The sequence below is a fragment of the Actinacidiphila sp. bgisy145 genome, from assembly GCF_057708125.1.
Genome location: NZ_JBYIRL010000029.1, coordinates 1 through 57,671, shown reverse-complemented (window position 1 = coordinate 57,671; position 57,671 = coordinate 1). Strand labels below are relative to the sequence as shown.

The window sequence follows — 57,671 nt, the reverse complement described above, 5'->3', positions numbered from 1 at the left end:
GAGACGCCGGGGCTGAGCCCGTCCCGGTCCCCGGTCTCGGTCTCGTCGGCCCAGTCCCGCAGCCGCAGCAGGTCCTTGCCGAGCTTGCTCGTGGGCGCGGCGGCCTCGAAGGGGTCGAAGAGGCCGTCCTCCTCGTCCTGCGGCACTCCTTCGTGCAGGCGGTGCAGGCACAGGTAGTTGGACCGGCCCTTGAGCATCGCGAACTGCGGCTCGCGGCGCAGCAGCGGCTTCAGCGCCTGGACCGTGCGCGGCAGGTCCCGCTCCACCAGCTGCCGCTGGAGGGCGAGGGTGGCGGTGGCCACCACCACGGGCTCGCCGTGCGCCAGGGCGGGCACCAGGTAGCCGAGCGACTTGCCGGTGCCGGTGCCGGCCTGGACGAGCAGATGGGACTGGTCTTCCACGGCGTCGTGTACGGCCTGCGCCATGGCGACCTGGCCTTCCCGCTCCACTCCGCCGACGGCGGTGACGGCGGCGTGCAGCAGGTCGGTGAGAGCGGGTGGGGTGGTGGCAGTCATAGGAGGGCCAGCCTACGGCGCCGCACCGACAACGCCGTCCGGGTGAGAGCGGTCCGGTCACCGCGCGGACCTTCGCCGCACCGTCCCGGTCAGGCGGTGCTAGCTTCTGGTCACATGCAGTGCGAGAGCCGTATGACGCTTGATGCCTCGGCCGCGGAATATGTGATCGACGTGGCGAACGTCGTACGGGCGCCGGCCCTGGGCGGGGACCGGGCCGCGGACCTCGGCCGCTTCGAGGCGCTGCTGGACGCTCTGGCGGAGTTCGCCCGCGACCCGGCGGTGCAGGTCTATCCGATCACCGACCGCTCGCTGCTGACCGACGGACGGCTCACCCCGCAGGAGCGCGCCCGGCTGGACCGCTGGTACCGCGACCGGCTGCTGGAGGTCCTGCCCCGCGCCGACGACCGCATCCTGGAGCTCGCAGACACCCTCGAACTGCACGTGGTCAGCGCGGACAACTTCCTGGACTTCCACCGCGCCTATCCCTGGATACCCGGTGACCGGGACCACTTCCTGCGCCCGCTGCTCGGGCCGGACGGGGTACTGGTGGTGCGCCCCCGGATCATGCCGGTGCCCCCGGAGTGGCAGATCTCGCGCAAGGAGGAGGAGGGCCTGCTGCTGGAGGCGGGGGTGCTCAGGCGCTGGGCGCCGTCGGCGCACCGCGATGTGCTCAGCCGGGAGTGGCGCTGCCCGGAGGCGGACTGCCCGCTGTTCGGGGCGGGCGAGCACCCGAGCGCCGCGCTGCCCCGCCGGCGGGGCAGGCGGGTGCTGTGCCCGACCCACGGGGTGCCGCTGGAGGATGCCGGGCCGCGGCCGCGCCGCGCCCAGATGAAGGTGCTCATGGACGGCACCGTGCGCGGCCGCTTCATGGTGACGGCCGGGCAGCCGCTGGCGGTCGGGCGGGCACCGGCGGGTGGCGGGGTCGCCCTGGGCGCCTGGATCGACGACAAGGCGGTGGACTCCGTCAGCCGCACCCATGTGGTGCTGGAGTACGACGGGACCGGGCTGACCGTCGTCGACGAGCGCAGTGCCAACGGCACCCGTATCCGGCGCCGCCGCCCGTCCGGTGACGAGATGCTGCCGCTGTTCCACGGCACGCGCTGGCAGTTGCGCCGCGGGGACGCGGTCGTGCTGCACGAGCGGCTGGAACTGCTGCCCAGCGGCCGCCAGTTCGTGTTCGAGGACGACGCCACCGACGGTACGGTCGGAGCGCAGCAGGCCGCCGCGGCCGCGGAACCGACGATGGTCGGCCTGCCGTCGGACCTGTGGCGGTTGGCCGGCGAACCGCCCCCGCAGGGGTGAGCGCCGGGCAGCGGCGGTGTACGCACGGGAGGGCGCGCGGGTGAGCGGGAACATGGTCGGCGGGAGTGGCGGGCCGCCGGACGGGATCGGCGCCGGGACGCTGCTCGGTGGGCGCTTCCTGCTGGCGGACCGGCTGGGCGGGGGCGGCTTCGGCCAGGTCTACGCGGCCGTCGACCAGGGTTTGGGACGCCGGGTGGCGGTAAAGGTGCTGACCTTGCGCGCCGAGTGGGCCGAGGACGAGCGCAAGGAGCGGCAGGGCCGTTTCCGTCGGGAGGCCGTCGCCGCCGCGGCGCTCGGCCATCCCAACGTGGCGACCGTCCATGACGCGGGCGAGCACGACGGCCGCCCCTTCCTGGTGATGGAGTTGCTGACCGGCCAGGACTTCGGCGCGGTGCTGCTGGACCGGGGCGGCCTGCCGGTCGACGACGTCCTCGGCTACGGCGCCCAGATCGCCGCGGGCCTCCAGCACGCCCACGAGCACGGGCTCGTGCACCGCGACATCAAGCCGGAGAACCTGATGCTGCTGCCGGACGGCACCGTCAAGATCTGCGACTTCGGCCTCGTGGTGCAGAGCGACCCGCGGCGCGTGCGCCACACCGACCCGCAGGCGGTGCTGGGCTCCCCGCCGTACTTCTCGCCCGAGCAGGCGCACGGACGGGAGGTCACCGCCCGGTCCGACCTGTACTCCCTGGGCTGCGTGCTGTACGCGCTCCTCGCGGAGGGCCCGCCTTTCTCCGCGGGCAATGTCATCGGGTACGCCTACGCGCATGTGCACGAGACGCCCGAGCGGATCGAGCGGCGCCGGCCGGAGGTGCCGCCCGAGCTGGCGCACCTGGTGCACGAGCTCCTCGCCAAGGACCCCGCCGACCGGCCCCCGACCGCGGAGTTGGTGGCCTCCCGGCTGCGGGCCATGCGGCGCCCGCGGCGTGTGCCGCGGACGCCGACCTCGTTGGACCGGGGGACGCAGCACGTGGTGTGGACCCTGCTGGAGGAGGGCGAAGGGCTCCTGACGGCGGGGCACTTCGCCGACGCGGACCGCCGGTACTGGCAGGTGCTCCAGCACCTGGCCCGGCAGGACGCCGACCGGGCGCCGGCGGCCTTCGCCGCCCGGTTCGGGCGGGCGCGGGCGCTGGAGGGACTGGGCGGCGCGCCGGCGGCCGCCACGCGTCTTGCGGAGCTGGCGCGCGAGACGTCCGCCACCCTGGGTGCCGAGCACCCGCTCGCCAGGTGTGTGGCCTCCTACGCGGCGGTCAGGGCAGTACCCGGACCGTGACGTCCGCGGCGAGCCGGACCACGTCGCCCGGGTTGAGGACCGCCGGCTCGTTGGGCGGGAGCCGGTAGCCGTGCAGGAAGGTGCCGTTCATGGAGCCCTCGTCGGTGATGGACGCCGATCCGTCCGGCTCCACCGCGACGGTGGCGTGCAGCCGCGACAGGTTGTCGTGGGCGGCGAGGAAGGCCACGGCGGGGCACAGGCGCCGCTCGCGGCCGAGCCGGATGTGCCGGCCTGGCTCGACCGCGACGACCTGTCCGCCCGGGAAGCTCAGCCGCAGCGCGAGCGCCGGCGCGTCCCTGCGGGTGCTGTCGCTGCCCGCACCGGCGTCGCCCCTTCGGCCGATGACACGGGTGTGCTCGGTGTGCGGGTCGGCGGCCGGACGGGCGTCCGCGGGCTGCGCGGACGCCATGGCGTCGACCGCGCCGGCCGGCGCCATGGCGTCCGGCCCGGCGGGGGCCGCCATGAGTGCGAAGGGCACGTAGCAGCCCTGGCAGACGAGTTGCCCGGGCTGGGCGCCGGTGGTGCCGCACGCCGGGCACCTGCCGCCGCCAGTCTCCTCGCCCATCCCACTCCCACCGTCGGGCCGTTCGCCGGTGCGGCCGTCGTCGGACCGATCGTAGCGGTGCGGTCAGGGTCCGCAGAGCGGGTTGGCCACGGTTCCGTGCACGGCCGCGTGGGGGCGGCTGGGCCGGTCGCGGTAGCCGTCGAGGTGCAGGCGGTTGCGGTTCAGGCACAGCCGGGCGATCCGCGGGGTGAACAGGTCGAACAGCGCGAACCGCTCCTTGAGTTCCGGGAAGCGGTCCTGGTGGCGGAGGATCTCGTCGCGCACCAGGGTCCAGAACTCGTTCTCGGGCACACCGAGCTGCTGTTCGCACAGCGGCGCGAGATAGCGGAACACTCCGATGAACAGACCGGAGTGGATGAACTGGGTGAGGAATTCCGGCGCCTCGGTGAGCAGCACGGCGCGGACGTCCGCCGGCATGGTGGCGTGTTCCGGCAGCCGGTGCGCGGAGACGTTCACGTCGTCGACGAAGTCCTTGACCGCCAGCCGCACCGGAACGTCGTGCTCGTCGTAGACGACGATCGCGTTCTCCCCGTGCGGGGAGAAGACCGTGCCGTACCGGTAGAGGAAATGCAGCAGGGGCGGGAGAAGCGCGGCGAACAGGTGCCGCAGCCACACGCGGGGGGAAAGCCCGGAACGGGCGACCAGCTCGGCGGTGAAGGCGCGGCCGTCGGGGTCGGTGTGCAGAAGCGCGGCGAGAGTGCGGGCGCGCTCCCCAGGTGCGAGGTACGCCGTCAGCGGCTCACGCCAGATGCAGCCGAGCAGTTCGCGGTACTGGTACGGCACCTGCGGCATCTTGTCGTACTGGGGGTGGGCGACGGTGACGGAGGCCACCTCGCCGAGGAGGATCACCCGGGTCTCGTCGCGCAGGAAGCGGTCGTGGTCGCGCAGGGTGTGCACCCAGGCGGTGACGGCGGGGGCGGCCAGCGTGCGTTCGGTGGGCAGACCGCGCCAGACCAGGGTGTTGAGCACTGCCAGCGGGAGCTTGACCGTTCGCCGGTGCGGGCGACTGGTGTTGAGGAAGGTGCGGACGGACTGCTGCGGCAGCCGGAGGTCGTTGTCAGTGGTGAGGTGGATGATGGACCCGTCGGCGATCGCGGGTGCGAAGAGCGGGGCGACGACCTGTTCCCACTGCCAGGGGTGCACGGGCAGCAGCAGGTAGTCGGCGGGTTCGCGGCCGTGCTCGGCGAGGGTGCGGTGGAAGGTGTCGAGGACGTCGGGGGCGAGTTCCTCGGCGTAGAGCTGGTCGGAGGTGGTCAGGGTGCCGGTGCCGCGGTATTCGGCGAGGTCGCGGTGGACCGCGATCCAGGGCAGCAGGTGGCGTCTGCGGGCCTCGGGCGCCCAGTGCGCCGCGTCGGCGTCCGAGAACCCGATACGGCCCTTGTTGGCCACGAGCCAGGGGTGCCCGGTCTGGTGCCCTTCGAGTTCCGCGTAGCCGAGGTCGGCGAGTTCGGCGACCGGCAGCGCGGTGGCGTCCAGCCGCAGATCGGCGCGGAGCGTGGTGAGCAGTTCTCTGATCAGGTGGCCGGTGGTGTCGCCGCTGAGGCCGAGCACGCTGTCGTGGCCGTGCGCCAGGAAGTGCATCGGGTCACCGGTCGGGGTGATGCTGCCCGCGTCCACGTACCAGCTGCCGTACGAGCCGCGGCGCGCTCGGAAGCGGTAGGTCACGTCGGGGGTGAGGTCGACCCGGTAGGTGTCGGGGCCCGACGCCGGGTCGGGTAGGGGCGCGATCACGTCTTCGTAGGCGAACTCGGCGAGCATCTTGGCGAGCAACCGCCGGGCCGCGCGCTCCCAGGCGGCGCCGGACTCGGTCAGGGGTGTGATCGTCACGGGGTGCTCCTGCGGACGGGAGGGACAAGAGGGCTGCTGGCGAGGCGGCCGTCACCGGTCGGACGGCCGGCGCGGCCACGTGCACATGGCAGGTGGCCGGCCGCGGTCGGGCGCGGCCGGCCACTGTGTCAGATGCGATGGCGCAGGGCTCGGTCACGGATCATCAGGGCGGCACGTTTGTCCGGCAGGTCCACCTCCTCGGACAGTCGGAAGCCGGCGGCGAGGAAGGCCGCCACGGACGGGGTGTTGCGCAGATCGGGTTCGGCGATCACCCGGCCGCAGGCGGGACGGTGGTCGAGGACGAGGTCGGAGACGGCGCGCAGCAGGGTGCCGCCCAGGCCGCGGGCCCGGTCGGCGACACCGCCGATGAGCAGGTGGACCCCGGTGTCGTGCGGCCGGGCCGGGTAGTAGCGCGCGACCGGGTCGAGGTCGGCGCGGTAGATCTCCCAGTAGCTCATCGGGGTGCCGTCGAGGACGCCGAGGCAGGGCACGCTGCGGCCGTCGGCGTCGAGTTGGGCCCGTACGTGGTCTGCGGTGACCTGCTGGTCGCCGGCCAGCTCCCAGAACTCCGCGACTGCCGGATCGTTCATCCACACGGTGAGGGTCGCGAGGTCCCGCTCGAGGTCGACCGGGACCAGTCGGAAGGTGCCCGCTGCCGTCTCGGCCGCCCGCCAGGTCGCGATGCGGTCGAGCAGCCCGCTCGCGCCGCCGCCTGCCGCCCCCGCCTCCCCGCCGGGCGGCGCTGCCGTCGCCGCTCCTTCCGCGAACAGCGCGAGGACTTCCGGGGGCAGTTTCAGGTCGAGGGTGTCCTCGGTGCTGGAGTCGGCGTTCGGCAACGGTGCTCCTTCCTGTCCCGACCGGACGCGAGACGGGCGCGCGGCCGGGACATGGCGGGCGGTAGGAGGGGTCGGGGCGCCGCCGGTCAGCGGGCCAGCGGATTGGGCAGGGTGACGTACACGGACTGGGTGTCCACCGGCCCGACGAGTTCGTCCATGCCGTGCAGCCGGGTCAGCAGGTTGGCCTTGCAGCGCAGGTGCGGACTGTGCAGCAGGCGCTCGGGCAGGCTGCTGGAGCCGCCGGCGGCGTCGGTGAGGAAGCGGCGGAAGGCGGCGAGCAGGACCTCCTCGTCGGCGAGCCGCTGGGCGCCGAACGCGCCGATCAGGCCGAGGACGTTGTTGATGCCGAGGTAGTAGGCGAAGCGCTCGTCGGCCACCTCGTCGGTGACGAAGGTGTCGCTCTGGGCGCCGATGCCGGGCAGTTGGCGCTCCAGCGCGTCCCGGTGCGACTCGCGGAAGTAGTAGCCCTGGTTGTCGCGGTAGTGTCCGCCGTTCGGCCAGCCGTCGGCGTCGAGCAGCACGAGCGTGTTCTGCTGGTGCGCTTCGAGGGCGATGCCGGCCTCGCCGTCCAGCCACAGCACGGGCCGGACCACCTCGTCGAGGTAGCGCAGGAACCATTCGGTGGCGACCGCGGTCGCGGGCCGGCCGGTGCGCTCGGCGAGGCGGCCGACGATGACCGCGAGCCGGGAGGCGAGGGCGGGTGCGGGCATGCCGGGCCAGGGCCGGGGCGAAGTCAGCCCGGCGACGCAGTGCGCCTGCGCCCCGGGGCCGAACGGGCTGTGCCGCAAGGCGACGTCCAGGCCGGCCACCGGGCGGCCGTCCGGGTCGTCCACGGCGAGCCAGGCGGGGTCGCGGACGATGTCGAAGCGGGGGTGCGCCTCGTACCAGCGGGTGGCCAGCCCGCTGCGCAGCAGCCGGTGCACCTCGGCACCGCGCTGCAGTTCCTTGCGGAGGTTCTCCCGGCGGGAGTTGGTGATGCGCAGCGCCAGGGACAGCTTGAGCATGATCTGCGTACCCGGCCGGTAGACGGTGCGTACCGAGGAGGTGGGGTGCCACTGCTCGCCGACGGGGCCGAGGTCGTGCAGCAGGCCCGCCTCGAACAGCGCCCGCACGGCGGGCCGGTGGCCCACCTCCCGGGCCTGCCACGGGTGCAGCGGCAGCGGCGCGGTCCCGGCGGGCAGCGCCAGGTTGGGGCCGGCCAGCGCCGTGAGCAGGTCGGGTGCCGGCACCGGCCGGCCGCGCTCGGTCCACGCCGAGTCGGTGGCGAGCAGCGACCGGTCGACCGCGAACCAGTGCAGCGGGAAGGAGCCGCGCAGTTCGGGTGAGTAGGCGGCCGCCTCCGCGTCACCGAGGCCGTCGCGGCTCTTGGGCGTGGGGTGCAGCGGGTGCCCGAGGATCAGCGCCTGCTCGGAGTCGAGGAAGGGCAGTTCGGGCTCGCTGCTGCCGGGGTGCCGGCGCCGGTCGGCGACGAAGACGGCGGTGCGCCGTACCGAGTCGGCCACCCTGGCGACCAGGTCGGCGCCCTCCTCGGGGTCCGCGCCGCTCTCCCGGGTCAGCAGCGCGGCGAGTTCGACGGCGGTCAGCGGCCGGTGGTCGGCGGCGGCGAGCCGGGCGGGCCCGAAGCGGTGGTGGCCGGTGGCGGACCAGTGGTGGACGACCGCGCCGACGGCGGTGCCGGCCGCGGGCAGCGGCACGCGCAGCATCCCGTCGGACGGTTGTGGCAGGCCCTTCTCACGGGTCCAGCAGCGCAGCAGCGCCTCGGTGCCGGCCGCGTCGGCCACGGCGTACGGCTCGTCGCGTGCCAGCGGGTCGGTACCGGTCGGGTTCCAGGGGGTGCGTGCCCGCTGCTGGGGCACTGAGGTGGCGGTGTCGTGGCGGTCGATGCCGGCGGGGTCCACGGGTGCGGTCATGCCTGGGGCCTCACTTGTCGGTACGGCGCTGCGGCGGTACGGCGGGGAAGTACGGCGGTGGGGGTGCGCGCCGGTCTGTCGGGGTGCTCCGGCACCGCGGCGGCGCGCGCCGGGGCGGCTCGGTGGCGCGTCGGGCAGGCGCCGGGGCCGGCTCTCACGAGGCACCCGCCGTCCAGGCGTCGGCGCGGGCGGTGCGGGCGCCTCGGTCGGAGCCGCGGGTCCCGGCAGGGCGGGTCCCGGCGGGGCCGCTTCCTTCGGCCTGGTCGGCCGCGGCGATGGCGTCGGCGAGCCGGTCCAGTACGGCGTCGGCCTGCTCGTCGGTGATCGTCAGCGGTGGGAGGAGGCGGACGACGCTGGAGTGCCGCCCGCCCAGTTCGATGATCAGACCGCGACGCAGGGCCTCCTGCTGGACGCGGGCGGCCAGGCGCGGCGCGGCCGGAAGCGTTCCGCGGTCGTCGGGTTCGGCTGCGGTGTCGACGAGTTCGACGCCGATCATCAGGCCGCGGCCGCGTACGTCGCCGATGCAGGCGTGGTCGCCGGCCAGCGCGCGCAGTCGACGCAGCATCAGGGACCCGACCTCCTCGGCGCGCCGGTGCAGCGCGTTGCGCGCCACGTAGCGGATCGTGGCGGCGCCTGCCGCCATGGCGAGTTGGTTGCCGCGGAAGGTGCCGGCATGGGCACCAGGGTGCCAGGCATCCAGCTCCTCGCGGTAGACGATCACCGCGAGCGGGAGGCTGCCGCCGATGGCTTTGGACAGCACCATGACGTCGGGCACGATCCCGCTGCGCTCGACCGCCCAGAACGTCCCGGTGCGGCCGACTCCGGTCTGCACCTCGTCGGCGATCAGCGGGATGCCACGGTCCGCGGTGATCTCCCGCATCCGGCGCAGCCAGCTGCCTGGAGCGGGGATGACGCCGCCCTCGCCCTGCACCGGCTCCAGCAGCATTGCCGCGGGCTGCCGTACGCCGCCCTTGGGGTCGTCGAGCAGGCTGGCGGTCAGCCGTGCGGACAGCTCCGCGCCCTGCTCGCCGCCGGTCCCGAACGGGCAGCGGTAGTCGTACGGGTAGGGCAGCCGGGTGACGCGGGTGTCGGCCTCGACGGTGGCCCGTGCGGCGGTGTCGCCGGTCGCCGCGAGGGCCGCAGCGGTCATGCCGTGGTAGGCGCCGGAGAAGGCGACCAGGCCGCTGCGGCCGGTGGCGATCCGGACGAGCTTGATGGCCGCCTCGACCGCGTCGGTGCCGGCGGGGCCGCAGAACTGGATGCGGCCGCGGTCGGCGAGCCCGGGCGGCAGCGTGTCGAACAGCGCGGTGGTGAAGTCGTCCTTCACGGGCGTCGCGAGGTCCAGCACGTGCAGCGGCGCCCCGGAGTCCAGCACGCGCCGCACGGCCTCCAGGACGACCGGGTGGTTGTGGCCGAGCGCCAGGGTGCCGGCACCTGACAGGCAGTCCAGGTAGCGGCGGCCGTCGGCGCCCTCGACGGTCATACCGCGGGCCCGGACCGGCACCACCGGCAGCGACCGCGCGTACGTGCGCGCCGCGGACTCCCGCTGCGCCTGTCTGTGCAGGATCGCTTCCCCCGAGTCGAAGTCTTCGGCGGGTGCCGTGAGTTGTCCCGGCACGCTCGAAGTGGCCACCACGTGTGTTCTCCTCCTGCTCGGTGTTCCGCCCCGCTGTCCCCCATACGTACCAACGACGCGGTCACCGACCGATCACGGGCCGCCACCGGACTTTCCGCCCCGGGGACGGCCGCGCCCGGGGAACCGTCCATGATTTGGGGCAGCACAGTTCTCACCAATGCGTGAACCAGGGGGAGTTACATCCATGCCATCGATACGCAGGCCGCTGGTCGCCGCGGCGGCCGCCGTACTGCTCGCGGGCGCGGCCACCGCGTGCGGGTCGTCCGGGAGCCATACCGACGCCAAGGCGACAGCCTCGCCGAGCACCGCCGCGGCGGTCAGCAAGTCGTTGCCCAAGCTGCCCACGTCGCTGCCGACGAGCCTGAGCGACCTGAAGAAGTGGGAGCAGGCGTACAAGGACGGCGGCTGGAAGAACTGGGACAGGACGACCTGGCTGCGCAAGGCCCAGGACTTCGTGAACCCGGTGATCGACGGCCTGTGGAGCGACGACCGGATGAAGGGCGCCGACCAGGACGACAAGCAGGTGCCCGCGGACGTGCCCGCCGACCAGGGGAAGACCGACCCGGTGCCGGCTCCCGAGACGGCCAGGAAGGTCAGCACGCCCTACCACGACAACGCGCCGGCCGTCGGCAAGCTGTTCTTCGACAGCCCCAAGGGTCCGATGGTCTGCTCGGCCACAGTGGTCGACGACCCGGCGCACCCGGGCAGGTCGAACCTGGTGTGGACGGCCGGGCACTGCGTGCACGCGGGCAAGAGCGGGGGCTGGTACCGCAACATCGCGTTCGTGCCGGACTACAACGACAGCGGTGAGAGCGCGTCGGCCCTGGCGCACGCGAGCGTGGACAAACTCGCCCCGTACGGCGTGTGGTGGGCGGACTGGGCCGGTACCTCGGACCAGTGGATCAGCACCGGCTCCGAGCAGGGCGGCGGCGGCTCGCCGTACGACTTCGCGGTGCTGCACGTGACCCCCGCCAAGGGCTCCGGCGGCAAGTCCCTGCAGGAGACGGTCGGGGCGGCCATGCCGGTGTGGTTCGACGCGCCCTCGACGACACAGATCAAGACCGTGGGCGCGTGGGGCTACCCGGCGGAGGCGCCGTACGACGGCCAGCGGATGTACGCCTGCCAGGGCACGCCGGGCCGGCTGTCACTGCTGGCCTCCGCGCCGACGGAGTACCGGCTCGGCTGCACCATGACCGGCGGCGCGTCCGGCGGCGGGTGGTTCGCCACGATGCCCGACGGCAAGGTGGGGCTGGTCAGCAACACCTCGGTCGGCCCGCTGACGGCGACATGGCTGGCCGGCCCCCGGCTGGGCGCGGACGCGAAGAAGCTGTACGACAAGGTGAGCAAGAAGTTCAGCTGATCCGTACGGCGGCTGCGGCGGGAAACGGTGCGGGCCCGCCTCCTTGAACCGCGGGGAACGCGGGCAGGAGGCGGGCCCTCACCGTGTGCGCTACGGACGCCTGTTGTGCCGTCGCCAGGGCGGCGCGGCGGTCAGCGCTGTGCGGCGAGGGTGAACGGCGCCAGTTCGGCCGCCAGATCCTCGTGCACCTGCACCCGCAGCAGGGTGCCCTCGCCGGTGTGCTCCTCGGAGAGCACCTCACCACCGGCGTGCACCCTGGAGACGAGTCCGCCGTGCGTGTACGGCACCAGCGCCTCGACCTCCACCTGCGGGCGCGGCAGCGCCTCGTCGATCAGCTCCAGGAGCTCGTCGATCCCCTGGCCGCTGCGCGCGGACACCGCGATGGCGTGCTTCTCGGTCCGCAGCAGCCGCTGGAGGACCAGCGGGTCGGCCGCGTCCGCCTTGTTGACCACCACGATCTCCGGCACCTGGAGCGCCCCCACGTCGCGGAACACCTCGCGGACCGCCGCGAGCTGCTCCTCCGGCACGGGATGCGAGCCGTCCACCACGTGCAGGATCAGGTCGGCGTCGGCGACCTCCTCCATCGTGGACCGGAACGCCTCGACCAGGTGGTGCGGCAGGTGCCGGACGAAGCCGACGGTGTCCGCGAGGGTGTACAGGCGGCCGTTGGGCGTCTCGGCGCGCCGGACCGTCGGGTCCAGGGTGGCGAACAGTGCGTTCTCCACCAGGACTCCGGCTCCGGTGAGCCGGTTGAGCAGCGAGGACTTGCCCGCGTTGGTGTAGCCGGCGATGGCGACGGACGGCACCTTGTGGCGCCGCCGCTCCTGCCGCTTGAGGTCGCGGCTGGTCTTCATCTCCGCGATCTCCCGGCGCATCTTGGCCATCTTCTCGCGGATGCGCCGACGGTCGGTCTCGATCTTGGTCTCACCGGGTCCGCGGGTGGCCATGCCGCCGCCGGAGGAGCCGGAGCCACCGCCACCCATCTGCCGGGACAGCGACTGGCCCCAACCGCGCAGCCGCGGCAGCATGTACTGCATCTGCGCGAGGGAGACCTGCGCCTTGCCCTCACGGGACTTGGCGTGCTGGGCGAAGATGTCGAGGATGAGGGCGGTGCGGTCGACCACCTTGACCTTGACGACGTCCTCGAGGTGGATGAGCTGTCCGGGGCTCAGCTCACCGTCGCAGACCACGGTGTCGGCGCCGGTCTCGACGACGATGTCCCGCAGTTCCTGCGCCTTGCCCGAGCCGATGTACGTCGCCGGGTCCGGCTTGTCGCGCCGCTGGACCACGCCGTCGAGCACGACGGCCCCGGCGGTCTCGGCGAGGGCGGCCAGCTCGGCGAGCGAGTTGTCCGCGTCGTCGGCGGTGCCGGAGGTCCACACCCCGACGAGCACCACGCGCTCCAGGCGGAGCTGGCGGTACTCGACCTCGGTGACGTCCTCCAGCTCGGTGGAGAGTCCGGCGACCCGGCGCAGAGACGCGCGGTCGGAACGGTCGAACTGGTCGCCGTCCCGGTCCCCGTCGATCTCGTGGCTCCAGGCCGCGTCCTCTTCCATCAGGGCGTCGGCCCGAAGGCTGTCCGGGAGGCGCTGGCGGTCGTGCGAAGAAGAGGAGGAAGCGTTGGAGGTCATCGGGTCCTTCGGTCGTACGGTCGGTGTCCGGCGGCCGTGTCGGCGCCGTCACTCTCGATGGTCGCACGCCGGGGGCGAAGGGTCACGTGACTTTCGCCGCGCCGACCGGCGGGTCCCGCGCGACGCGGGCGCGGCGAACGGCACTCGCACAGATTCACTCGCAGGAGTGAGCTGCCGGGAACAGCGGAAAGCAACCGGTCGTTTACACAGTGTGATCAATTACGGATGGCAGCGACAGCAGGCTGGGCCCGGTACACGTCGTACACGCCCGGCACCGACTTCATCGCCCGCATCAGCGCCGCGAGCGCTTCGGGCGCGGGCAGCTCCACGGTGTAGGTGTGCCGTACGCGGTGCTCCTGCGGCGGCTCCACAGCCGCGGACACGATGCCGATCCCCTGGGCCGCGATCACCTCGGTGAGGTCGGCGAGCAGCCTCGGCCGGCTGAGCGCCTCGGCGAGGACGGTGGCACGGAAGTTCCCGCCGGAGCTTCCGTCGCGCCAGCGCACGGGCACGGCGGTGCGTCCGGCGTCCGCCATACGGGAGCCGGCCGGGCATCCCGCCCGGTGTACTGCGACGGTGCCGCCGCGGATCACGAATCCGGTCACGTGATCGGGCGGCACCGGTGTACAGCAGCGCGCCAGGCGTACCGCCGCGCCGGGCAGGTCCGTCACGGCCACCGGCTCGGTGTCGGGCGGGCTGTCGACCGCGGGCACGGGGCGCGCGGCCGGTTCGGCGGCCGGCGTGTCCTCGCCGGCGTCGGCGGGGTGCTGGGTCAGCCAGCGGGTGATGGCGATCCGGGCGGCAGGCGTGGTGGCGTACTCCAGCCACTCCGGGTCGGGGCCCTCGGGCTCGGGCGCCGTCGCGGCGGTGTCGTCCATCAGGAGCTGGAGCGCGTCGCCGTCGCGCAGGCGGGTGCCCAGCGGCGCCAGCCTGCCGTTGACCCGGGCGCCGACGCAGGCGTGGCCCGCCTCGCCGTGGACGGCGTAGGCGGCGTCCACGCAGCTGGCGCCCGCGGGCAGCCGGAGGGTGCCGGGGGTAGCGCCGTCCTGGCCGGTGAAGACGGTGATCTCGCGGTCCTGGGCGAGGTCGTCGCGCAGCGCCGTCCAGAAGGTGTCCGCATCGGGGGCCGCGCGCTGCCACTCCAGGAGCCGGGAAAGCCAGCCCGGTTGGGTGGGGTCGGGTCCGGCCCAGCCGTCGCCGCCGGCACCGGTGGCGCCCGCCGCTTCCGGGCTCTGCGGCGCCTCGGCGGCGTAGGGATTGCCGAGGGCGATGACCCCGGCCTCGGCGACGCGGTGCATGTGCTTGGTGCGCACCAGCACCTCGGCGACACGGCCGTGCCGGTCGGCGATCGCGGTGTGCAGCGATTGGTAGAGGTTGAACTTGGGAGCGGCGATGAAGTCCTTGAACTCGGCGATGACGGGAGTGAAGCAGGTATGCAGTTCACCGAGTACGGCGTAGCAGTCGGCGTCCTCGTCGACGACGACGAGCAGGCGGCCGAAGTCGCAGCCGCCCAGCTCGGTCACACCGCGCTTGCGCATGAGCCGGTGCACGGACACGGTGTGGCGGGGGCGGATGCCGACCTCGGCGGTGATGCCCGCGTCGCGCAGCACCCCGCGCAGGTCCTCCGCGACGACGGCGAGCGGGTCGGGCCGCGCGGCGGCGGCCTCGATCATGGCGCGGGTACGGGCGTGCTCCTCGGGGTGGAGGATGGCGAAGACCAGGTCCTCCAGCTCGCTCTTGAGGGCCTGCACGCCGAGCCGTTCGGCGAGCGGGATGAGCACGTCGCGGGTGACCTTGGCGATCCTGGCCTGCTTCTCCGGGCGCATCACCCCGAGGGTGCGCATGTTGTGCAGCCGGTCGGCGAGCTTGATCGACATCACCCGCACGTCGTTGCCGGTCGCGAGGAGCATCTTGCGGAAGGTCTCGGGTTCGGCGGCGGCGCCGTAGTCGACCTTCTCCAGTTTGGTGACGCCGTCGACGAGGTAGCTGACCTCCTCGCCGAAGCCGCGCCGGACCTGGTCGAGCGTCACCTCGGTGTCCTCGACGGTGTCGTGGAGCAGGGAGGCGGTCAAGGTGGTGGTCTCCGCGCCGAGTTCGGCGAGGATGAGGGTGACGGCCAGCGGGTGGGTGATGTACGGCTCGCCGCTCTTGCGGGTCTGCCCGCGGTGGGAGGACTCGGCGAGCACATACGCCCGGCGCAGGGTCTCGACCTCGTCGCGGCCGGCCTCGGGATGTCGGGCGCGGTGCACCTTGATCAGGTGCTCGATGGCGCCGGGCAGTCTGCCCCTGCTGTGGCCGCTGCTCCCGAGGAGTGCCACCCGGCCCAGACGTCGCAGGTCGATCCGTCGCATGTCGATGCGGCGCAGCCCGCGCCGGACGATATCGGCGGCGTTGTCCGCGCTCTCCGCGTTCACCGCGTTGTCTGCGCTCATCGGGGCCTCCCGGCAGCGTGGACCGGCTGCGGGAACTCACCACGCCCCGTGGGGCCGCGCCGGTGATTGATGCTATCGAGCCCACCACGCGCGGCTGCCACGCTCTCGCCGAGAGTGATCCCCATCACCCGTTCGAGGGAAGGCGTACGGGCATGGTGACCTGATACGTCCGGTTCTCGGGGTGCGAGCGAAGACCGGCCCCTGGGCCGGGCCCGGCGCCGGTCAGCGGCCGGGTGCGGCGAGCCAGGCCGGGTCGATGGCGCCCTCGGCGACGATGACGGCCGGACCGGTCATCTCGACCTGTCCGTCGGCGCGCTCGGTGATCACCAGGCGACCGCCGGGCACGTCGACGGTGTAGGTGACCGGCTGGCCGGTGACCGCGGGGTCGAGACCGTCCCGGCGGGCGGCGGCGACCATGACCGCGCAGGCGCCGGTGCCGCAGGAGCGGGTCTCGCCCGAGCCGCGCTCGTGCACGCGCATGGCGACGTGGGCGGGGCCGCGGTCGACCACGAACTCCACGTTGGTGCCGTTCGGGTAGGCCGCAGCGGGGCTGACCGCCGGGGCTCGCAGCAGGTCGCCGGCCTCGTCGAGGTGGCCGACGAAGGCGACCGCGTGCGGGTTGCCCATGCTGACGTGCACTGCGGGCCAGGTGCGGCCGTCGACGCCGACGCTGACGGCGCCGCCGGGCAGTTCGGCAGCGCCCATGGTGACGGTGACGTCCCCGGGCGTGCCGTCCGCGCCGTCCTTGCCGATGTGGGCGTACCGCACGCCGGCGCGCGTGGCGATCGCGAGGTCGCCGGCACCGGTGCGGCCGGTCCGCTGAAGGTAGCGGGCGAAGACGCGTACGCCGTTGCCGCACATCTCGGCGACGCTGCCGTCGCTGTTGCGGTAGTCCATGAACCACTCGGCCTCGGCGGCGAACGCGGCCGCTTCGGGGTGGGCCGCCGAGCGCACGACCCGCAGCAGGCCGTCGGCTCCGATGCCCGCCCGCCGGTCGCACAGCTTTGCCACGTCCTCGGGCGACAGGTCGAGCCGGCCGTCCGGGTCGGGGACGATCACGAAGTCGTTCTCGGTGCCGTGTCCCTTGAGGAAGGCGAGGGGGGCGTCGGCGGCGCGCGCGTCAGTCACAGCTCCGATCGTACGCGGTCGGCCGCCGGGCGCAGGACGGCGCTCGCCCCCGCGCTGACCTGCGCTCGGACCGTCAGCGCAGCCGGGCGACGCGCCAGACGGCGAGCAGCGCCAGCAGCAGGATCAAGGCGGCGTAGCCGACGACGTAGCGCCAGTCGGCACGCTCGCCGGAGCCGCGTGCGGGCAGCCCCGGCCAGGTCTGGCCGATCCGGCGGGCCGCGGCCAGCCCCCACCCGGCCGCGCAGCAGCACAGCAGCAGGCCGAGCATCGCGACCACCGGGCCGGTGTCCCCCGACTCGAAGGCGAGTGGGAACGCGAACATCAGCGAGCCGCCGACAGCCAGGGCGATGATCGGGGCGATCTGCCAGATCCGCAGCCGGCGCTGCGGCCGCAGTTCGCGGAACGACGTGCCGTCCTCGATGGCGGGCAGGTCCGTTCCGGCCTCGAGGGGATCGAGGTCGTCCAGCACGCCGAGCGGTTCCAGCCGGTCCAGCCGGTCCAGGTTGGCGTAGCCGTCCAGGGCGCCGATCGACCCGAGGGGATCGCCGGTGTCGTCAGGGTCGGCGGGCGCGTCCGGCGCGGCTGCCGCGTCCGCGGCCCGGGCGCCGCCGAGCTCGTCCGGATCGGTTGCCGACTCCGGGGAGTTCAGCGGCTCCAGCGCGTCCAGCGGCGGACGTGAGTCGGGGATCTGGCCTTGGTGGTGGTTCCGGTTCCGGCCCCTGGCTGAGCAGGCGGAGTCGGTCGAGGTGTCGCGCCCCGGTGGGGTGTCGCGCGGGCCGGCTGCCATTGCCACGCGCCCTCCCGTATGTCGACACAGTAGCTCGGAGCACGATGATGGCACGCGCGGAGGGCCGCTCCGGGACGCCGGGGCGTCCCGATGCCATCACGTGATCAGGCTGTGACCGCTTCTTGGAGCTTCCCGCGCCAACACCAGCGCCTGCCGGGTGAGTTCCGCTCCGCGCGAGGTGAGCCAGTGCACACGCGGGTCGCGCCGGAACCACGAGTCCTGGCGCCGCGCGAAGCGCTTGGTGGCTCGTACGGTCTCCTCCAGCGCCTGCTCCTGCGTGCAGTCGCCGGCGAACCACGCGAGCACCTGCTGGTATCCCAGGGCGCGGGACGCCGTACGGCCCTCGCGCAGCCCGGCCGCCTCCAAGGCGCGCACCTCGGCGACGAGTCCGGCCTTCCACATCCGGTCCACGCGCAGCGCGATCCGCTCGTCGAGTTCCGGCCGCGGCACGGCGACGCCGATCTGCACGGTGTCGTAGACGGGCTCGGGGCCGGGCAGGTTGGCGGTGAAGGGCTGCCCGGTGATCTCGACCACCTCCAGCGCGCGCACGATGCGCCGGCCGTTGCTGGGCAGGATCGCGCGGGCGGCCTCGGCGTCCACCGCGGCCAGCCGGGCGTGCAGCGCGCCCGGCCCCCGCATGTCGAGTTCGGCCTCCAGCCGGGCGCGGACGGCCGGGTCGGTGCCGGGGAACCGCAGGTCGTCGATGGCGGCGCGGACGTAGAGCCCGGAGCCGCCGACGAGGACGGGCACCTTGTCCTCGGCGTGCAACCGGTCGATCTCGGCGCGCGCCAGGCGCTGGTAGTCGGCGACGTTGGCCGCCTCGGTGACGTCCCAGATGTCGAGCAGGCGGTGCGGCACGCCCTGCCGTTCCTCCTCGGTGAGCTTGGCGGTGCCGATGTCCATGCCCCGGTACAACTGCATGGAGTCGGCGTTGATCACCTCGCCGCCCAGTTCCCGCGCCAGAAGGACGCCCAGGTCGGACTTGCCGGCCGCGGTGGGGCCGACGACGGCGATCACGCGCTTCTTCACCCTGCAAGTCTCCCAAACTCCGCCGTGCCGCACCGAGCGGGTGACGACCGCCCGGACCCTGTGATGATCGCAGGTGACCGCCCGCCCGGTTGTCCACAGGCAGTGGCCGCCGGCGACGCGAAATGCGGGCGGCGCGGGTAAAGTCGAAGGTGAGGGGCGTCACCTGCACCTCGGTGCGCCGCGGGCCCTGCTCATCGCAGGCGCCGGCGCATTCCGGCCGTCCCGTGGCCGTCGCTTCAGGGAACCCCAGGGAAGGTGCCAGATGAGTTTCATGGACTCGCTCAAGGGCAAGCTCGACGCGTCGAAGGGCAAGGCCGCGGAGCTGGCCAAGCAGCACGGCGGCAAGATCGAGCAGGGCCTCGACAAGGCGGCGCACACCGTCGACTCGAAGACCGGCGGCAAGTACAGCAACCAGATCAACTCCGGCGTGAGCAAGGCGAAGGACGCCGTGAAGGGGTACAGCGAGAAGGGCCACGACGAGAAGGGCCCGGACGCCAAGGACCCCGAGGCCGGCTGACGCCGGGCACCTGACCCGCCGGGTCCCGGCCCAGGGCTCACCGCACGCGAGCCGGGGGCCGGCACGCACCGCCGCGCAGGCGTGCACCCCGCAGGACCGGACGGCCGCGGACCCCACCATCCGCGGTCAGTCCATGTCCGGCCCCCACCGCGACGCTCTCGGCCCCGCGGGGCCGCGTACGACTCGGACCGGCTCAGGTCCAGGTCGCGACGAAGTAGCCGACCCCGTACGGCGCCGCGTCGTACAGCAGCTCGCCCGTCGGCCCGGTGCCGCGGGCCGCGCCCGCCAGCACCTGCCACGGCGCTCGGCCGGCCGCCTGGAGTTCCCGGGCCAGGCCAGCGTCGAGCCGCTCCAGCGCCGCGGTGTCGGCCGCGCCGAGAGCCCGGGCCACCCCGGCGTCGAAGGGCTCGGCCCGTTCGTCGAGATAGCCGGGCGCCTTGACCGTACGGCGCGCACTGCCGTCGCCCATGACCAGCAGCGCGACCCGGTGCGCCGCGTCGGCCACGGCCCGGCCGGCCAGCGCGCACCGCTGCTGTTCGAGCTCCTCCCCCACCCCGAGCCCCTCCACCGGCGCCGCCTGCCAGCCGCGCAGCAGCCATGCGGCCACGGCGAGGGAGGACGGCAAGGGAGCCTGCGCACCGGGCCCGGCGTCGTCCGCGCCGTCGGCCGACTCGGCATGCGGCGCGCCGCCCGGCCGGTCCGTCGGCGGCTCGCCGAGCGTCACATCGAGCGGGACGCCATAGCCGCGGAAGGAGCCCTTCGCGCCGGCTGGGAAGACCCCCCGCCCCGGGCGCCGCGCCGGCCCGACGACCACCAGGCGGTCGGGGCGGGCCGCGGCCAGCACCCCCACGGCGTCCGCGCAGGCCGCCCGCAGGGTGTCCAGCTCGGGCGCGGCACCGGCCGCGACCTCGGGTACGAGCAGCGGCGGGCAGGGGCAGACGGCGGCGGCGACCAGCATGTCCGGAACCCTACCGGCCCCGGCGCCCGGGCTCCTCAGCCGAGCGCACAGCCGCCCGTCGCAGCCGGCTCCGGGGCAGGTGCGGGCGCCCCGATCGTCGGCAGGCCCAGCATCACGCCCGCGGGTTTGGCCGCGGCAGCGCCCTGGCGCCGCTCCCAGGCGTCACCGGCGCGGGTGCGGCGCACCGCCAGCGGGGGCCGCTCGGCGAGCAGGTGGTGCGGGGCGCCGTAGGTGATCTCGACCGTCACCATGTCGCCGGGCCTGATCTCCTGCTCCGGCTCCTGCTCCGGCCGGGCGAAGTGCACCAGCCGGTTGTCGGGAGCGCGGCCGGACAGCCGGCGGGTGGCGTCGTCCTTGCGGCCCTCGCCCTCGGCGACGAGCACCTCCACGGTCCGGCCGACCTGCTTCTTGTTCTCCTCCCAGGAGATCTCGTCCTGGAGCGCGACCAGGCGCTCGTAGCGCTGCTGCACGACCGCCTTGGGGATCTGGCCGTCCATCTCGGCCGCGGGGGTGCCGGGGCGCTTGCTGTACTGGAAGGTGAACGCCTGCGCGAAGCGCGCCCGGCGCACCACCTCCAGGGTCTGCTCGAAGTCCTCCTCGGTCTCGCCGGGGAAGCCCACGATGATGTCGGTGGTGATGGCGGCGTCCGGCATCGCGGCCCGCACCTTCTCGATGATGCCGAGGTAGCGGTCCTGCCGGTAGGACCGGCGCATCGCCTTCAGCACCCGGTCGGAGCCGGACTGGAGCGGCATGTGGAGCTGGTGCATCACGTTCGGCGTCTCGGCCATGGCGGCGATCACGTCGTCGGTGAAGTCGCGCGGGTGCGGGGAGGTGAAGCGGACCCGCTCCAGGCCCTCGACGGCGCCGGTCGCCCGCAGGAGCTTGCCGAACGCCTCGCGGTCGCCGATGTCGGAGCCGTAGGCGTTGACGTTCTGCCCCAGCAGCGTGACCTCCACGACGCCCTCGGCGACCAGGGCCTCCACCTCGGCGAGCACGTCGCCCGGCCGCCGGTCCTTCTCCTTGCCGCGCAGCGCGGGCACGATGCAGAACGTGCAGGTGTTGTTGCAGCCCACGGAGATAGCGACCCAGGCCGCGTACGCCGACTCGCGGCGCGAAGGAAGCGTGGAGGGGAACGTCTCCAGCGACTCGACGATCTCGACCTGCGCCTCGTCCGCGATCCTGGCCCGCTCCAGCAGCACCGGGAGCTGCCCGATGTTGTGGGTGCCGAAGACGACGTCCACCCAGGGCGCCCGCTTGACGATGGTGTCCCGGTCCTTCTGCGCCAGGCAGCCGCCGACCGCGATCTGCATGCCGGGACGCGCGTCCTTCTTCGGCACGAGCTGGCCGAGGTTGCCGTAGAGCCGGTTGTCGGCGTTCTCCCGCACCGCACAGGTGTTGAAGACCACGACGTCCGCGCCGTCGGCGCCCTCGGGCGCCCGTACGTACCCCGCGTCCTCCAGGAGGCCGGCCAGACGCTCGGAGTCGTGGACGTTCATCTGGCACCCATAGGTGCGGATCTCGTAGCTTCGCTGGAGAGCGGTGTCCTGCGCGGTCATGCACCCAGGGTAGGCGCTGCCCAGGCCATCACCGAACCCGGTTTGCCGCCGGGCCCGCGGCCGCCGCGCACCGTACCGCGCCCCGCGGCGACGGGTCCCCAGGTCGCGTCTTCCTTCCCGGCCGCGCGGCTGGCAGGATCGCGGGCCATGGACCTCACCCGCCCCGGCCGCGTGCTGGGCCGCCGGCTCGGCACCCGGCGCGCCCTCCAGGTGCTGCTGGCCACGGCCTCGGCGCTGGCGCTGCTGCTGTGGTGGCTGCTGCCGACCGGCGGGCCGTCCTACCCCAAGTCACCGGTGTCGCTGGCGACCGGGGTGCGCAACGGGGTCTACGAGAAGTACGGCATGCTGCTCAAGAAGGACCTGCGCACCGCGCTTCCCGGGGTGCGGGTCGACCTGGAGCACACCGAGGGCTCGGTGGAGAACATCGAGCAGGTGGCGGACGGCCGCGCCGACTTCACGATCGCCGCCGCCGACGCCGTCGCCTCGTACGACGGCCCGCACAAGGACGACCTGCGGGCCTGCGCGCGGCTGTACGACGACTACATGCAGCTCGTGGTACCCCGCGACTCCTCCGTGCAGTCGGCGCGTGACCTGCGCGGGCTGCGGGTTGGCGTGGGGCAGGCCGGCTCGGGGGTCAACCTGATCACCAGGCGGCTGCTGACGGCCGCGGGCCTGGACATCGACAAGGACGTCACGGCGGTGCCGGTCGGGATCGACCAGGCTCCCTCGATGCTGCTCGACGGCAGGCTGGACGCCTTCTTCTGGTCCGGCGGGCTGCCGACCGCCGCGGTGAGCGCGATGGCCTACCCGACCAACCACATCCGGCTGGTCCAGCTCGGCGACCTGGTGACCAAGCTGCACTCCATGGGGTCGCAGATGCAGTACTACCGGCAGGCGATGATGCCGCCCGACGCCTACCCCCGCGCCCAAGGCGGCCAGGCCGTCGCCACCATCGCGGTCGCGAACCTGCTGGTGACGACCGATCACGCCGACGCGGGTCTGGTGCAGCGCCTGACGAAGGCGGTCATCGACAGCAGGGACTCCATCGGCAACGTGGTGCACGCCGCTCAGCTGGTGGACCTGCGGACCGCCGTCTTCACCGACCCGCTGCCCCTGCACGTGGGCGCCGCGCGCTACTACCGCTCCGTGAAGCCGTAGCCCGGTCCGCGCACCACGCCGCCCGCTGATCCCCGCGGGCGCCCCCGCCGATCCCCGTCGGCGCCGCGCCGCCCGCGCACCGCCGCGTCCTCACTCCCGCACCTGAGTCGACGTCACCGGCGCCCGGCGCGGCACCGCCAGCCGCACCTCCAGGCCGTGCGGCTCCCGGCGGCCGAACCCGATGCTGCCGCCGCCCTGGCTGAGCAGCGCCCGCGCGATCGACAGGCCCAACCCCGAGCCCTGCACGTTCTGATGGCGGGCGCTGCGCCAGAAGCGGTCGCCGATCCGGTCGAGTTCGTCGTCGGTCAGGCCCGGGCCGCTGTCGGCGACGGCGACGGCGACCTGCTCGTCGTCGACGGCCACCCGCACGGTGACGGAGCTGCCCTCGGGGGTGAACTTGATCGCGTTGTCGATCACGGCGTCCAGGGCGCTGGACAGCGCGATCGCGTCGGCCCACCCGGTGGCGTCCGGCTGCGCCGGCTCCCCGAACTCCACGGTGACGCCCTCCCGCTCGCCGCTCGGCCGCCAGGCGTCGGCGCGGGTCCGGGCGAGTTCCGCGATGTCGATGACGGCCAGGTGGCTGCCGGAGCTCTCCGCGACGGCGAGGCCGAGCAGGTCGTCGAGCACCTGGGCGAGGCGTTGCCCCTCCTCCTTCACGGACTCGGCCTCGGTGTGGCCGTCGGGCAGCTCCAGGCCGAGCAGCTCGATCCGCAGGAGCAGCGCGGACAGCGGATTGCGCAACTGGTGGGAGGCGTCGGCGACGAAGGCGCGCTGCTGCTCCAGCACGGCTTCGACGTTGTCCGCCATCTCGTTGAACGACCGCACCAGGCGCCGCAGTTCCGGCGGCCCCCCGGACGGCTGAACGCGCGACTTCATCCGGCCGGTGGCGATGTCGTGCGTGACCCGGTCCAAGGTCGCCACCGGCCGCAGCACCCAGGCGGTCAGCCGCACCGCGAGCAGCACTGCGATGGCCATCGCGGCGAGTTCCCCGGCCGCGAGCAGCAGCCAGCCGTGCAGGATGCGCGAACGCAGCGCCCCGGTGGGCGAGTCCGTGACGACCACCGCGACCACGTCGCCGTCCCGCACGATCGGCGAGGCGATCGCGAGCAGGCGGTGCTGCCACGGCCACACCTGCTGCGGGTTGTGGACGCGCCGCCCCAGCAGCGCCGAGTCGTACGCGTCGTACAGCTCCCCGCTGGAGGGGACCCGCCAGTTGTGCGGCGCCGCGGCCATCGAGGTGCGGTCGCGGTAGAACACCCCGGCCCTGATGCCGTAGAGCTGCTCGTAGCGGTCGAGTTCGGTCACCAGGGTGTGCAGCCGCTCGTCGTCCTCCGGATCGACCGCGGTCTCCTCGTCGCGCGCGGTCACGAACTGCGCCAGCGCCGCGAACCGGGTCGTGTCGTCGATCCGGTCCACCACGACGCGCTGCTGCTGCGCGGCCGCCTGGCTGGCGGCCAGCGGGAACCCGAGCGCGAGCAGGACACCGGCCATCAGCACGATGAGCAGCGGCAGCAGTCGGGTGCGCACGGGCGGTCCTGGGCTCCTGGCGTCAGCCGGCCGGCACGACGAGGCGGTAGCCGACCCCGCGCACCGTCTCGATCATGGCCGGGGTGCGCAGCTTTGCCCGCAGCGACGCGACATGCACCTCCAGGGTGCGGCCGGTGCCCTCCCAGGCGGTGCGCCACACCTCGCTGATGATCTGCTCGCGGCGGAAGACCACCCCCGGCCGCTGGGCGAGCAGCGCGAGCAGGTCGAACTCCTTGCGGGTCAGTGCCACCGGCCGGCCGTCGACGGTGACCTGCCGCGTCGACGGTTCGATCACCACCGCGCCCAGGGTCATCGGCGCGGCGCCGTCGGCCCCCGGCAGGGTCACCACGGGGCTGCCGCCCGGCGGTGTGGCCGGCCCCGCGCTCTGGGCGGCGCCCGGCCGCAGCGGCGGGCGGCGCACCACCGCGTGGATGCGCGCCAGCAGTTCACCGATGTCGTACGGCTTCACCACGTAGTCGTCCGCACCCAGGTTGAGGCCGTGGATGCGGGACCGGACGTCGGAGCGGGCCGTGACCATGATCACAGGGGTGGCGCTGCGGCGCCGGATGCGGCTGCACACCTCGAAGCCGTCCTGGTCCGGCAGTCCCAGATCCAGCAGCACGCAGTCGTACTCCGGGCCGCCGTCGGGCAGCAGCGCCTGGATCGCCTCCCCGCCGCTGCGGGCGTGGCGCACGTCGAAACCGTGTTTGCCGAGTACCGCGGAGAGGGCGGAAGCGACTCTGTCGTCGTCCTCCACCAGCAGCAGTCGCATGCGTCACCTCCTCCTCATCTGCGTGAACCTTCGCGTCGACGGGATTCCACCGCCCGGCCCGCCGGGTGGGTCATGGACCTGTCGACCGAATCCACGCCGATCGGGACCCGCACGTCAAGGGGGTACCGGCCCAGGCGGCGGACCGTTACCCAGCCGGTACGCGCCGGGGACACCCGGGGCACGGATCGGCGGGGCGGCCGGTGGCGGACCGGCGCCGCGATGTGCGCCCCGGATGCCTCGCGTGCGCGGCCGGCGTGCGCCCTGTGAACCGCCCCGCACCGCGCCGAGGCGCGACCGTCGCTTGACGTGGGCAGGCGCAGTGAGTTGCATACGCTTTGTGACCGCAACTCTTCCGGGGGCCGCTGCGTGGACCCCGTGATCGTCGCGGGGGCCGGACCGGTGGGTCTGGCCCTCGCCCTCGCGCTGGCCCATCGCGAGGTGCCCGTGATCCTGCTGGACGAGGCGGAGGTGGTCGGCGGCGCCGAGGGTCTGCGGCAGGCGCGCACCTGCGTCCTGGGGCCGGCGACCGCGGCACTCGTGGAACGCCTCGGCTACGAGGGCCTGAGAGGCGACGGCGCGACGTGGACGGGGTGGCGCACGCTGCGGCGGCGTACCGAGGTGCTGCGGCTGGACTTCGCCGACGATCCGGCGGGCGCGCCGGTCCATGTGGCGCAGCACCTGCTGGAGCAGGGGCTGCGGGCGGCGGTACTGGCCCGCGGTGCGGTGCGGGTGGTGTCCGGCTGCCGGGTGGACGCGGTGGAGCAGGACGCGCGGGGCGTGACCGTGCACACCAAGGGCGCTGAGGAGACGTGGTGGCGCGGCAGTTACCTGGTGGGGTGCGACGGTCCGCGCTCCACGGTCCGCAAGCTGCTGGGGGTCCGCTTCCCCGGCCGTACGGCGGTGGACCGGCACGCGGTGGTCGCGGTGCGGGCGGAGCTGCCCGAGCCGGGTGTGGCGCTGCTGCACCGCGATCCGCCGGGGGCTTCGGCCGGGCAGGAGATCACCGCCCGCCCGCTGCCGAACGGGCGGTGGCGGATCGACTGGCTGCTGCCGGCGCAGGGCGGACGTCTCACCTCCGACGCGGTGGTGGAACGGCTCAGGGCCGCGCTGACCGCCTGGTGCGGCAAGATGGTGCCGTACGAGCTGGTGGGCTCGGCCGACTATCCCGTCCACCAGCGGCTCGCGCGGAGTTGGCGGGCCGGGAGGGTCTTCCTCGCCGGGGACGCGGCGCATCTGATGGGTGCGCTCGGTGCCCAGAGCGTCGAGGAGGGGCTGCGGGACGCCGAGAACCTCGCCTGGAAGCTGGCGCTCGCCGTGCACGACGGTGCCTCGGAGCTTCTGCTCGACAGCTACGAGGCGGAGCGGCGGGGGGCGGCCGGTACGCGGCTGCGCGCCACTGACCAGGCCCTTCCGCTGCTGCGGTCGAGCGGTGCCTGGCAGACGGTCCGCCACTCCCTGCTGTCGGGTTCGGCCCGCGGCCAGGTCGAGTTGCTGACCGACAGCTATCTCGGACGCGGCGGGGTGGCCGCTTCGGCGGTGTACGGCCGGTCGCCGCTGTCGGTTCCCGCGCCCCGGGGCGCCGGGCGGTCGGGCGGGTCGGTGTCGCCGCTGGTGGCCGCGTGCGACACACGGCCCGGTGAGGCGGTCGCCGACGTGGCCGTCACCGCGCTGGACGGTACGCGGGGCCGGTTGCGCGACCGGCTCGGGCGCGGGCTGGTCGTGGTGCTGGTCGCGCCCGGCACCGGGGTGTGGGAGTCCCGGCACTGGCTGACCGCCGGGCTGATGCCCCGGCTGGCCTCGGCGGTGTCCGCACTGCCTACTCCGGCGGAGCTGCTGGTCACCGAGACCTATCCGGGGGCGACGGCGCACACGGTGCTTCTGGTCAGGCCGGACGGGCACCTGGTGGCCGCGATGGTGGGCTGCCGGCCTGCCGAGCTGTACTCCTACGCGGACCTGGCCCGCGGCGGTCCGCCCACTGCCGGGAGCGGCGGGCTGGGCGATCCGGCGGAGGGCGCTGCGAGGCGCGGGGGCGAGGACGGAAGCGGAGGCGGGGGCGACCGCCCCGGCGGTGGCTCAGGGGGCGGCGCGGCCGGCCACCAGGTCAGCGGGCGGGCCGGCTGACCTGGCAGGTGGCGGCGGCGCGCCCGCCGACCGCTATTCGCTCTGCCATGCCCACGGCTCCTCTTCGGCGTCGATGCTGTCGTCTCCCTCGGCGGCCAGTGCGTCCCGCACCACGCGCAGGGACATGCCCTCCGGGTATCCCTTGCGGGCGAGCATGCCCGCGAGGCGCCTGATCCGGCGGTCCCGGTCCAGACCGCGGGTGCCCGGCAGGCGGCGCCGCACCAGCTCGCGGGCGGTCTCCTCCTCCTGGTCGGAGTCGAGCAGTTCGACGGCCTCGGTCACCAGCTCCGTGTCCACCCCGCGGTGGCGCAGTTCGCGGGCGAGGGCACGGCGGGCCAGGCCGCGGCCGCGGTGGCGGGACTCCACCCAGGCGTTGGCGAACGCCTGGTCGTCGATGAGGCCGACGTCCTCGAACCGCTCCAGGACCTGTTCGGCGACGTCGTCCGGGATCTCCCGCTTGCGCATGGCGTCGGCGAGCTGCCGCCGGGTGCGCGGTGTCCCGGTGAGCAGGCGCAGGCACAGCGCCCGCGCCTGCTCACCGGGATCGAGCGGCGGCTCTCGCGAGGCCCTCGACTCGGAAGAACCGCCGCGCCTCTGGGACTTGCGCTCCATGGCGTCAGACCTTGGCGGCGGTGGCCTTGGTCGCCTTCTTCGGAGCCGGGACCTCGGCCTTGGCGGAATCGGCCTTGGCGGGTTCTGCCTTGGCGGACTCGGCCTTGGCCGCCGTGGTGGCACCGGCCGCGTCGGCGCCCGCCGCCTCGGACTTCGACACGCCGACGCCGAGCTTCTCCTTGATCCGCTTCTCGATCTCGTCGGCGAGGTCCGGATTGTCCCGCAGGAAGTTCCGGACGTTCTCCTTGCCCTGGCCGAGCTGGTCGCCCTCGTACGTGTACCAGGCTCCGGACTTGCGGATGAAGCCGTGCTCGACGCCCATGTCGATCAGGCCGCCCTCGCGGCTGATGCCCTGGCCGTAGAGGATGTCGAACTCGGCCTGCTTGAAGGGCGGCGAGACCTTGTTCTTGACGACCTTGACGCGGGTGCGGTTGCCGACCGCTTCGGTGCCGTCCTTGAGCGTCTCGATCCGGCGGATGTCGAGCCGGACCGAGGCGTAGAACTTCAGGGCCCGGCCACCGGTGGTGGTCTCCGGCGAGCCGAACATCACACCGATCTTCTCGCGGAGCTGGTTGATGAAGATCGCGGTGGTCTTCGACTGGTTGAGCGCGCTGGTGATCTTCCGGAGCGCCTGGCTCATCAGGCGGGCCTGGAGGCCGACGTGGGAGTCGCCCATCTCACCCTCGATCTCGGCCCGCGGCACGAGGGCTGCCACGGAGTCGATCACGATGAGGTCGATGGCGCCGGAGCGGACCAGCATGTCCACGATCTCCAGCGCCTGCTCGCCGGTGTCCGGCTGGGAGAGCAGCAGGTTCTCGACGTCGACACCGAGCGCCTTGGCGTACTCGGGGTCGAGGGCGTGCTCGGCGTCCACGAAGGCCACGGTGCCGCCGGCCCGCTGGGCGTTGGCCACCGCGTGCAGGGTGAGGGTGGTCTTGCCGGAGGACTCCGGGCCGTACACCTCCACGACGCGGCCGCGGGGCAGCCCGCCGACGCCGAGCGCCACGTCCAGCGCGGTCGACCCGGTCGGGATGACCTCGATGGGCTCGTTCGGCCGGTCGCCCAGCCGCATGACGGCGCCCTTGCCGAACTGCCGTTCAATCTGCGCGAGCGCGGCGTCGAGCGCCTTCTCGCGGTCGTTTCCTGCCATGGACTCCACCCGGGATGTCTGGTTCGATCGCTTCACGTCCATGACGCTAGCGCCTGGCACTGACAACGCGCTCGCACGTCGCCCCGGACTTGTGGACAACTCCGGCCGACATCTGCGACCGGCACCGGCCGGAGTTCGCGCCGCCGCGGCGGAAAGCCCGCCGGACACCATCCATATGAATGGATGTTCGATTTTTGTGTCAAGCGACCCGCCGCGCGCCCGGCGTCACGCCCGGGGGTCGACGACCTCGTAGCGCCTGATGTAGGTGGTGAAGAAGCCCTGGAGCGTGGCGGTGGCCGGGATGGAGATGAGCGCCCCGACCGCGCCGAGCAGCGCCGTCCCGGCGATCACCGAGCCGAAGGCGACCGCCGGATGGATGTCCACCGTACGCGCGGTGATCCGCGGTTGGAGCAGGTAGTTCTCGAATTGCTGGTAGACCACGACGAAGCACAGCACCCACAGCGCGTCCCACGGGTCCTCGGCGAACGCGATGAGGATCGGCAGGGCGCCGGCCAGATAGGTGCCGACGGTGGGGATGAACTGCGAGACCAGGCCCACCCAGACCCCGAGCGCCGGGGCGTAGGGGACGCCGAGCACCTGGAAGAGGATGTAGTGGGCGAGCCCGGAGATCACCGCCATCAGGGCCCGTGAGTAGAGGTAGCCGCCGGTCTTGGCGACCGCGATGTCCCAGGCGCGCAGGACCTCGGCCTGGTGCGCGGGCGGCAGCATGGAGCACAGCGTGCGGCGCAGCCGCGGCCCGTCCGCGGCCAGGTAGAAGGTGAACAGCACCACGGTGAAGACCTGGAAGACCGTGCCGAGGACCGTGGTCGAGATGCCCCACACGCTGGCGGCTCCGCTGGTGAGGTAGGAGCGCACCCAGTTGGAGTGGAGCACCTGGTCGTGCAGCTTGCCGCCGGTGTCGATGTGCGTGTGGAAGGTGCGGTTGATCCACCGCACCACGTCGTCGGCGTACTGCGGCAGGTTGCGGACGATGGCGCCGACCTGGTCGACCAGCAAGGAGCCGACCGCCAGCAGGAATCCCGCCGCGGCCAGCAGCAGCACGAGCATCACGATGCCGGTGGCCAGCCCCCGGCGGATGCGGCGCCGGGACATCCAGTCCACCGCGGGCTCGACGGCCAGCGCGCAGAAGAACGAGACCAGGACGTTGACGAGCAGGCCGACGAGCCGGTCGAAGACCCAGTGCGCGAGTTGGTAGCAGGCGAAGAGGGCGAGGCCGAGGAGGAGCGCGCGGGGCAGCCAGCGCGGCATCCGCGCGCGGGGCGGCCGCGGTCCGGCGCCGGGCGCATCAGGCGCCGGGCCGGAGGACTCGTCATGTGCCGCCACAGGGCAAGTCTGTGCCCTGCCTGCGCCCAAGTCCTGCTATAGGGGCATTCGTACCATTCCGGGTGGCCGTTCCGGGTGGAGGGTCAGCGCCGCGCGGCGGGCACGTCCATGGCCACGCAGACCGCCCGCCAGACGTCCTTCGCCTCCCAGCCGTCCTCCAGCGCCTGGACGACCGTACGGCCGCCCAGCTCGGACATCACATGGTCGCGCGCGAAGGAGTCGGCGTAGGTGTCGCCGAACTGCGCGCGCATCCGCTCCCAGAACATCGTCAGCCGCATGGGTGCCAGTATCCCCCGGCGCGGGCGGTACCCGTACGGTCTACACCGCCCGTACCGCGGCGGTGACCAGGACCGCGGCCGCGACCACCACGAGGAACGGCGCGCGCAGGAAGAGGGCGACGGCCGCCGCCGCCAAGCCCGCGGTCCGTGCGTCGACCGCGAGGCGCAGGGCGTCGGTGCCGAAGGTCTGCAGCGCGGTCAGCGCGGCGAGCAGCGCGATCGGCACCAGCGCGGCCAGCCGCTTGACGAGCGGCCGCTCCAGGAGCCCCGCGGGCACGGACAGGCCGAGGAGTTTCACCCCGTAGCAGCCCAGGGCCGTCACCGCGATGGCGGTCCAGACGCCTTCCGGCCCGGTCATCGCGCACCCTCCTTCCGCACGGCCAGCACCAGCGGGGCGGCCAGGGCCGCGACCAGCACCGGCACGCCGGCGGGCAGCAGCGGCAGGCAGGCCAGCGCGAGCAGGACGGCGAGCGCGGCCACCATCCGCTCGGTGCGGCCCTTGACCATGGGGGCGAGCAGGGCCAGGAAGACGGCCGGCCCGGCCGCGTCCAGCCCCCAGGCGTCGGGGTCACCGAGCGCCGACGCTCCCAGGGCCCCGAGCAGCGTAGTGAGGTTCCACAGCACGTACAGGCTCGCGCCGGTGACGGTGAAGCCGAGTCGGGCGGCGGCCTGCCCGCGCTGGGCGAGGGTCACCGCCGAGGTCTCGTCGATGACCCACTGGGCGGCGAAGGGGCGTACGGCCGCGGGCAGGCGCAGGAGCTGGGAGAGCCGCAGGCCGTAGAAGGCGTTGCGGGTGCCCAGGAAGAACGCCCCGGCGGCCGCCGCGAACGGGCTGCCGCCCGCGCCGAGCGCGCTCACCAGGGCGAACTGCGAGGCCCCGGTGAAGACGAGCAGCGACAGGACGCAGCTTTGGAGGACGGACAGCCCCGCGCCCGCCGATGTCACTCCGAAGGCGAATCCGGACAGTCCGACGGCGACCCCTACGCCCAGGGCGTCGCGGACCACTGCTGCGCGGGGCCTGGCGGGCGGCCGCTCGGCGTCCGTCCATGCTGTCTGCTCTGTTTTCACTCGATCAGGTTAGGAAGGCCGTCCCCACCGGTCTTGTACGTTCTTGCGGCGCCGAACGCCCGGTCGAGGAGCGGGTCAGCACGCCCGTACGGCCTTCCGGTCCCGTTGGTACGCGCCGGGCGGCACACCGATGATCCGGTTGAAGTGCCGGTTGAGGTGGGGCTGGTCGGTGAAGCCGACGGCGGCCGCCGCGTCGGCCGGGGCGGCGCCGGCGTCCAGCAGGCGACGGGCGGTCCGGACGCGCTCGCCGGTCAGCCACGCGTGCGGAGGCAGGCCGTAGGCGGCCTTGAAGGCGCGCAGCAGCGCGAACGGGCCGGTGCCCGTGGCGGCGGCGAGCGCGTCGAGGCCGGGCGGGTCGATCAGGTTCGCGGCCAGCAGGTCGCGGGCCCGGGCGGCGGCTGCGGGGGCTTCCGCACGGCCCGGGCCGCGGCGCACGGCGTCCGCGCTGTGCCGGGCCAGCAGCCGTGCCACCACCAGGCGCAGGAACGTCTCGGCGGCGAGCGCGTCGTCCCGCTCGGCCGCTTCGTGGACCGCGGAGACCAGCCGCGCCGCGGCCGGGTCGGCTGCGACCGGGACGGTGAAGGAAGGAGTACCGCGCAGCCCGCGGGTCTCGGCGGCGACCGCCGACACGACGTCCGCCGACGGGTAGAGGACCCGGTAGCTCCAGCCGCCGGCGGCGCCCGCGTACGCGGTGTGCGGGACCTCCGGATTGACCAGGACGACGCCGCCGGCGCCGACCAGCTCGGCGCCGGCGGGCAGTCCGGTGCCCTGCACTCCCCCGGTGACCGCGGCGATCACGTAGCTGTCGTGGACGTGGCGGGAGAAGGTGTGCCGGACGTAGCGGGCCCGGAGCAGATCGACTCCGGGAAGATCGGGGTGCTCCCAGAATCGGGCCTGCTCACGCGCGGTCATGGGGACATTCTGGCGTGACCGCGCCAGGAGTTGTCCACAGCCGGACGAGCGGCCTTCGGCGCGGTGTCGGTCCCGCGAGGCAGGATGGGGTCATGTCCAGTCCGTCCGCTCCGTCCGGTCCTCCGTCCGATCCGTCCAGCAGCCTCGACTCCTTCTCCCCCGCGACGCGCGCGTGGTTCAGGGGAGCGTTTCGCGAGCCCACCGCGGCCCAGGCAGGCGCGTGGTCCGCCATCGCGGCGGACTCCGACGTCCTGGTCGTGGCGCCCACCGGCTCGGGCAAGACCCTGGCCGCGTTCCTGGCCGCGCTGGACCGGCTGGCCGCCACCCCGCCGCCGGCGGAGGCCCGCCGCCGCTGCCGGGTGCTGTACGTGTCGCCGATGAAGGCGCTCGCGGTGGACGTGGAGCGCAATCTGCGCAGCCCGCTGGCCGGCCTGAGGCAGGAGTCCGTGCGGCTCGGACTGCCCGAGCCGGAGGTGCGGGTCGGCATCCGCTCCGGTGACACGCCCGCGGCCGAGCGCCGTTCGCTGGCCACCCGCCCGCCGGACATCCTCATCACGACCCCCGAGTCGCTCTTCCTCATGCTCACCTCGGCCGCGCGGGAGGCCCTCAGCGGGGTCGAGACGGTGATCGTGGACGAGGTGCACGCAGTCGCGGGCACCAAGCGCGGCGCCCATCTGGCGCTCTCCCTGGAGCGGTTGGACCGGTTGCTGGACCGGCCGGCCCGCCGGATCGGGTTGTCCGCCACGGTCCGTCCGGTGGACGAGGTGGCCCGTTTCCTCTCCCCGCAGCGCCGGGTCGCGATCGTGCAGCCGCCGTCCCAGAAGCGGTTCGAGCTGTCGGTGGTGGTGCCGGTGGAGGACCTGGGCGAGCTGGGCGGTTCGCCGGTGATGGACGCCGCGGAGCACACCGGCCCGGCCGCGGGCGCCGCGCAGCGGCCGTCGATCTGGCCGCATGTCGAGGAGCGCATCGCCGACCTGGTGCAGGCGCACCGCTCCACGATCGTCTTCGCCAACTCCCGGCGCCTGGCCGAGCGGTTGTGCAACCGGCTCAACGAGATCGGCCAGGAGCGCGCCGAGGGCGGGCAACTGCCCGAGGCGCACTCCCCCGCGCAGGTCATGGCGCAGTCGGGTGCCGCCAAGGGCGCGCCCGCGGTGCTGGCCCGCGCACACCACGGCTCGGTGTCCAAGGAGCAGCGGGCGCAGGTGGAGGAGGATCTCAAAGCCGGGCGGCTGCCCGCCGTGGTCGCCACGTCGAGCCTGGAGCTGGGGATCGACATGGGCGCGGTCGACCTGGTGGTGCAGGTGGAGTCGCCGCCGTCGGTCGCGTCGGGGTTGCAGCGGGTGGGCCGGGCCGGCCACCAGGTGGGGGCGGTGTCCACCGGGGTGGTCTTCCCGAAGTACCGCGGCGACCTGGTGCAGTCCGCGGTGGTCACCGAGCGGATGCGGGAGGGGGCCATCGAGTCGCTGCGGGTCCCGTCCAATCCGCTGGATGTGCTGGCTCAGCAGATCGTGGCGATGACCGCCCTGGACACCTGGGACGTGGACGAGTTGCTCGCCCTGGTCCGGCGGGCGGCGCCGTTCGCGTCGCTGCCGCACTCCGCGTACACCGCGGTGCTGGACATGCTGGCGGGCCGCTATCCGTCGGACGCGTTCGCGGAGCTGCGTCCCCGTCTGGTGTGGGACCGGGTGGCCAACACCCTCACCGGCCGGCCGGGCGCCCAGCGGCTGGCGGTCACTTCCGGCGGGACCATCCCGGACCGCGGGCTGTTCGGGGTCTTCCTGGCGGGGGCGGACCCGAAGAAGGGCGGTGGCCGGGTCGGGGAGCTGGACGAGGAGATGGTGTACGAGTCCCGGGTGGGCGACGTGTTCACCCTGGGCACCACGTCGTGGCGGATCGAGGACATCACCCGCGACCGGGTCCTGGTCTCCCCCGCCCCCGGAGTGCCGGGGCGGCTGCCCTTCTGGAAGGGCGACCAGCTGGGGCGGCCGCTGGAACTGGGCCGGGCCCTGGGCCGGTGGCTGCGGGAGGTCGGCGCGCTGTCCGACGAAGCGGCCCGGCAGCGGTTGGGGGCGGCCGGACTGGACCCGTGGGCGATCGGCAACGTCCTGTCGTACCTCGCGGAGCAGCGGCAGGTGTGCGGTCATGTCCCGGACGACCGCACCATCGTCGTGGAGCGGTTCCGGGACGAGCTGGGCGACTGGCGGGTGATCATCCACTCCCCGTTCGGCGCCCAGGTGCACGCGCCGTGGGCGCTCGCGCTGGGCGCCCGGCTCCAGGAGCGCTACGGACTGGACGCGCAGGCCATGCACGCCGACGACGGGATCGTGCTGCGCCTGCCGGACGCCGACCTGATGGGCCTGGACCTGCTGGACACCGATCCGATGGCGGGGGGCGCGGAGTTCGATCCGGAGCAGTCGCCGGTGGGCGCGGGCGACGTGGCCTTCGACAAGGGCGAGGTCGAGCAGCTGGTGACGGACCAGGTGGGCGGGTCCGCGCTGTTCGCTTCGCGGTTCCGGGAGTGCGCGGCGCGGGCGCTGCTGCTGCCGCGCCGCAGCCCCGGCCGGCGGACACCGCTGTGGCAGCAGCGGCAGCGGGCGTCGCAACTGCTCCAGGTGGCGTCGGAGTTCGGGTCGTTCCCGATCGTGCTGGAGGCGATCCGCGAGTGCCTCCAGGACGTGTTCGACGTGCCGGGCCTGGTGGAGCTGATGGGCGACATCGAGGCGCGGCGGGTCCGGCTGGTGGAGGTGACCACGCAGGAACCGTCCCCGTTCGCCCGCTCGCTGCTGTTCGGCTATGTCGCGCAGTTCCTCTACGAGGGCGACTCACCGCTCGCCGAACGCCGGGCGGCCGCACTGTCGTTGGACTCGCGGTTGCTCGCGGAGCTGCTGGGGCAGGCAGAGCTGCGCGAGTTGCTCGACCCGGACGTGCTGGCCGATCTGGACAGCGAGTTGCAGTGGCTCACCGAGGACCGCCGGGTCAAGGACGCGGAGGGGGTCGCGGACCTGTTGCGGGTGCTCGGCCCGCTGACGGGCACCGAGTTGGCGGTGCGGGGGGCGGAGGAGCAGTGGGCGGCCGAACTGGAAGCGGCCAGGCGCGCGATCCGGGTGCGGATCGCCGGGGAGGAGCACTGGGCGGCGGTGGAGGACGCCGGGCGGCTGCGGGACGCGTTGGGCACCGCGCTGCCGGTGGGTGTGCCGGTGGCGTTCACCGAGCCGGTCAAGGACCCGCTGGGAGACCTGCTGGCGCGGTACGCGCGCACGCACGGCCCGTTCACCAGTGGCGAGGCGGCGGCGCGGTTCGGGCTGGGCGGGGCCGTGGCGGACGGCACGCTGCACCGGCTGGCGGCGGCGGGGCGGCTGGCGCAGGGCGAGTTCCGTCCCGGCGGGGCCGGCCAGGAGTGGTGCGACGCGGGGGTGCTGCGCAGGCTCCGGCGCCGTTCGCTCGCCGCGCTGCGGCAGGAGTTGGAACCGGTGCCCCCGGCCACGCTCGGGGTGTTCCTGCCCCAGTGGCAGCATGTCGGCACCCATGGTCTGCGGGGCATGGACGGGCTCGCGCGGGCGGTGGAGCAGTTGCAGGGCGCGGCGGTGCCGGCGTCGGCACTGGAGAAGCTGGTGCTGCCGTCCCGGGTGGCGGGCTACACCCCGGCGATGCTGGACGAGTTGACGGCGTCCGGCGAGGTGCTGTGGGCCGGGGCGGGGCCGCTGCCCGGCAAGGACGGTTGGGTCTCGCTGTATTTGTCCGAAAGTGCGCCCTTGTTGCTGCCGCAGCCGCAGCCGTTGGAGTTGACGGAGCTGCACACGGCGGTCCTCGGCGCGCTGTCCGGCGGGTACGGCCTGTTCTTCCGGCAGATCGGGGAGCAGGTGCGGGCCGCCGGGCTGTCGGCGAGCGATCCGGAACTGGCCGACGCGGTATGGGACCTGGCCTGGTCGGGACGGCTGACGAATGACACGCTCGCCCCGCTGCGGGCTCTGCTCGGCTCGGGCCGCACTGCGGGGGCGACCGCGCACCGGGCACCGCGTTCGGTGCCGCGCGGCCGGTACAGCGCGCTCGCCTCGGCCCGCTCGCCGCGCACCACCGCCTCCCGGTCCGGGCCGCCCACCACCGCGGGCCGCTGGTCCCTGGTTCCCACGCCCGAGGCCGATCCGACCCTGCGGGCGCACGCGCTGACCCACACCCTGCTGGACCGGCACGGCGTGATCACCCGGGGCGCGGTGGCGGCCGAGGGGGTGGCGGGCGGCTTCTCGGCGGCGTACCGGGTGCTGGCGGCGTTCGAGGAGACCGGGCAGGCCCGGCGGGGCTATGTGGTCGAGGGCTTGGGCGCGGCGCAGTTCGCGATGGACGGGGCGGTGGACCGGCTGCGCGCGCTGAACACCGCGCGGGAACAGCAGGAGGGACACCCCGACCAGTCCCGCACCGTGGTCCTGGCCGCCGCGGACCCCGCCAATCCGTACGGCGCCGCGCTGCCGTGGCCGGAGCAGCCGGCGGGCGTCTCCCACAAACCCGGGCGCAAGGCGGGCGCCCTGGTGGTGCTCACCGACGGCGAGCTGACCCTCTATGTGGAGCGCGGCGGCAAGACCCTGCTGGCCTGGCCGCTGGACGAGATACGGGTCGCGGCCGCGGCGGACGCCCTCGCGCTCGCGGTCCGGGAAGGTGCGCTGGGCCGGGTGACGGTGGAGCGGGCCAACGGCGAGTCGGCGCTGACCTCGCCGTTGGGCCGGGCCCTGGAAGCGGCGGGCTTCCACGCCACCCCCCGCGGGCTGCGGCTGCGGGAGAGTCGCTAGCGGGGCCCGCCCCGGCCCGGGCGCGCCCAGCTCCCCTCGGCCCAGCTCCCCTCGGCTCGGCTCCCCTGCACTCCGCTCGGAACACGGGTTCCCGCGTCCCAGGCATCATGGAGGGGTGCCCGAAGGAGACACGGTCTGGCTGACCGCCCACCGGCTGCACGCGGCGCTGGCCGGGCAGCCGCTCGTGCGGGCGGACCTGCGCGTGCCGAAGCTGGCGACCGTGGACCTGGTCGGACGGCAGGTACTGGAGGTGGTGGCGCGCGGCAAGCACCTGATGGCGCGACTCGAGGGCGGCATGACGCTGCACAGCCATCTGCGGATGGAGGGGGCGTGGCATGTGTACGGGGCCGGGGAGCGCTGGCGGGGCGGCCCGGTGCACCAGGTGCGGGCGGTGCTGGGGACAGCCGGGCGGGTCGCGGTGGGTTACCGGCTGCCGGTGCTGGAGCTGCTGCGTACCGAGGAGGAGGGCGAGGCGGTCGGCCACCTCGGGCCGGACCTGCTCGGCCCGGACTGGGACGCGGCCAAGGCGGCCGCCCGGCTGGTGGCGGACCCGGACCGCCCGCTCGGCGAGGCGCTGCTGGACCAGCGGAACCTCGCCGGGGTCGGCAATGTCTACGTCGCCGAGCTGTGCTTCCTGCGCGGGGTGACACCCTGGACACCGGTCCGGGACATGCCGGCGCCGGAGCGGCTGGTGGCGCTGGCCCGGCGGCTGCTGGTGGCGAACAGGGCACGCCCCGGCCATGTGACGACCGGGGACACCCGGCGCGGGCGCACCCACTGGGTCTACGGGCGGGAGCACCAGCCGTGCCTGCGGTGCGGCACCGCGATCAGGTCGGCCCGGCACGGGTCGCAGGCGAAGTCGCAGGATCGGGTCGCCTACTGGTGCCCGCGCTGCCAGCGCGGCCCCGCACCAGGTCAGAGCCCTGGTACGGGGTCCGTACCGCCCGGAGGCTGACCGCCGGGCGGACCGTGGCCCGCCGCCGCGGGGGCGGTGGGCGGCTTGGCGCGACGCCGTACGGGCACCGCGTGCATCGGGATGAGCCCGAGGCTCCAGCCGCCGGCGACGATCGCGGCGTGCAGGCCGCCGGCCGGGCCGCCGGAGGCGCCGGGCCGCGGCAACCCGAACCGCAGGACCGCCAGCCACCACAGCGCCCCGCACGTGACGGCGAGCGCGGTGCGAACGCCCTTCCCGCGCCGGGCCCTGCCCACGCCCTCGGACCCGGCCCCGGCCCTGGCCCTGGCCCTGGCCCTGGCCCTGGCCGCCAGGGTCGCAGGCGCCATGTCCGGAGGCGGCGCGGCTATCGGCCCCGGGCCGAACCGCCGTCCCGACCGTGCCCGCGCCCTCGCCCGCCGCGTGCGGGTCTTCCGAGTGCCGTGCACGGCGCCTCAGACGTTCTCCGCCTGGAACATCCAGTGGAACTTCTCCAGGTCGGCGGTGATGCCGATGAGGATGTCCTGGGTCACCGGGTCCGGCTTGTCCGTGCTCTCGATGCGTTCACGCATCCGGGTGATGCAGGCGTCGAGGGCTGCGACCATGATCTCGACGACCTCGCTGTCCTTGACCCACCCGTCGGTGACCGTGTCGATGCCGCTGGTCTTGGCGACGCTGCCGGCACGGCCGTCGGGGCTCACCCCGATCGCCGAGGCGCGCTCGGCGACGGTGTCGGAGGCGGTGCGGGCGGCATCCACCACGTCGTCGAGCTGGAGGTGGATGGAGCGGAAGCGGGGACCGATGACGTTCCAGTGCACCTGCTTCGCCACGAGCGACAGGTCGATCAGGTCCACCAGGGCACCCTGGAGGGCGTCACCGACGGTCTTGCGGTCCTGCTCGGCCAGCGGGCTCTTCACGACAGTCATGCGCTTGTCTCCTCGCGGATCGACGCGTTGGGGTCTGGCTGATCCCGTTCCGACCCTCTTCGCCTACCCTGCATCCCCGCACCACACATGGCAAAAGACAGCGCCCCGGCCGGCCCCGCCCGCAAGCACCTGCAAGCACGCGTACGCACGCACCCCGAAAACCCGCGAAGCCCCGCCCCGGGACACTGACGTCCCGGGGCGGGGCCCACGCGAAGAGCTCGAAGAGCTTCTAGGCGGCGACGACGTCCACGGCTTCCGCGGACTTCTTCGGCGCCTTGATGGTGATCCGTTCGTCCGGCGCGGACGGCACGGCCGTGACGGAGGTGACGGACGTGACCGCACCCAGCAGCGGCCGCATCGGCGCGGCCGGGGTCTCGGCGGCCGCGGACTGTGCCAGCTCCGCGAGCGACAGGTCGTCGCTGACCTCGCGCATCACCTCGGACATCGGCACGTCCAAGGCATCGCAGATCGCCGAGAGCAGTTCGGAGGACGCTTCCTTCTGCCCCCGCTCGACCTCGGAGAGATAGCCCAGGGACACCCGGGCCGACGACGAGACCTCACGCAGAGTGCGGCCCTGGCGCTGGCGCTGCCGACGCAGCACGTCACCCAACAGGCGACGGAGCAGGATCATCGGTGGCTCCCTCCTCGGACCGCGGATCCGCAACCTTCTCGCCCCACCGTACCGCCTCGGGCACCGCCCGTGCGGGGAGCGAAGACGTGTTCACTCAGGGCTGCAAACATCACTTCCCCCCGTCTTCTTCCCTATCCTTGGCCGCCGATACTCGTACCGGGACCGTTACGTGTGCCCGTTGGGCCCTTGCCGTCCTGCTGTCCTTCGGCCGGGGCCGCGGTGGACTCCGGACCCGCAACCGTACTCCTCCGGAGTTCTCCGGTGAGCAGTTCCAGGACAGCCGCCACCGACGCCTGCCGGATCGCGCCGCGGTCGCCGTCGAGCAGGAGCGGCGCGACGACGGTGCCGTGCGGCCCCGCGGCGGCGACGAAGACGGTGCCGACCGGCTGCCCGTCCTGCGGGGTCGGGCCCGCGACGCCGGTGGTCGACACACCCCAGTCGGCGCCGAGCCGGTCGCGTACGCCCTCGGCCATTGCGCGCGCCACGCCGGCGTCCACCGCGCCCCGTTCGGCGAGCAGGCCGGCGTCGACGCCGAGGAGTTCGTGCTTCAGTTCGGTCGCGTACGCCGTGACGGAGCCGCGGAACGCCTGCGAGGCCCCCGGCACCGCGGCCAGCTCGGCAGCCACCAGACCGCCGGTGAGCGACTCCGCGACCGCGAGCGTCGCCGAGCGGCCCACGAGCAGCCGCAGCGCCTCACGCGCGGCCTCAGCCGCTTTCCCGGCCCCGCCGGGCGGCCCGCCCGGGTGCCCGGCGCTCACACGCCCTGCCGGCGCTCGCGTTCGGCCCCGGACTCCGCGGCCCCACCGGCTGCTGCCTCCGCCGAACCCTCTGCCGAACCCTCCGCCGAACCGCCGGCCGATCCCCCGGCCGATCCCTGCGCTTTTGCCCGCGCCGCCAGCCCGGCCCGCCGCAGCACCACCGCCTGCCGGACGTAGTCCGCGCCGGTCGCCACCGTCAGCACCACCGCGACCGCCATGATCCAGGCCCGGATGCTGGCCAGCGGACCGGTGAGCACCAGGACGTACATGCCGACGGCGACGCCCTGCGTGAGCGTCTTGAGCTTGCCGCCGCGGCTGGCCGGGATGACGCCGTGCCGGATCACCCAGAAACGCATGAGGGTGATGCCGAGTTCACGGAAAAGGATGACCCCGGTGACCCACCACGGCAGGTCGCCGAGTGCGGACAGCCCGACCAGCGCCGCACCCATGATCGCCTTGTCCGCGATCGGGTCGGCGATCTTGCCGAAGTCGGTGACCAGGCCGTAGCGCCGGGCCAGTTCGCCGTCGAAGAGGTCGGTGATCATGGCGATGGCGAAGGCGGCCCAGGCGAAGGAGCGCCAGGCGGGGTCGTGCCCGTCGTCGTGCACCAGCAGCAGGACGAACCCGGGGACCAGCACGAGCCGGGACATCGTCAGCAGGTTCGCGACGTTCCACAGCCCGGCCTGCCCGGCTGTCCGCCGTGCTGCCCCGGTCCGCCCGGCGCCGTCGGCCACGGTCGCCCCGGCCGCTCCGCCGACGCTCCCGCCGGCGATCCGCGCCCCGGTGGAGGCCCCGCTCCGCCCACTGCCGCCGCCGGCACCCGCCGCGGCCGGTTGCGCCGCGGCAGCCGCCCGAAGTCGCGGCGGCGTGGGCTCGGCGCCTCCGCTCATCTGCGCACTCCCTCGGAACACTCCGTGCCCTGCGCACCGGACGCACCGGCCAGTTCGGGCAGCACTTCGGCGATCAGGTCCACGCCCTCGGTGCCCGTCACCTTCGCGGTCACGAACGTCCCGGGCGCCGGCCGCCACACCCCGCCGGAAGCCCCAACGCCCGCCGCACCGGCGGCGTTCCCGGCGGGCGGCAGCAGGATCACCTGTCCGTCGGTCTCCGGGGCCTGGTGGTCGGCGCGTCCGGTGGTCTCGCCGGTCTCCTCGTCGTAGGACTCGACGAGGACCCGGACGGTGGAGCCGAGCCGCTCCTCCGCGCGCTGCGCGGTGAGTTCCTCCGCCAGCCGGGAGACCCGCGCGAGCCGGGCGGCGACCACGTCCTCGTCGAGCTTGTGCGCGAAGCCGGCGGCCTCGGTGCCCTCCTCGTCGGAGTAGCCGAACACGCCGATGGCGTCGAGCCGCGCCTCGCTGAGGAAACGCTCCAGCTCGGCGAGGTCGTCCTCGCTCTCGCCGGGGAAGCCGACGATGAAGTTGGAGCGGACCCCGGCCTCGGGCGCCTTCGACCGGATCGTGTGCAGCAGTTCGAGGAAGCGTTCGGTGTCGCCGAAGCGGCGCATGGCGCGCAGCACGCCCGGCGCGGAGTGCTGGAACGACAGGTCGAAGTACGGCACCACACCCGGGGTGCCGGTCATCACGTCGATGAGCCCGGGCCGCATCTCGGCGGGCTGGAGGTAGCTGATCCGCACCCGCTCCACGCCCTCGACGGCGGCCAGTTCCGGCAGCAGCGACTCCAGCAGGCGGATGTCGCCGAGGTCCTTGCCGTAGGAGGTGTTGTTCTCGCTGACGAGCATGACCTCCTTCACGCCCTGCCCGGCCAGCCAGCGGGTCTCGCCGAGCACGTCGGAGGGGCGCCGGGAGATGAACGAGCCGCGGAAGGACGGGATCGCGCAGAACGTGCAGCGGCGGTCGCAGCCGGAGGCGAGCTTCACGGACGCGACCGGTCCCGAGTCGAGCCGCCGGCGCAGCGGGGCGCGCGGTCCTGACGCGGGCGCGACGCCCTCGGGCAGGTCCGGCACGTCCCGGACGCCGCCTTGTTCGGCAAGCGCGCCGCCTCTGCTCCCGTCGGCCCCGTCGCTCCCGCCGGCCGCGTGGCTCCCGCCGGCCGCGTGGCCCCCGTCCGCCCCAGCCGCGCCCTGGCCGTGCCCGGGCAGCGCCACCGCGCCGCGCGCGCCCTCGCCGCCGGCACCGGAGACCGCGCGCTGCCGCTCCGCGGGGCTCACCGGCAGCAGCTTGCGCCGGTCGCGCGGGGTGTGGGGGGCGTGGATGCCGCCGCCGAGGATGGTGCGCAGCCGGTCGGAGATGTCGGCGTAGTCGTCGAAGCCGAGGACGCCGTCGGCCTCCGGCAGCGCCTCGGCGAGGTCCTTGCCGTACCGCTCGGCCATGCAGCCCACCGCGACGACCGCCTGGGTGCGGCCCTGCGCCTTGAGGTCGTTGGCCTCCAGCAGGGCGTCGACCGAGTCCTTCTTGGCGGCGTCGACGAAGCCGCAGGTGTTCACCACGGCCACGTCGGCGTCGGCGGCGTCCTCGACGAGCCGCCAGCCGTCCGCCGCCAGCCGTCCGGCGAGCTCCTCCGAGTCCACCTCATTGCGGGCGCAGCCGAGCGTGACAAGGGCGACGGTACGGGGTTCGGGCATAGGGACCAGACTACCCGGTGGCCTGTCAGGGGCTTCGCCGCGCGGTCGGCCGAACGCAGGTCCGCCTGCTGCCCGCGCGCGGGCGGCGCCCCAGGTGGGGCCGCCCGCGGGCCCCGGGGACCTGGCCGGTCTCAGCCCTGCGTCGGGTCGCCCGGCGTGTACGTCAGCCGTACGACCTGTCCCTTGTCGCCGGCGGGGCCCAGGTCCTTGCCGTTGACGAAGAGCTGGACCGCGCCCGCGTTGCCGACGATCAGCTTGATCTTCTTGTCGTCGGTCCAGGTCTTGGACTCGCCCTCCTTGAGGGACGCCTGGAAGAGCTGCTTGCCGGTGCCGTCGGTGGCCTGGATCCAGCTCGCGCCGCCCTGCGCGGTCACCTTGACGGTGACCTTCCCGGGCGGTGCCTCGGCGATGGCGCTGCCGGTGTCGGTCGGCTGCGGGTTAGTGGGCGCGCCGTTGCCCTGGGGGGCGGACGTCGTCGTCGCGGGGGCGGTGGGCGAGGCGGTGGCGCTCGTGGTGGACTCGGCGGTGGACTTCCCGCTGCCGCCGCTGCCGCCGCTGCCGCTGACCGCGGTGTACCCGACGAAGCCGATGACGGCCACGATCGCGGCGACCATGGCGGCGGTCCAGTTCGGGCGGCGCGGCTCGGACTTGATGCGCTCCGCCTCGTACAGCGGTGCGACCGGGGGCGGCGCGGAGTCGGTGTCGTGGTCGGCGGCGTACTGGGCGACCAGCGGGTCGGGGTCGAGTCCCACCGCGCGGGCGACGGCGCGGATGTGGCCGCGGGCGTAGACGTCGCCGCCGCAGCGGGAGAAGTCGTCCTGCTCGATCGCCTGGAGGATCGGCACCCGCACCCGGGTGGCGGTACTGACCTCGTCAACGGTCAGTCCCGCCTCGGTACGGGCCTGGGCGAGGGCGCGGCCGACCGAAGGACGGTCGGCGGGGGGCGAGTTGCCGATGGACACGAGGGCGCCTTTCGAGCGTGCAGCCGCCTGCTGGAAGGTCAGTCTAGGGGCGGTACGAATCACCGGGGCAGGTGGTCTGGGGGTTGGGGCCGCGCCCGCGGGCAGGTGGGGTGTCCGCGGGACGACGGTCGTCCGGCCTGTACAGCTTGACGCGTGGACCGGAGAAACGGTTGCCCTTGAACGTGCCCCGACTCGGCCGGGATCACACGTGCCACGACTCCACTTGTGTGACGAATGGTACGCACGTCCGGGTGCGTCCGCGGGTAGCTCCGCCCGGCGGCCCGCGCCGCCCGCGGCGGGGTGCCGCCGGGGCGTCTCAGGCCGGTGCGTCGCCGCCGCGGATGACCGCCAGCACCCCGTCCAGCTCGTCGCCCTTGACCAGCACGTCGCGTGCCTTGGAGCCCTCGCTCGGGCCGACGATGCCGCGCGACTCCATCAGGTCCATCAGCCGCCCTGCCTTGGCGAAGCCCACCCGCAGCTTGCGCTGGAGCATCGAGGTGGAGCCGAACTGCGTGGAGACCACCAGTTCGGCCGCCTGGCACAGCAGGTCCAGGTCGTCGCCGATGTCCTCGTCGATCTCCTTCTTGGGGCCGCTGCCGACGGTGACGTCGCTGCGGTAGGTCGGGGTGAGCTGCGCCTTGCAGTGCTCGACCACCTTGGCGATCTCGTCCTCGGTGACGAACGCGCCCTGCATCCGGATCGGCTTGTTCGCGCCCATCGGCAGGAACAGCCCGTCACCCTTGCCGATGAGCTTCTCCGCGCCGGGCTGGTCGAGGATGACCCGGCTGTCGGCGAGGGAGGAGGTGGCGAAGGCGAGCCGGGAGGGCACGTTGGCCTTGATCAGGCCGGTGACGACGTCGACGCTCGGCCGCTGGGTGGCCAGCACCAGGTGGATGCCGGCGGCGCGGGCGAGCTGGGTGATGCGGACGATGGAGTCCTCCACGTCGCGCGGCGCGACCATCATCAGGTCGGCCAGCTCGTCCACGATCACCAGCAGGTAGGGGTACGGGGTCAGTTCCCGTTCGCTGCCCTCGGGGGTCTTGGCCTTGCCCGAGCGCACCGCCGCGTTGAAGTCGTCGATGTGCCGGAAGCCGTACGCGGCGAGGTCGTCGTAGCGCAGGTCCATCTCGCGCACCACCCACTGGAGGGCCTCGGCGGCGCGCTTGGGGTTGGTGATGATCGGCGTGATCAGGTGCGGGATGCCCTCGTAGGCGGTCAGCTCCACCCGCTTGGGGTCGACCAGCACCATCCGCACCTCGTCCGGGGTGGCCCGGCACATCACGGAGGTGATCAGGCAGTTGATGCAAGAGGACTTGCCGGAGCCGGTGGCGCCGGCGACCAGGACGTGCGGCATCTTCGTGAGGTTGGCGACGACATAGCCGCCTTCGACGTCCTTGCCGAGCGCGACGGTCATCGGGTGGTCCTCGCCGGCGGCGTCGGCCGAGCGCAGCAGGTCGCCGACGTTGACCATCTCGCGGTCGCTGTTGGGGATCTCGATGCCGACCGCGGACTTGCCGGGGATCGGGCTGATGATCCGCACATCGGGGCTGGCCACGGAGTACGCGATGTTCTTGGCGAGCGCGGTGATCCGCTCCACCTTCACCGCGGCGCCCAGCTCGACCTCGTACCGGGTGACCGTCGGGCCGCGGGTGAAGCCGGTGACGACCGCGTCGACCTTGAACTCCTTGAACACCTGGGTCAGCGAGGCGACGACCGCGTCATTGGCCGCGCTCCTGGTGCGGCCGGGGCCGCCGCGCTCCAGCAGGTCCAGGGAGGGCAGCGCGTAGGTGATGTCGCCGGACAGCTGGAGCTGCTCGGCACGCGGCGGCAGCGGAGGCTCGCCGTCGGTGCGGTCCGGCGCCTTGGTCAGGTCGGGGACGGAGCCGGCGGTGTCCTGGCCGCCGGTGTCATCGGCGCGGGCGGCGGGCACCGGCTTCGTGAGCCGGCTGGTGAGGTCGGCGACGAGCGGGGAGGGCTGCACGCCGTGCAGCACCGCGCCGTCCAGGGCCGCGGCCGCCGCGGCGGCGACGTCCACCGGGTCGAGGTCGAGGTCCTCGCCCTTGGCCGCGGGCGCCGGCTCGGCACGCTTGCGGGACCTACGGCGCGGCTTGTCCTGCTCCTGCGGGCCGGGCCCGCCCATGCCCGAGCCGGCCTCGTCGCCGTCACGCTCTATGTCGTACGGGTCGGCGTCGGCGCCCTGGCCGGCGCGGGACTTCGTCAGGCGGGCGGGCACCCGGCGCACCGGCGAGTCGTCCTCGTCCGCGCCGGCGGAGAACCCGGAGGCGGCGTCCGCGCCGTCGTCGAAGAAGTCCTCCAGCGGAATCGCGTCGGGGTCCGGCGGCGGCGCGTACAGGCCCACCCGGACACCGGCGGCCCGCAGCCGCTGCGGGATGGCGTTGACCGGGGTGGCGGTGACCACCAGCAGCCCGAAGACGGTGATCAGCACGAGCAGCGCCGCGGCGAGTGCGGAGCCGACCGTGTAGTGCAGGGGCGCGGCCGCGGCCCAGCCGATCAGGCCGCCGGCGTCGCGCAGCGCCTGGGCGCCGTCGGCGCGGGACGGCGCGCCGCAGCCGATGTCGATCAGGCCCAGCACGCCGAGCACCAGCGCGGACAGGCCGATCACGATCCGGCCGTTGGCCTCGGGCTGCTCGGGGTGGCGCATCAGGCGGACGGCGACCGCGCCGACCAGGAACGGCACCAGCAGGTCCAGACGCCCGAAGGAGCCGGTGACCAGCAGCGCGACCAGGTCGCCGACCGGGCCGTCGAGGTTGGACCAGGTGCCGGCGGCGACCACCAGGGTCACGCCGAGCAGCAGCAGCGCCACGCCGTCCTTGCGGTGGGCCGGGTCGAGGCCGCGCGCACCGCGCCCTATGCCGCGGAAGATCGCGCCGACGCCGTGGGCGATGCCCAGCCACACCGCGCGCACCAGCCGGTACAGGCCGCCGGTGGGTGAGGGCGCGGCCGCGGGCGCGGGTCTGGCCGCCGCGGCCTTCTTGGCGGGCGGTCGGGCGGCAGCGCTCTTGGCCGCGGTCTTGGCCGCGGGCTTCTTCGCCGCTGCCTTCTTGGCCGGAGGCCGCGCCGCGGCTTTCTTGGCGGTGCCGGACGTACGGGGGGCCATGGGCCGAGGTTACCGCCCTTGTGATCGAGTGACACGCCTGCACGGGGATACGCCCGTTCGTGTCGGAACACGCCGGGCGCCGGGTTGACGCCGCGTCACGTGCCGGGCGCGTCCGGCGTTGCGGGCGACCGGTGGGCGGGCGGGCGGTGCGCGGGCGGCGGGCCGGGGCGTCCTGGCCCGCGGCCGCCCGCGCCGCCGCCTCAGCCGCTGTGCTGCCGGCCCAACTCGCCGCCGCCGCCCGGGCCGCTGGGGTCCAGCGCGTCCAACGCCCGGCGCAGCCCGGTGAGTTTGCGCTCCAGGTGGGCGGCCGTGGCGACCGCCGCGGCGTCCGCGCTGCCGTCGAGCTGCTTGCCGAGCGCCTCGGCCTGCTCCTCCACGGCGGCCAGCCGCGCGGACAGCTCCGCGAGCAGGCCGACGGACTCCTTCGCGCCGGCGGCACCGGCCGCCTCGACCGCGGCGCCGGACGGCGCGCCCTGCTCCAACTGCAGCCGCAGCAGCGCCGCCTGCTCGCGCAGCTGGCAGTTCTTCATGTACAGGTCCACGAACACCGAGACCTTGGCGCGCAGCACCCACGGGTCGAACGGCTTGGAGATGTAGTCCACCGCGCCCGCCGCGTAGCCGCGGAAGGTGTGGTGCGGGCCGTGGTTGATCGCGGTGAGGAAGATGATCGGGATGTCCCGGGTGCGCTCCCGCCGCTTGATGTGTGCCGCGGTCTCGAACCCGTCCATGCCCGGCATCTGGACATCGAGCAGGATCACCGCGAAGTCGTCGGTCAGCAGCGCCTTGAGCGCTTCCTCCCCTGACGATGCACGTACCAGGGTCTGGTCCAGCGCCGAGAGGATCGCCTCCAGCGCCAGCAGATTCTCCGGCCGGTCATCGACCAGGAGGATCTTGGCCTTTTGCACCACGCCATGCCCTCCTCGCCCCGGCTTGGGGCCTCCCCGACTCGCAACGCCGACGGAAGCGCCGATCGCCGCCCCCGGGGGCAGCAATGTCCCGCCGCCCGTCCTTGTGCCGGTCATGGTAGTCGCACCCTGCCGGTCGCCACACCCTGTCACCGCCACGTCACTGAGCACATAAGGGAAACGCAAGCGGAGACCGTAAGGTTCCCAGATCCCGGGCGACTCACACCTCACTTGAGTGCTCAAGTCGGCAAAATATTCAGCCATCTTCGCGCAAAGTCGATCATCGGACCGCGCCCGGCCGCCCGCCGGCGGCTCACCGGGCGTGCATCCAGTCCGCCATGAGCGCCAGCAGGTGGTCGGTGTCGACCGGCTTGGTCACGTAGTCCGACGCGCCCGACTCGATCGCCTTCTCCCGGTCGCCCTTCATCGCCTTCGCGGTGAGGGCGATGATCGGCAGCCCCGCGAACTGCGGCATCTTTCGGATCGCCGCGGTCGTCGCGTACCCGTCCATCTCCGGCATCATGATGTCCATCAGCACCACGGCGATGTCGTCGTACTGCTCCAGGACGTCGATGCCCTCGCGGCCGTTCTCCGCGTACAGCACCGTCAGCCCGTACTGCTCCAGCACGCTGGTGAGCGCGAAGACGTTGCGGATGTCGTCGTCGACGATGAGGACCTTCTCGCCGCTGAAACCGCCGTTGAAGGCCGGGTACGGGCCCCCGTGCGCCGTCTCGCGCGCCGCGGTGTCCGCGTCGGCCTCAGCGCCTGACGGGGCGCCCGCCCGGCCGTTCGCAGCGGCACCCGAGCCACCCGTCGCGCCCGACCCGCCCGCCGCGCCGGACCCGCCGGACCCGCCGTACCCGGACCGCCCGGCCCCGCCGTCGCCGCCGCCCGCGCCGTTCCCGCCCTGCTCCGGCCGGGTCGGGCCGGGCGCGGGCTGCGCGGAGCGGCGGCGCAGCCGGGCCAGGCTGCTGCCGGGGCTGCGGGTACGGCCCGGCGCCCGCTGCTCGCCCTCCAAGTCCTCACCGTCGCCGATCGACGGCTGCGGCTGCACCGGCAGCGTGTCGCCGAGGCTCAGCGGCAGGTACAGCGTGAACGTCGAGCCGCGGCCGGGCTGGCTGTCGGCGTGGATCTCACCGCCCAGCAGGCGCGCGATCTCCCGGCTGATCGACAGCCCCAGACCGGTGCCGCCGTACTTGCGGCTGGTGGTGCCGTCGGCCTGCTTGAACGCCTCGAAGATCACCAGCATCTTGCTCGCCGCGATACCGATGCCCGTGTCGGACACCGAGAACGCGATCAGCGGCTGGTCGGGGTCGCGCAGCGTGCCCGCCTCCAGCAGCTGCTCCCGGATCGACTGCGGCGCGTCCGGCCCGGCCGGCCGGATCATCAGCTCCACCGACCCGGAGTCGGTGAACTTCACCGCGTTCGACAGCAGGTTGCGCAGCACCTGGAGCAGCCGCTGCTCGTCGGTGTGCAAGGTGGCCGGCAGCTCCGGCGAGACCCGCACCGAGAAGTCCAGGCCCTTCTCCGCCGTCAGCGGCCGGAACGTCGCCTCCACGTAGTCCACCAGCTGCACCAGGGCGATCCGGGTCGGCGAGACGTCCATCTTGCCCGCCTCGACCTTCGTCAGGTCCAGGATGTCGTTGATCAGCTCCAGCAGGTCGGAGCCGGCGCCGTGGATGGTCTCGGCGAACTCCACCTGCTTCGGCGAGAGGTTGGCGTCCGCATTGTCCGCCAGCAGCTTGGCGAGGATCAGCAGCGAGTTCAGCGGCGTCCGCAGCTCGTGCGACATGTTCGCCAGGAACTCCGACTTGTAGCGCATCGACACCGCGAGCTGCTCGGCGCGCTCCTCCAGGACCTGCCGGGCCTCCTCGATCTCGGTGTTCTTCACCTCGATCGCGCTGTTCTGCTCCGCCAGCAGCTCGGCCTTCTCCTCCAGCTCCTCGTTGGAGCGCTGCAACGCCCGCTGCCGGTTCTCCAACTCGTCCGAGCGCTCCTGGAGTTGCTCGGTCAGCTCCTGCGACTGCTTGAGCAGCCCCTCGGTCTTGGTGTTCACCGAGATCGTGTTGACGCTGATCGCGATGATGTCGGTGATCTGGTCGAGGAAGTCCTTCTGGATCTGCGTGAACGGCTGGAACGCGGCCAGCTCGATCACCCCCAGCACCCGCCCCTCGAAGAGCACCGGCAGCACGATCACATGGGCCGGCGGCGCCTCGCCCAGCCCCGAGACGATCTTCAGGTATCCCGGCGGCGCCTGCTCGATCAGGATCGAGCGCTTCTCCACCGCCGCCTGCCCGATCAGCCCCTCGCCCGGCAGGAACACCGACGACATCGTGCGCCGCGAGAAGCCGTAACTGCCGATCAGCGCCAGCTCGTACTCCTCACCGGACTCCGCGGTGTCCCGCGCGAGGAAGAACGCGCCGTGCTGCGCCGACACCACCGGCGTCAGCTCGCTCATGATCAGCGCCGCCACGTCGCGCAGGTCGCGCCGCCCCTGCATCAGACCGGAGATCCGGGCCAGGTTGCCCTTGAGCCAGTCCTGCTCCTTGTTGGCGAGCGTCGTCTCGCGCAGGCGCACGATCATCGTGTTGATGTAGTCCTGGAGCTCCAGGATCTCCCCGGCCGCGTCCACGTCGATCCGCAGGTTCAGATCGCCGCGGGTCACGGCCGTGGCCACCTGCGCGATGTTGCGCACCTGCGAGGTCAGGTTGTTGGCCATCAGGTTCACCGACTCGGTGAGGTCCTTCCAGATCCCCGACACGCCCGGCACCCGCGCCTGCCCGCCCAGCCGCCCCTCGGTACCCACCTCGCGGGCGACCCGCGTCACCTCGTCACCGAACGCCGACAGCTGCCCGACCATGGTGTTGATCGTGGTCTTCAGCTCCAGGATCTCGCCGCGCGCGTCCACGTCGATCTTCTTCGACAGGTCACCGCGCGCCACCGCCGTCGTCACCTGCGCGATCTGCCGCACCTGACCGGTCAGGTTGGACGCCATCCCGTTGACGGACTCCGTCAGGTCCTTCCAGGTGCCCGCGACCCCCGGCACCCGCGCCTGGCCGCCGAGGATGCCCTCGGTACCCACCTCGCGCGCCACCCGGGTGACCTCGTCACCGAACGCCGACAGCGTGTCCACCATCGTGTTGATGGTGTTCTTCAGCTCCAGGATCTCGCCCCGGGCGTCCACGTCGATCTTCTTCGTCAGGTCGCCGTTGGCGACCGCCGTGGCCACCGAGGAGATCGACCGCACCTGCGACGTCAGGTTCGACGCCATGCCGTTCACCGAGTCGGTCAGGTCCTTCCAGATGCCCGACGCGTCACGCACCCGCGCCTGACCGCCCAACTGGCCCTCGGTACCCACCTCGCGCGCCACCCGGGTGACCTCGTCACCGAACGCCGACAGCGTGTCCACCATCGTGTTCACCGTCGTCACCAGCGCGAGGATCTCGCCCTTCGCGTCGACCGTGATCTTCCGCGACAGGTCCCCCGCCGCCACCGCCGACGTCACATCGGCGATGTTGCGCACCTGGGAGGTCAGGTTGTTCGCCATGAAGTTGACCGACTGCGTCAGGTCCTTCCACGTACCGCTGACGCCCTTGACCTCCGCCTGGCCGCCCAGAATGCCCTCGGTACCCACCTCACGGGCCACCCTGGTCACCTGCTCCGCGAACGACGACAGCTGGTCCACCATCGTGTTCAGGGTGTTCTTCAGCTCCAGGATCTCGCCCTTGGCGTCCACGTCGATCTTCTGCGACAGATCACCGCGCGCCACCGCCGTCGCGACCTGGGCGATGTTGCGCACCTGGCCGGTCAGGTTGCCGGCCATGAAGTTCACCGAGTCCGTCAGGTCCCGCCACACACCGGCCACACCCGGCACCTGCGCCTGACCGCCCAGCCGCCCGTCCGTACCCACCTCACGGGCCACCCTGGTGACCTGCTCCGCGAACGACGACAGCTGGTCCACCATCGTGTTGATGGTGTTCTTCAGCTCCAGGATCTCGCCCCGCGCGTCCACGTCGATCTTCTGCGACAGGTCACCGCGCGCCACCGCCGTCGTCACCTGCGCGATCTGCCGCACCTGCGACGTCAGGTTGCCCGCCATGAAGTTGACGGAGTCCGTCAGGTCCTTCCAGGTACCCGACACCCCGTCCACCCGGGCCTGACCGCCCAGCCGCCCCTCGGTCCCCACGTCCCGCGCCATCCGCGTGACCTGCTGCGAGAACGAACTCAGCTGGTCCACCATGGTGTTCACGGTGTTCTTCAACTCCAGCATCTCGCCGGAGACATCCACCGTCACCTTCTGCGACAGATCACCGTTCGCGACCGCCGTCGTCACCTGCGCGATGTTCCGCACCTGGGCCGTCAGGTTCCGGAACGCGTTGTTGACGGAGTCCGTCAGGTCCTTCCACGTCCCCGCCGCACCCGACACCTGCGCCTGGCCGCCCAACTGGCCCTCGACACCGACCTCGCGCGCGACCCGCGTCACCTCGTCACCGAACGCCGACAGCTGGTCCACCATCGTGTTCACGGTGTTCTTCAACTCCAGCATCTCGCCGGAGACGTCCACCGTCACCTTCTGCGACAGATCACCACCGGCCACCGCCGTCGTCACCTGCGCGATGTCCCGCACCTGCGCCGTAAGGTTCCGGAACGCGGTGTTCACCGAATCCGTCAGGTCCTTCCAGGTGCCCGCCACCCCCGGCACCTGCGCCTGACCGCCGAGCTGGCCCTCCGCGCCGATCTCCCCCGCGACCCGCGTCACCTCGTCGGCGAACGTCCGCAGCGTCTCCGTCATCGCGTTGATCGTCTCGGCCAGCTGCGCGACCTCGCCCCGCGCCCCGATGGTGATCTTCTGCGTCAGATCGCCGTTGGCGACCGCCGTCGTCACCTGCGCGATGTCCCGCACCTGAGCGGTCAGATTGCCCGCCATCAGGTTCACCGAGTCCGTCAGGTCCTTCCAGACCCCGGCCACCCCCGGCACCTGCGCCTGGCCGCCCAGCTCACCCTCGGTGCCCACCTCACGCGCCACCCGCGTCACCTCGGACGAGAACGACGAGAGCTGGTCCACCATCGTGTTGACGGTGTTCTTCAGCTCCAGCATCTCGCCCGCGACATGCACCGTCACCTTGCGCGACAGGTCACCCTTCGCGACCGCCGTCGTCACCAGCGCGATGTCCCGCACCTGCGCCGTCAACCGGTACGCCATCGTGTTGACCGAGTCCGTCAGGTCCTTCCAGGACCCGGACACGCCCCGCACCCGCGCCTGCCCGCCGAGCTTGCCCTCGGTGCCGACCTCGCTCGCCACCCGCGTCACCTCGTCGGTGAACGCCGACAACTGGTCCACCAGGCCGTTGACCGTCCGGCCCACCTTCAGGAACTCCCCGCGCAGCGGATGCGCCGACCCGTCCGCGTTCTGCGCCCGCAGGTCCATCCGCTGCTCGAGATCGCCCTCGGCCACCGCCGACAGCACCCGCCCGACCTCCGACACCGGCCGCACCAGGTCGTCCACCAGCGCGTTCGACGCCTCGATCGCCGCCGCCCACGCACCCTCCGACGGCCCCGTCTCCAGCCGCTCGGTCAGCTTCCCGTCCCGGCCCACCACCCGCCGCACCCGCGCCAGCTCACCGGTGAGGTGCTGGTTACGGTCCGCGACCTCGTTGAAGACCACCGCGATCTCCGCCAGCGGCCCGTCCCCCGACACCGGCAGCCGCTTGCGGAAGTTCCCGTCCCGCATCGCCGACAGCGCCCCCAGCAGCTTGGTGAGCGCCGCCGAGTCCACCTCGACGGTCCCACCCCCACGGGATCGCCCGTTCTTCGTACGCGTGACCGTGGCCCGCGCCGACGCGCCAGACTCCACCGTGTGCCTCCCGGAGGGTCGACCGACCCGCAGATGAGCAAGCTTGCAACCTTCAGAACATGCCCAGTGTTTCACTACGGCCCACCCCTCCCATAACAGTTCGGCCGCATCCGCGGAACTGCGACCACGATCGGGGTGGAAACACGGGTAACCGGCGCACACACGGTCGGTGCGGGTAGGTAACGTGAACGGTGCTGCCCAGCCGGAAGGTCCAGCCTCCCGACGGGCGCACAGGCAGGGGAGCCGCCGAGTGACGTTCCAGCAACCCGGAAACGCCCCGGCAGCCGCGGGCGCCCCGCCCGCCCGGACACGAACCATGAGGAGATCGGTGATCACGGCGCGTGCAGCGGCCACCTTCGAACCGGTGGGACGGTCCGTCGCGATCGCCCGCGCCTTCGTCCGCGACACCCTCCACGGCTGGGGCTTCGCCGACGTGGTCGACGACGCCGTCGTCCTGACTAGCGAACTGGTCACCAACGCGGTCGTCCACGCCGGCACCGCCGCCGACGTGCAGTGCCTGCGGTACGACACCGCCGTCCGCGTCGAGGTCGCCGACCACTACCCCGAGCGCGAAGTCCCCATGCAGACCCGCGGCCGCCAGTTCCGCGAGACCGACAACGAAGGCGGCCGCGGCCTGCTGCTCTGCTCCGCCCTGGCCAGCCGCTGGGGCGTGGAGTACTCCGCCGCCGGCAAGTACGTCTGGTTCCAGCTCGAACTGCCCCAGCGCCCCACCGGCACCCGCTCCGCCGGCCCGGTCCTGCCCACCGCCAGCCTCCCCGTCGCCGACGAGAGCGTCCGCGTCGCCGTCGTCCAGGTCGACCGCGCGGGCACCATCACCCGCTGGAACGACGACGCCACCGACCTGTTCGGCCACACCGCCGCCGACATCGTCGGCAAGTCCCTCGCCGACCTCGCCGCCTGGCCGCAGACCCCCGGCACCGGCATCGGCCTCGCCGACGCCCTCCAGCTCTCCCGCTGGGAAGGCACCTACGGCCTGCGCGACGCCGGCGGCCGCGTCCTGCCCGTCTACGGCTCCCACCTGCGCGTCCGCGACACCGCCGGCGAACCCTCCACCGTCTGCCTGCTGGTCCGCGCCGAGGAGCGCGCCGTCCTCCAGACACCCAACCGCGGCAGCCACGGCACCGACCCCCACGCCTCCCAGCGCGGCAAGGCCACCGACGCCTTCGAGGTCTTCATCGGCTCCCCCGCCCCCGACGACCTCGACGGCCTCCTCCAGCGCACCGTGGAACGCGCCCGCGACATGCTCGACGGCGACGCCGCCTACCTGCTGCTGGCCACCGACGACGAGACCGAACTCGAAGTGCGCGCCTCCACCGGCCTGCCCTCCGCCCGCCAGCGCTTCGCCCGCGTCCCCGTCGAAGCCGGCACCGGCCGCTACGGCAGCGCCCGCATGCCCGCCGTCCACGAGGACCTCACCGCCGTACCCGGCGCGGTACCACTGCTGTCCGGCACCGGCATGCGCTCGGTCGTCACCGTCCCGCTCAAGGTCGAAGGCCGCCTCACCGGCTCCCTCGGCGTCGCCGCCGAAGCCCCCGGCCGCTACAGCAACCAGGAGGCCCTGCGCCTCCAGTTCGCCGCCGACCGGATCGCCCTGGCCGTCGAGAGCGCCCGCCTCACCGAACTCGAACGGCTCCGCCGCGGCTCGCTGTCCTTCCTCGTCGAAGCCTCCGACCTGCTCGCCGGCACCCTCGAACGCGACCAGACCCTGGCCCTCATGGCCCAGATGACCGTGCCCACCCTCGCCAGCTGGTGCGCCGTCTACACCATCGCCGAGCAGTCCGAACCCGAACTCGCCTTTGTCCTCCACGAGGACGAGGACCGCATCGACGGCATCAAGGCCCTGCTCCAGCAGGTCCGACCGCCCGAGCCCGACCCCACCCCCGGCGCCCGGATCTGGACCGCGCCCTCCGACGCCGCCCACTCCAGCGCGCTGCGCGCATCCCTGCGCAGCCTCGGCGTCGGCACCACCCCCGGCGCCCGCTCCACCACCACCCCGGGCGTCGCCCTGGCCACCGCCGCCGCCGTCGGCGGCGAAACGGTCGTGCTGCCCCTGGTCGCCCGCAACCGCGTGATCGGCATGCTCACCCTCGGCAAGCCCACCGACGAACGCTTCCGGCAGGAGATCCTCGAACTCGCCGAGGACCTCTCCCGCCGCGCCGCCCTCGCCCTGGACAACGCCCGCCTCTACAGCGAGCGCACCGCCATCAGCCAGGCCCTCCAGCGCAGCCTGCTGCCGCCCGAGCTGCCCCACATCCCCGGCGTCGAGGTCGAGGTCGTCTACCGCGCCGCCGGCGAGGGCAACGAGGTCGGCGGCGACTTCTACGACCTCTTCCCGATCCGCGAGGGCTGCTGGGGCTTCGCCATCGGCGACGTCTGCGGCACCGGCCCCGAGGCCGCCGCCGTCACGGGGCTGGCCCGGCACGCCCTGCGCCTGCTCGCCCGCGAGGGCTTCGGCGGCCCCTCCGTCCTGCAACTCCTCAACGCCGCCATCCTCGACGAGGGCGCCCGCAGCCGCTTCCTGACCCTCCTGTACGGCGAGCTGTGGCCCCGCGAGGACGGCAGCGCCGAACTGCGCATGGTCTGCGCCGGGCACCCGCTGCCGCTGCGCCTGCGCCCCGACGGCAGCGTGGAACCCGCCGCGGAACCGCAGCCCCTGCTCGGTGTCATGGACGACCTCGACCTCTACGAGCAGTCCGTCACCCTCGACCCGGGCGACGTCCTGCTGTGCGTCACCGACGGCGTCACCGAGCGCCGCGAGGGCAGCCGCATGCTGGGCGACGACGGCCTCGCCGACGTCCTGGCCACGTGTACGGGCCTGACGGCCGGCGCGGTCGCCGCGCGCATCCAGCGGGCCGTGGAACGCTTCGCCGCGGACGCGCCCTCCGACGACATGGCGATCCTCGCGATGCGGGTCCCCACGCTGCCGACGCCCTGACCTTGGCGCGCTGACTCCGGCGCGCACGGAAAAGGCCCCCGCCGAACGGCGGGGGCCTTTCCTTTTCGCAGAGCCCCAATACGGAATCGAACCGTAGACCTTCTCCTTACCATGGAGACGCTCTACCGACTGAGCTATTGGGGCGCGTCGATGGGAAGATCGTAGCCCATCGACGGCCGTGCGCGAAAACGGCCGTCGGACGATGGTCAGACGATCCCACCGAGCCGGTTGCAAACCGTCGCCATGTGGGTCAACTCGCGCTGGGTCAGGGCCGAGTGGACCGGCAGCGACAGCGAATCGGCGGCCACCAGCTCGGTCTGCGGCAGCTCCGCCGGCGGGGCGGCCCGGTGCGCCGGCATCCGGTGCACCGGCACCGGTACGGCCAGGGTCGCGCGCACCCCGCGCACCGCGAGCGCCCGCAGGTAGGCGTCCCGGTCCGGCCGGCCGTTGCCCGGCACCCGCACGGTGTACTGGTGGTAGAGGTGGTGCGCGCCAGGCTCGGTGTACGGCACCACGACCCCGGTGAGCGCGGAGTCCAGGAAGCGGGCGTGGGCCCGGCGGCGGGCAACGGCGCCGATGTCCTCGCTGCTCGGGGTCTCCTCGACCACGGCGAGCCCGTGCCGGCTCGCAAGGCCCTCCAGGCGGTCCATGGGGGCGGGGTGCCCGAAGACGTTCACCGGCAGCAGGGCGGCGGTGCGGGCGGTGACGCAGGCCGCCACGGACGCGGGGTCCACGCAGAAGGTCCGGGGATCGATGTCGGCGAACACGGGGGTGGCCCCGGCCAGCCGGGTCCCGTCGGCGGGCGCGCCGGGACCGTACGACGGCACGATGACCTCGTCGCCGCGGCCGATGCGGAGCGCTTTCAGGGTGTCGCGCACCGCGGTCGCGGTCATCTCGCAAGCGATCCCGGGCCGCCGTCCGGCAGTCGTCATCTGCTGCACGTCTCCACACCTCCGCCTGTCGGGGTGCCCAGGTTCCCGTTGCGACGTGAACATGAGGGTAACGAGCAGCAAAAAGGCCCCAACCCCCGGGACAAGCCTCGGGGGTTGGGGCCTTATTCAAAT

42 protein-coding genes and 1 tRNA gene (1 of these 43 running past the window's edge) are annotated in these 57,671 nt (G+C 73.4%); 9 read left to right on the top strand and 34 right to left on the bottom strand.

Features of this window, described 5'->3' with window-relative positions; genetic code table 11:
• On the bottom strand, nt 1-515 hold the start of the coding sequence (locus AC3ERT_RS24815; protein ID WP_435176882.1) for an ATP-dependent DNA helicase. Its footprint begins 1,492 nt before the window's first position; the window shows 515 of its 2,007 coding nt (coding positions 1-515); it begins with the start codon at nt 513-515; its stop codon lies beyond the left edge, outside the window.
• Nucleotides 516-647: 132 nt separating this feature from the next.
• Between AC3ERT_RS24815 and AC3ERT_RS24810 the strand changes: the two genes are divergently transcribed.
• Together AC3ERT_RS24810 and AC3ERT_RS24805 are read left to right on the top strand one after the other, a co-directional pair.
• On the top strand, nt 648-1,817 hold the full coding sequence (locus tag AC3ERT_RS24810; RefSeq protein ID WP_435176880.1) for an FHA domain-containing protein: 1,170 nt from the start codon (nt 648-650) through the stop codon (nt 1,815-1,817).
• 40 nt (nt 1,818-1,857) lie between these two features.
• Nucleotides 1,858-3,090, top strand: coding sequence for a serine/threonine-protein kinase (locus AC3ERT_RS24805; protein WP_435176878.1), 1,233 nt, complete (start codon nt 1,858-1,860; stop codon nt 3,088-3,090).
• On the opposite strand, the gene AC3ERT_RS24800 is transcribed toward AC3ERT_RS24805, so the two are convergent.
• The 5 genes from AC3ERT_RS24800 to AC3ERT_RS24780 form a co-directional block, all read right to left on the bottom strand.
• On the bottom strand, nt 3,068-3,655 hold the full coding sequence (locus tag AC3ERT_RS24800) for an FHA domain-containing protein (protein ID WP_435176876.1): 588 nt from the start codon (nt 3,653-3,655) through the stop codon (nt 3,068-3,070). The genes AC3ERT_RS24805 and AC3ERT_RS24800 overlap by 23 nt on opposite strands.
• 63 nt (nt 3,656-3,718) lie before the next feature.
• The gene (locus AC3ERT_RS24795) at nt 3,719-5,482 is read right to left on the bottom strand and encodes an IucA/IucC family protein (protein WP_435136812.1); all 1,764 of its coding nucleotides are present in this window, start codon (nt 5,480-5,482) and stop codon (nt 3,719-3,721) included.
• 128 nt (nt 5,483-5,610) lie between these two features.
• A complete protein-coding gene (locus tag AC3ERT_RS24790; protein WP_435176927.1) occupies nt 5,611-6,408 on the bottom strand; it encodes a GNAT family N-acetyltransferase in 798 nt (265 codons plus the stop codon).
• Nucleotides 6,405-8,228 (bottom strand): IucA/IucC family protein, encoded by a 1,824-nt coding sequence (locus tag AC3ERT_RS24785; RefSeq protein WP_435176874.1) that lies wholly within the window; start codon nt 8,226-8,228, stop codon nt 6,405-6,407. The genes AC3ERT_RS24790 and AC3ERT_RS24785 overlap by 4 nt, the downstream gene beginning before the upstream one ends.
• Nucleotides 8,229-8,382: 154 nt before the next feature.
• Complete coding sequence (locus AC3ERT_RS24780) at nt 8,383-9,861, bottom strand: diaminobutyrate--2-oxoglutarate transaminase family protein (protein WP_435176925.1); 1,479 nt, start codon at nt 9,859-9,861, stop codon at nt 8,383-8,385.
• Nucleotides 9,862-10,048: 187 nt separating this feature from the next.
• On the opposite strand from AC3ERT_RS24780, the gene AC3ERT_RS24775 reads away from it, so the two are divergent.
• On the top strand, nt 10,049-11,224 hold the full coding sequence (locus AC3ERT_RS24775; protein ID WP_335978920.1) for a trypsin-like serine peptidase: 1,176 nt from the start codon (nt 10,049-10,051) through the stop codon (nt 11,222-11,224).
• A gap of 131 nt (nt 11,225-11,355) precedes the next feature.
• Here AC3ERT_RS24775 and hflX read toward each other — a convergent pair whose 3' ends face one another.
• The 5 genes from hflX to miaA all read right to left on the bottom strand — a co-directional run bounded on the left by hflX (nt 11,356) and on the right by miaA (nt 18,231).
• A complete protein-coding gene (hflX, locus tag AC3ERT_RS24770; RefSeq protein ID WP_335978918.1) occupies nt 11,356-12,855 on the bottom strand; it encodes a GTPase HflX in 1,500 nt (499 codons plus the stop codon).
• Nucleotides 12,856-13,070: 215 nt separating this feature from the next.
• Complete coding sequence (locus AC3ERT_RS24765; protein WP_435136799.1) at nt 13,071-15,287, bottom strand: RelA/SpoT family protein; 2,217 nt, start codon at nt 15,285-15,287, stop codon at nt 13,071-13,073.
• A gap of 222 nt (nt 15,288-15,509) precedes the next feature.
• The gene (gene dapF, locus AC3ERT_RS24760) at nt 15,510-16,415 is read right to left on the bottom strand and encodes a diaminopimelate epimerase (protein ID WP_435136796.1); all 906 of its coding nucleotides are present in this window, start codon (nt 16,413-16,415) and stop codon (nt 15,510-15,512) included.
• 73 nt (nt 16,416-16,488) lie between these two features.
• Complete coding sequence (locus tag AC3ERT_RS24755) at nt 16,489-16,944, bottom strand: hypothetical protein (protein WP_435176923.1); 456 nt, start codon at nt 16,942-16,944, stop codon at nt 16,489-16,491.
• A gap of 354 nt (nt 16,945-17,298) precedes the next feature.
• Nucleotides 17,299-18,231, bottom strand: coding sequence for a tRNA (adenosine(37)-N6)-dimethylallyltransferase MiaA (gene miaA / locus AC3ERT_RS24750; RefSeq protein WP_435136793.1), 933 nt, complete (start codon nt 18,229-18,231; stop codon nt 17,299-17,301).
• A gap of 262 nt (nt 18,232-18,493) precedes the next feature.
• Between miaA and AC3ERT_RS24745 the strand changes: the two genes are divergently transcribed.
• Entirely contained in the window at nt 18,494-18,748 is a 255-nt protein-coding gene (locus tag AC3ERT_RS24745; protein ID WP_335978900.1) for an antitoxin, read from the top strand.
• Nucleotides 18,749-18,941: 193 nt separating this feature from the next.
• Here the strand turns inward: AC3ERT_RS24745 and AC3ERT_RS24740 are convergent, their stop codons facing one another.
• Nucleotides 18,942-19,706 carry a class III extradiol dioxygenase subunit B-like domain-containing protein gene (locus tag AC3ERT_RS24740; protein ID WP_435176872.1) on the bottom strand — a complete coding sequence of 255 codons (765 nt, stop codon included), beginning with the start codon at nt 19,704-19,706 and terminating at the stop codon, nt 18,942-18,944.
• 35 nt (nt 19,707-19,741) lie between these two features.
• A complete protein-coding gene (gene miaB, locus AC3ERT_RS24735) occupies nt 19,742-21,262 on the bottom strand; it encodes a tRNA (N6-isopentenyl adenosine(37)-C2)-methylthiotransferase MiaB (protein WP_435136787.1) in 1,521 nt (506 codons plus the stop codon).
• Nucleotides 21,263-21,409: 147 nt separating this feature from the next.
• On the opposite strand from miaB, the gene AC3ERT_RS24730 reads away from it, so the two are divergent.
• The gene (locus tag AC3ERT_RS24730) at nt 21,410-22,420 is read left to right on the top strand and encodes a TAXI family TRAP transporter solute-binding subunit (RefSeq protein ID WP_335978895.1); all 1,011 of its coding nucleotides are present in this window, start codon (nt 21,410-21,412) and stop codon (nt 22,418-22,420) included.
• A gap of 90 nt (nt 22,421-22,510) precedes the next feature.
• Here AC3ERT_RS24730 and AC3ERT_RS24725 read toward each other — a convergent pair whose 3' ends face one another.
• Both AC3ERT_RS24725 and AC3ERT_RS24720 read right to left on the bottom strand, forming a co-directional pair.
• Nucleotides 22,511-23,947 carry a sensor histidine kinase gene (locus AC3ERT_RS24725; protein ID WP_435136783.1) on the bottom strand — a complete coding sequence of 479 codons (1,437 nt, stop codon included), beginning with the start codon at nt 23,945-23,947 and terminating at the stop codon, nt 22,511-22,513.
• 22 nt (nt 23,948-23,969) lie between these two features.
• Complete coding sequence (locus tag AC3ERT_RS24720; RefSeq protein ID WP_435176870.1) at nt 23,970-24,719, bottom strand: response regulator transcription factor; 750 nt, start codon at nt 24,717-24,719, stop codon at nt 23,970-23,972.
• A gap of 366 nt (nt 24,720-25,085) precedes the next feature.
• Between AC3ERT_RS24720 and AC3ERT_RS24715 the strand changes: the two genes are divergently transcribed.
• The gene (locus AC3ERT_RS24715; RefSeq protein WP_435176868.1) at nt 25,086-26,840 is read left to right on the top strand and encodes an FAD-dependent monooxygenase; all 1,755 of its coding nucleotides are present in this window, start codon (nt 25,086-25,088) and stop codon (nt 26,838-26,840) included.
• 33 nt (nt 26,841-26,873) lie between these two features.
• Here the strand turns inward: AC3ERT_RS24715 and recX are convergent, their stop codons facing one another.
• The 7 genes from recX to AC3ERT_RS24680 form a co-directional block, all read right to left on the bottom strand.
• Complete coding sequence (recX, locus tag AC3ERT_RS24710; RefSeq protein ID WP_435176866.1) at nt 26,874-27,452, bottom strand: recombination regulator RecX; 579 nt, start codon at nt 27,450-27,452, stop codon at nt 26,874-26,876.
• Nucleotides 27,453-27,456: 4 nt separating this feature from the next.
• Nucleotides 27,457-28,602 (bottom strand): recombinase RecA, encoded by a 1,146-nt coding sequence (gene recA, locus AC3ERT_RS24705; protein ID WP_335979102.1) that lies wholly within the window; start codon nt 28,600-28,602, stop codon nt 27,457-27,459.
• A gap of 225 nt (nt 28,603-28,827) precedes the next feature.
• A complete protein-coding gene (locus AC3ERT_RS24700) occupies nt 28,828-29,946 on the bottom strand; it encodes an AI-2E family transporter (protein WP_435176864.1) in 1,119 nt (372 codons plus the stop codon).
• An 83-nt stretch (nt 29,947-30,029) separates the two neighbouring features.
• Nucleotides 30,030-30,224: a DUF3046 domain-containing protein gene (locus tag AC3ERT_RS24695; RefSeq protein WP_335978886.1), complete on the bottom strand. Its 195-nt coding sequence runs from the start codon at nt 30,222-30,224 to the stop codon at nt 30,030-30,032.
• Between the two features lie 40 nt (nt 30,225-30,264).
• Nucleotides 30,265-30,582 carry an AzlD domain-containing protein gene (locus AC3ERT_RS24690; RefSeq protein ID WP_335978885.1) on the bottom strand — a complete coding sequence of 106 codons (318 nt, stop codon included), beginning with the start codon at nt 30,580-30,582 and terminating at the stop codon, nt 30,265-30,267.
• The gene (locus AC3ERT_RS24685; RefSeq protein WP_435176862.1) at nt 30,579-31,292 is read right to left on the bottom strand and encodes an AzlC family ABC transporter permease; all 714 of its coding nucleotides are present in this window, start codon (nt 31,290-31,292) and stop codon (nt 30,579-30,581) included. Before AC3ERT_RS24685 ends, AC3ERT_RS24690 begins: the two co-directional genes overlap by 4 nt.
• A gap of 75 nt (nt 31,293-31,367) precedes the next feature.
• Nucleotides 31,368-32,204, bottom strand: coding sequence for an AraC family transcriptional regulator (locus tag AC3ERT_RS24680; protein ID WP_435176860.1), 837 nt, complete (start codon nt 32,202-32,204; stop codon nt 31,368-31,370).
• 92 nt (nt 32,205-32,296) lie between these two features.
• Between AC3ERT_RS24680 and AC3ERT_RS24675 the strand changes: the two genes are divergently transcribed.
• Nucleotides 32,297-36,985: an ATP-dependent helicase gene (locus AC3ERT_RS24675; protein WP_435176858.1), complete on the top strand. Its 4,689-nt coding sequence runs from the start codon at nt 32,297-32,299 to the stop codon at nt 36,983-36,985.
• Between the two features lie 115 nt (nt 36,986-37,100).
• Entirely contained in the window at nt 37,101-37,940 is an 840-nt protein-coding gene (locus AC3ERT_RS24670) for a DNA-formamidopyrimidine glycosylase family protein (RefSeq protein WP_435176856.1), read from the top strand.
• On the opposite strand, the gene AC3ERT_RS24665 is transcribed toward AC3ERT_RS24670, so the two are convergent.
• The 10 genes from AC3ERT_RS24665 to AC3ERT_RS24620 all read right to left on the bottom strand — a co-directional run bounded on the left by AC3ERT_RS24665 (nt 37,901) and on the right by AC3ERT_RS24620 (nt 53,651).
• Nucleotides 37,901-38,266 carry a hypothetical protein gene (locus tag AC3ERT_RS24665; RefSeq protein WP_435176854.1) on the bottom strand — a complete coding sequence of 122 codons (366 nt, stop codon included), beginning with the start codon at nt 38,264-38,266 and terminating at the stop codon, nt 37,901-37,903. The two genes, AC3ERT_RS24670 and AC3ERT_RS24665, sit on opposite strands and share 40 nt — an antisense overlap.
• Nucleotides 38,267-38,371: 105 nt before the next feature.
• The gene (locus AC3ERT_RS24660) at nt 38,372-38,842 is read right to left on the bottom strand and encodes a Dps family protein (RefSeq protein WP_435176852.1); all 471 of its coding nucleotides are present in this window, start codon (nt 38,840-38,842) and stop codon (nt 38,372-38,374) included.
• A 229-nt stretch (nt 38,843-39,071) separates the two neighbouring features.
• Nucleotides 39,072-39,473, bottom strand: coding sequence for a helix-turn-helix domain-containing protein (locus AC3ERT_RS24655; RefSeq protein WP_335978875.1), 402 nt, complete (start codon nt 39,471-39,473; stop codon nt 39,072-39,074).
• Between the two features lie 131 nt (nt 39,474-39,604).
• The gene (locus AC3ERT_RS24650; RefSeq protein ID WP_335978874.1) at nt 39,605-40,231 is read right to left on the bottom strand and encodes a CinA family protein; all 627 of its coding nucleotides are present in this window, start codon (nt 40,229-40,231) and stop codon (nt 39,605-39,607) included.
• On the bottom strand, nt 40,228-41,121 hold the full coding sequence (gene pgsA, locus AC3ERT_RS24645) for a CDP-diacylglycerol--glycerol-3-phosphate 3-phosphatidyltransferase (RefSeq protein WP_435176850.1): 894 nt from the start codon (nt 41,119-41,121) through the stop codon (nt 40,228-40,230). Before pgsA ends, AC3ERT_RS24650 begins: the two co-directional genes overlap by 4 nt.
• Nucleotides 41,118-42,812, bottom strand: a complete 1,695-nt coding sequence (gene rimO, locus AC3ERT_RS24640; RefSeq protein ID WP_435176848.1) for a 30S ribosomal protein S12 methylthiotransferase RimO — start codon at nt 42,810-42,812, stop codon at nt 41,118-41,120. The genes pgsA and rimO overlap by 4 nt, the downstream gene beginning before the upstream one ends.
• A gap of 131 nt (nt 42,813-42,943) precedes the next feature.
• Nucleotides 42,944-43,774: a helix-turn-helix domain-containing protein gene (locus AC3ERT_RS24635; RefSeq protein ID WP_435176846.1), complete on the bottom strand. Its 831-nt coding sequence runs from the start codon at nt 43,772-43,774 to the stop codon at nt 42,944-42,946.
• A 316-nt stretch (nt 43,775-44,090) separates the two neighbouring features.
• Nucleotides 44,091-46,892, bottom strand: a complete 2,802-nt coding sequence (locus tag AC3ERT_RS24630; protein ID WP_335978865.1) for a DNA translocase FtsK — start codon at nt 46,890-46,892, stop codon at nt 44,091-44,093.
• A gap of 200 nt (nt 46,893-47,092) precedes the next feature.
• Complete coding sequence (locus tag AC3ERT_RS24625) at nt 47,093-47,800, bottom strand: response regulator (protein ID WP_335978864.1); 708 nt, start codon at nt 47,798-47,800, stop codon at nt 47,093-47,095.
• Nucleotides 47,801-48,110: 310 nt separating this feature from the next.
• The gene (locus AC3ERT_RS24620; protein WP_435176844.1) at nt 48,111-53,651 is read right to left on the bottom strand and encodes a HAMP domain-containing protein; all 5,541 of its coding nucleotides are present in this window, start codon (nt 53,649-53,651) and stop codon (nt 48,111-48,113) included.
• A gap of 328 nt (nt 53,652-53,979) precedes the next feature.
• Here AC3ERT_RS24620 and AC3ERT_RS24615 point away from each other — a divergent pair, with 328 nt between their 5' ends.
• Nucleotides 53,980-56,607, top strand: a complete 2,628-nt coding sequence (locus AC3ERT_RS24615) for a SpoIIE family protein phosphatase (protein ID WP_335978860.1) — start codon at nt 53,980-53,982, stop codon at nt 56,605-56,607.
• Nucleotides 56,608-56,678: 71 nt separating this feature from the next.
• On the opposite strand, the gene AC3ERT_RS24610 is transcribed toward AC3ERT_RS24615, so the two are convergent.
• Both AC3ERT_RS24610 and AC3ERT_RS24605 read right to left on the bottom strand, forming a co-directional pair.
• Nucleotides 56,679-56,751: transfer RNA gene (locus tag AC3ERT_RS24610), tRNA-Thr, on the bottom strand.
• A gap of 62 nt (nt 56,752-56,813) precedes the next feature.
• On the bottom strand, nt 56,814-57,539 hold the full coding sequence (locus AC3ERT_RS24605; protein WP_435176842.1) for a DegT/DnrJ/EryC1/StrS family aminotransferase: 726 nt from the start codon (nt 57,537-57,539) through the stop codon (nt 56,814-56,816).
• Between the last annotated feature and the right edge of the window lie 132 nt (nt 57,540-57,671).

Excerpts from the sequence above, each read along its gene's own strand:
- AC3ERT_RS24745 (WP_335978900.1), top strand. The coding sequence starts at position 18,494 with ATGAGTTTCATGGACTCGCTCAAGGGCAAGCTCGACGCGTCGAAGGGC.
- AC3ERT_RS24675 (WP_435176858.1), top strand. The coding sequence starts at position 32,297 with ATGTCCAGTCCGTCCGCTCCGTCCGGTCCTCCGTCCGATCCGTCCAGC.
- AC3ERT_RS24720 (WP_435176870.1), bottom strand. The coding sequence starts at position 24,719 with ATGCGACTGCTGCTGGTGGAGGACGACGACAGAGTCGCTTCCGCCCTC.
- AC3ERT_RS24740 (WP_435176872.1), bottom strand. The coding sequence starts at position 19,706 with ATGCTGGTCGCCGCCGCCGTCTGCCCCTGCCCGCCGCTGCTCGTACCC.
- AC3ERT_RS24605 (WP_435176842.1), bottom strand. The coding sequence starts at position 57,539 with ATGACGACTGCCGGACGGCGGCCCGGGATCGCTTGCGAGATGACCGCG.
- AC3ERT_RS24775 (WP_335978920.1), top strand. The coding sequence starts at position 10,049 with ATGCCATCGATACGCAGGCCGCTGGTCGCCGCGGCGGCCGCCGTACTG.
- recA (WP_335979102.1), bottom strand. The coding sequence starts at position 28,602 with ATGGCAGGAAACGACCGCGAGAAGGCGCTCGACGCCGCGCTCGCGCAG.
- AC3ERT_RS24730 (WP_335978895.1), top strand. The coding sequence starts at position 21,410 with ATGGACCTCACCCGCCCCGGCCGCGTGCTGGGCCGCCGGCTCGGCACC.
- recX (WP_435176866.1), bottom strand. The coding sequence starts at position 27,452 with ATGGAGCGCAAGTCCCAGAGGCGCGGCGGTTCTTCCGAGTCGAGGGCC.
- AC3ERT_RS24695 (WP_335978886.1), bottom strand. The coding sequence starts at position 30,224 with ATGCGGCTGACGATGTTCTGGGAGCGGATGCGCGCGCAGTTCGGCGAC.
- AC3ERT_RS24810 (WP_435176880.1), top strand. The coding sequence starts at position 648 with ATGACGCTTGATGCCTCGGCCGCGGAATATGTGATCGACGTGGCGAAC.
- pgsA (WP_435176850.1), bottom strand. The coding sequence starts at position 41,121 with ATGAGCGGAGGCGCCGAGCCCACGCCGCCGCGACTTCGGGCGGCTGCC.
- AC3ERT_RS24630 (WP_335978865.1), bottom strand. The coding sequence starts at position 46,892 with ATGGCCCCCCGTACGTCCGGCACCGCCAAGAAAGCCGCGGCGCGGCCT.
- hflX (WP_335978918.1), bottom strand. The coding sequence starts at position 12,855 with ATGACCTCCAACGCTTCCTCCTCTTCTTCGCACGACCGCCAGCGCCTC.
- rimO (WP_435176848.1), bottom strand. The coding sequence starts at position 42,812 with ATGCCCGAACCCCGTACCGTCGCCCTTGTCACGCTCGGCTGCGCCCGC.
- AC3ERT_RS24765 (WP_435136799.1), bottom strand. The coding sequence starts at position 15,287 with ATGAGCGCAGACAACGCGGTGAACGCGGAGAGCGCGGACAACGCCGCC.
- AC3ERT_RS24785 (WP_435176874.1), bottom strand. The coding sequence starts at position 8,228 with ATGACCGCACCCGTGGACCCCGCCGGCATCGACCGCCACGACACCGCC.
- AC3ERT_RS24655 (WP_335978875.1), bottom strand. The coding sequence starts at position 39,473 with ATGATCCTGCTCCGTCGCCTGTTGGGTGACGTGCTGCGTCGGCAGCGC.
- AC3ERT_RS24800 (WP_435176876.1), bottom strand. The coding sequence starts at position 3,655 with ATGGGCGAGGAGACTGGCGGCGGCAGGTGCCCGGCGTGCGGCACCACC.
- miaB (WP_435136787.1), bottom strand. The coding sequence starts at position 21,262 with ATGACCGCGCAGGACACCGCTCTCCAGCGAAGCTACGAGATCCGCACC.
- AC3ERT_RS24665 (WP_435176854.1), bottom strand. The coding sequence starts at position 38,266 with ATGGCGCCTGCGACCCTGGCGGCCAGGGCCAGGGCCAGGGCCAGGGCC.
- AC3ERT_RS24690 (WP_335978885.1), bottom strand. The coding sequence starts at position 30,582 with ATGACCGGGCCGGAAGGCGTCTGGACCGCCATCGCGGTGACGGCCCTG.
- AC3ERT_RS24680 (WP_435176860.1), bottom strand. The coding sequence starts at position 32,204 with ATGACCGCGCGTGAGCAGGCCCGATTCTGGGAGCACCCCGATCTTCCC.
- AC3ERT_RS24660 (WP_435176852.1), bottom strand. The coding sequence starts at position 38,842 with ATGACTGTCGTGAAGAGCCCGCTGGCCGAGCAGGACCGCAAGACCGTC.